We start from the raw sequence: 57671 nt of genomic DNA on the forward strand, positions 1-57671 counted from the left end.
CAAGCAACTCGCTGGCAACGCCTATCAGAACACCAAACAGGTGCTGCCGCCGACCCTGGCGACCATGACCCCGCAAAACTTCAACGCGATCCGCTACGACGGCGAGCATTCGTTGTGGAAGGAGAACAAGGGTCAACTGGACGTGCAGTTCTTCCACGTCGGCATGGGTTTCCGCCAGCCGGTGCGCATGTACAGCGTCGATGCCAAGACCCGCACCGCCCGCGAAGTGCATTTCCGTCCGGCGCTGTTCAACTATGAAAACACTTCGGTCGACACCCAGCAGCTCAAGGGCGACCTGGGTTTTGCCGGTTTCAAGTTGTTCAAGGCTCCGGAACTTGATCGGCATGACGTGCTGTCGTTTCTCGGCGCCAGCTATTTCCGTGCAGTCGATGCCACTGGCCAATATGGCCTTTCGGCGCGCGGGCTGGCGATCGACACTTACGCGAAGAAACGCGAAGAATTCCCTGACTTCACCAAGTTCTGGTTCGAAACGCCGGACAAAAACGCCACGCGTTTTGTGGTGTATGCCCTGCTCGATTCACCGAGTGCCACCGGCGCTTACCGTTTCGATATCGATTGCCAGGCCGAGCGCGTGGTGATGGAAGTCGACGCACACATCAATGCGCGTACTGCCATCGAACAGTTGGGCATCTCGCCGATGACCAGTATGTTCAGTTGCGGCACCCACGAGCGCCGTATGTGCGACACCATTCACCCGCAAATCCACGATTCGGACCGCCTGGCGATGTGGCGTGGCAACGGCGAGTGGATCTGCCGCCCGCTGAACAACCCGGCAACCCTGCAATTCAACGCGTTTGCCGACACCGATCCGAAGGGCTTTGGCCTGGTGCAGACCGACCATGAGTTCGCCAATTATCAGGACACCGTCGACTGGTACAGCAAGCGCCCGAGCCTGTGGGTAGAACCTACAACCGCGTGGGGCGAAGGCTCTATCGATCTGCTGGAAATTCCTACAACCGGCGAGACCCTCGATAACATCGTGGCGTTCTGGACACCGAAAAAACCGGTGGCTGCCGGGGATTCGCTGAATTACGGCTACAAGCTGTACTGGAGCGCCCTGCCGCCAGTGAGCACGCCGTTGGCGCGGGTGCACGCCACGCGCTCCGGTATGGGCGGTTTCGTCGAAGGCTGGGCACCCGGCGAGCACTATCCGCCAGTCTGGGCGCGTCGTTTCGCCGTGGACTTCAACGGAGGCGGTCTCGATCGCCTGCCGCCAGGCACCGGGATCGAGCCAGTAGTCACCTGCTCGAACGGCAAGGTGCAGGACTTCAGCGTGCTGGTGCTGGATGACATCAAGGGCTATCGGATCCTGTTCGATTGGTATCCAACCAATGACAGCGTGGAGCCGGTTGAGCTGCGGTTGTTCATCCGTACCAATGACCGCACGCTGAGCGAGACCTGGTTGTACCAGTACTTCCCGCCGGCGCCGGACAAGCGCAAATACCCTTGATGATTTGAGGCGCCTGCACGGGCCTCATCGCTGGCAAGCCAGCTCCCACAGTGTTTGGTGTTGATCACAATTTTTGTGTACGACGCCAAACCTGTGGGAGCTGGCTTGCCAGCGATGACGGCAGTATTTCAACAAAAGATCATCAGACAAAACAAAGCCCCGGCCATCACTGACCGGGGCTTTTTGCTTTACCGCTACTGACTCAGTCGCGCAGATCAGACTCATGAATCGGCTGATCACGATGAGTCGCGCGCTGATATTGCGCCGGCCATACGGCTTTGCGCCCACCCAGGTCATCATCGGCGTGCAGCGGCCAGTACGGATCACGCAGCAGCTCGCGGGCGAGGAAGATGATGTCAGCCTGACAGGTGCGCAAAATGTGCTCGGCCTGGGCGGGCTCGGTAATCATTCCCACAGTGCCGGTGGCGATGCCTGACTCCTTGCGCACGCGCTCGGCGAAGCGGGTTTGATAGCCCGGCCCAACGGGAATCTCAGCGTTGGCTGCGGTGCCGCCCGACGAAACGTCGATCAAGTCCACTCCGAGGGTGTGCAGGCGACGCGCCAGCTCCACGGTTTCGTCAGGGTTCCAGCCGTCCTCGACCCAGTCGGTAGCCGACACGCGGACAAACACCGGCAACTCTTCCGGCCAGACAGCGCGAACGGCTTCGGTGACCTGCAGCACCAGGCGAATGCGGTTTTCGAATGAGCCGCCGTACTGATCCCGCCGTTGATTACTCAGCGGCGACAGAAACTGATGCAGCAGGTAACCGTGGGCCGCATGCACTTCGACCACACTGAAGCCTGCCGTCAGCGCGCGCTTGGCGGCATCCACAAAGGCTTGAATGACGTCAGCGATCTGCGCTTCATCGAGCTGTTTCGGTTGAGTGTGTTGCGGGTCGAAGGCAATCGGTGAAGGGCCGACCGGCGTCCAGCCGCCATCATCGGGTTTTACGCTGCCATGTTTGCCAATCCACGGGCGGTGAGTGCTGGCCTTGCGCCCGGCGTGAGCCAGCTGAATGCCGGCGACCGCGCCCTGAGCGGTAATGAATCGGGTGATGCGTTGCAGCGGTTCGATCTGGTCGTCGTTCCACAGACCAAGGTCTTCGGCCGTGATCCGCCCGTCGGCCGTGACCGCCGTGGCTTCGGTGAATACCAGCCCGGCGCCGCCCACCGCGCGGCTGCCGAGGTGCACCAGATGCCAGTCGTTGGCCAGGCCGTCGACGCTGGAATACTGGCACATGGGCGATACGGCGATGCGGTTGGGCAGGGTCAGTTGGCGAAGGTTAAAAGGTTCAAGCAGCAGACTCATGGGGCACCTCTCAAATCAGTGGGCAGGCTCCAGGGTTCTGTTTGAAAAGTCGACGAGTGACAGGAAAAGGTGCAGCACCCGCCCCCGCGGGCAAAAAATTCGACAAGACGTCACAAGGCCAATCAAGCAGTGCTTAGAGCCTAGTAGACAACCGGGGATGAGGGAGGGTTCAGAGTGATTCTGTGTTTGACAGACCGCTTTCGCAAGCAAGCTCGCTCCCACAAGGGAATGCATTCCAGGTGTGGGAGCGGCCGTGCGGCTTGCTCGTGAATGGGGTTAACGCGGTTCGATGTGAGCAATCATCAGTTGCACGGTCTCGTTGCCGCGGAACTCGTTGACGTCGAGTTTGTAAGCCAGTTCGACCCATTGAATCGTCGGGTTGGGCCAGATATCACGATCGATACCGAACGCAATGCCGTCGAGTTTCACCGAGCCGCATTCGCTTTTCAGCACCACTTTCAGGTGACGCTCGCCGACCACGCGCTGCTCGACCAACTGGAACACACCATGGAACAGCGGCTCAGGGAAGTGTTGCCCCCACGGCCCGGCATGGCGCAGGGCGCGGGCCAGTTCGAGGTGGAATTCTTCAACGGCCAGCGTGCCATCGGACAGCAAGCGCCCGGTCAGGTCCTCTTCGCGAAGCTGCCTACGCACTTCGGCGTCGAATGCTTCGGCGAATAACGGAAAATTCTCTTGCGGCAAGGTCAGGCCAGCCGCCATCGCGTGGCCACCGTACTTGGCGATCAGGTTAGGGTGTTGCGCCGCGACCACGCTCAACGCATCGCGAATATGGAAACCCTGCACCGAACGCCCGGAGCCCTTGAGCAAACCGTCGCCAGCATCGGCAAAGGCAATGGTCGGACGGAAATAACGCTCTTTCATCCGCGAGGCCAGAATACCGATAACACCCTGGTGCCATTCAGGATCAAACAGGCACAGACCAAATGGCATCGACTCGACGGGCAAATCCTTGAGCTGGGCCAGCGCTTCACGCTGCATGCCCTGCTCGATGGATTTGCGATCCTGATTCATGCCATCCAGTTGCGCGGCCATTTCCCGGGCGAGGTTGACGTCGGCGGTGAGCAGGCATTCGATGCCCAGGCTCATGTCATCCAGACGCCCGGCGGCGTTCAGCCGCGGGCCGACGATGAATCCCAGATCGGTTGAAGTGATACGCGCCGCATCACGCTTGGCCACCTCGAGAATCGCTTTGATCCCCGGCCGCGCGCGCCCGGCACGAATCCGCTCCAACCCCTGGTGCACCAGAATCCGGTTGTTGGCGTCCAGCGGCACCACGTCAGCGACGCTGCCCAGCGCCACCAGATCGAGCAGTTCGCCGATGTTCGGTTGCGGCGCGTTCTCGTACCAGCCGAGGCTGCGCAGGCGCGCACGCAAGGCCATCAACACGTAGAAAATCACCCCGACCCCGGCCAGCGCCTTGCTTGGGAACTCGCAGCCCGGCTGGTTTGGATTGACCAGCGCATCGGCCATCGGCAACTCATCGCCGGGCAAGTGGTGGTCGGTGATCAATACTTTGAGCCCGGCCTTCTTGGCGGCAGCCACACCTTCGACGCTGGAGATTCCGTTGTCGACAGTGATCAACAATTGCGGCTCGCGGGTCAGTGCGACTTCGACGATTTCCGGGGTCAGGCCGTAGCCGTATTCAAAGCGGTTCGGCACCAGATAGTCGACATGCGCCGCGCCCAACAAGCGCAAGCCAAGCATGCCGACGGTGCTGGCCGTCGCGCCATCGGCATCGAAGTCACCGACGATGAGGATGCGCTGCCGTTGTTCCAGCGCTGTCACCAGCAGGTCTACCGCGGCCTCGATGCCCTTGAGTTTCTCAAACGGGATCAAGTGCTTGAGGCTCTTGTCCAGCTCCACCTCGGACCGCACGCCCCGCGCCGCGTACAAGCGGGTCAGCAGCGGCGGCAGATCACCGAGAAATGGCAGAGTGGCAGGCAGTTGGCGAGGTTCGATGCGCATGGGGTGACGGAGACTTCTCTTGAATACGTAGGATTAATCAGCGATGGCGCGAATCAGCCGCGCTCGCCTTGCAGCCATTGCAACTGGACTTCGTGTTGACCACGGTCGTCGGTGACGAAGATCGTCCCTTCGCTGATCATCACGTCCCACTTGATGACGCGGGGCATGTCCTTGGCCAGGGTTTCCAGGACTTCTTGCGGGACGGCGGCGATGTTGACGTTTTTCAGGTTCTTGATCGCCGGGATCACCTTGGTTTCCCACACGCGCAGGCTGCCATAGGCGAGCAGGCTGGTGCGTTCGGTACGGCGCGAGCACCACGTCAGACGGTCGGAATCCGGCTGGCCGACTTCGATCCAGTGCAGGACACGGTCGTCCAGGCTTTTTTCCCACAGAGCAGGTTCATCCACATCTGACAGACCACGGCCAAACGACAACTGCTCGTTGTACCAGAGGGCGTAGGCCAGCAACCGTACGGTCATGCGCTCTTCGGTCTCCGAAGGGTGACGGGCGATGGTTTGCTTGACGCTCTCGTAGACACTGCGGTCGAGGTCGGTGAGGTTCAGTTCAAACTTGTAGGTGGTGGAAGGCTGGGCCATGAACGGGCTTCTTGATACGAGGAAAGTCGGCAAGTCTAACCGATGCGGTAGGCAATCATCGAATTGATGGCGATCAACTTGGGGCGCCTGACGGCCGGCTATGTTAAAACGCTGTATACGCTCAGCCTTGTCCTACAGGATTCTGTATGCCGTTCGCCAATAAACCGCTCAGCGGTGTGAAAGTCATTGAATTGGGTACGTTGATTGCCGGGCCATTTGCCTCGCGCATTTGCGGCGAGTTCGGCGCCGAAGTGATCAAGATCGAATCGCCGGACGGCGGTGATCCGCTGCGCAAATGGCGCAAGCTGTACGAAGGCACGTCCTTGTGGTGGTTTGTTCAGGCGCGCAACAAGAAGTCGCTGACGCTGAACCTCAAACACCCTGACGGTTTGGCCATCCTGAAAAAACTGCTCGCTGAAGCCGACATCCTGATTGAGAACTTCCGCCCGGGCGTATTGGAAAAACTCGGTCTGAGCTGGGAAACCCTGCACGCCTTGAACCCAAAACTGGTGATGGTGCGCCTCTCCGGTTTTGGTCAGACCGGGCCGATGAAGGATCAACCGGGTTTCGGAGCCGTGGGCGAATCCATGGGTGGCTTGCGCTACATCACCGGTTTCGAGGATCGACCGCCGGTGCGCACCGGGATCTCCATCGGCGATTCGATTGCGGCGCTGTGGGGCGTGATCGGCGCCCTGATGGCGCTGCGTCATCGTGAGGTCAACGGCGGTTTGGGCCAAGTGGTCGATGTCGCACTGTATGAAGCAATCTTCGCCATGATGGAAAGCATGGTGCCGGAGTTCGATGTGTTCGGTTTCATCCGCGAGCGCACCGGCAACATCATGCCCGGCATCACGCCCTCCTCGATCCACACCAGCGCCGACGGCAAGCATGTGCAGATCGGCGCCAACGGCGATGCGATTTTCAAGCGTTTCATGCTGACCATCGGCCGTGAAGATCTGGCCAACGACCCAATGCTGGCCAGCAACGACGGGCGCGACAGTCGACGTGACGAGTTGTATGGCGTAATCGATCGCTGGGTCAATTCGCTGCCACTGCAGACCGTGCTGGATCTGCTCAATCAGGCCGACGTGCCGGTCAGCCGGATCTTCAGCGCCGAGGACATGTTCACCGATCCACAATACCTGGCCCGGGAAATGTTCCTGCACGCCAAATTGCCGGATGGCAAACCCTTCAAGATGCCCGGCATCGTGCCGAAACTCTCAGAGACACCGGGCTCCTCCGAATGGGTCGGGCCGCAGCTCGGTGAACACAATGCGCAGGTACTCCACGATCTTGGCTACGACGAGAAGCAGATCGCCCGACTGCGTGAAGACGGAGCCATTTGAGCTGAAACGCCTGCAGATATCCGACGCCCCAAACGCCCTCCACTGGTGGACGTGGCGGCTGTTCGGCCTGTTGTTTCTGCTGGCCCTGCCAGCCTGGGCACAGGCAAAACCGACCTTGATCTGGTTACTGCGCGATCTGCCGCCACTGACCATTTTTGAAGGTCCGAAAAAGGGTCAGGGGGTCATCGACCACTTGATGCCGATGCTTATCGCCGGCATGCCGCAATACGAACACACGCTGATGCGGGTCAACCGCGCCCGGGGCATGCAGATGCTTCAAAACGCAACCTTCACGTGCGACCCGTCGCTGATGTGGAGCAAGGAGCGGGCGCAATGGATCGCTTTTTCCATCCCGGCGTTCCGCGCTGTCAGCAATGGGCTGGTGGTGCGCCAGAAAGATCACGACGTATTGGCGCCTTTTCTGGTGAACGGTGAGGTCGATCTGGCCGCGCTCCTGGCCAATGGCGAAGAAAAAATCGGCGTCGTGGCGGGGCGCAGTTACGGTGAGTTGGTCGACAATTTGCTGCGCCAGGCCCCGAAGGATGCACTGACCGCTCATTACGGCAACGACGCCCTGAACAGTCTGCTGCTGATGCAGCGCCTCGGTCGGTTGCAGGTGGTGTTGGGATACTGGCCGGAGATCCGTTATCAGGCTCAACTGGCGCACATTGCCGAAGACGAATTGCGCTTCTATCCGATTCGCGACAACGGCAAATATCTTTCGGGTTACATCGGCTGCTCTGACACGCCTCAGGGGCGCCAGGCGATCACCGAGATCAACCAGTTGCTGCGCACCCTGCCCCACGATTTATTAAACCAGCGCTACGCTGACTGGCTCGATCCTGAGATGCGCACCGATTACGTCGAACAGGCCCGTAGGTTTTTCGAACATCAATCGGCGCATTGAATAAATTGCGGACAAAAGAAACCCCGAGAAGTGGGGAGACGACTCGGGGTTAAACGTGGCCTACATAAAGGCCAGTAGCAGCAAGCGACAAGCACCGGAGCACAATGCTTGATCTTGCTGTTACGGGGTCTGACTGACAGGGATGCAGGAAGGTTCCCACAAAAGACATTTCATTTTTCAAACCGCCGGACGCTTATCCAGAGCTGCATTGCGCAAGGCCGCGATCACGCAGGGTTCCAGGCGTCCTTCGGCAATCAGGATGTCACGGTGCAGGCCGTCGACAACATCGGTCAACTGACGCTTGTCGGTCAGTTGCGCCTGATTGAATTCACGTTCCACCACAATCGCGCCGCTGCTGTTCTTCAAGCTCACCAGGCATTCGCCATGAGCACCGTTTGGAGACAACGAAACCTGATACGGGCTCAGAGCCTCGCCGAGCAATAGACTGATACTTTCCATCTCGATCTCCACTCAATAGTCCGAAAACATTGTGTCTGGGGCATGTCTACAATAAATGACAATCGGCCCGAGAAGAAAGTTCTGTATTCCGGTCGCAAGCATTGGAGTGTCACCGGCCTGTCAGAGCATGCACGGCGAAGATGACAGAAAAAAAACCGTACGCATCAAACCTCGGCGGGTTGCAGGGGGGCGATCAGGTAACTGTCCAGCAAACCTCGCATCAATACCGCCGATACCGGCGTTTGCAGACGTCCCAACAGTCGCAGTCGGTGAGTGCTCAACAACGGCCCGAGATCGTTCAGCAGACTCGGTGCGACCGCCCCCAAAAGAATCAGCGCACGTGCCTCACGCTGCACCGCCAGATGCTGGATCAACGCCAGGCCATGGCCGCCCTTGAGCTGTGGATCGCAAATGGCGATATCGACCGCACCACGATGATCCAGCGAACACAAGGCCGAGGCCAGCGACGGCGCGGTGAGTACGTTATAGATGCCGATGGCATTGAGCATTTGATGCAATGCCATCATCTGAAACGGATCGGGTTCAAGAATCAGGACTTTAAGCGAGCGCATGGGCGACCTCTGGGGCGACAATCGCGGACTCACACCGCATTTATCGTCCACTCTAGGGCAGCCCTCTTAAGCCTCCCATCGGAAAAGTAGCCGCGTCTTATAGGACATTTCCGATCTTCAGTGCTGACATCGGCACCCGCTTTCCGTCCGACGCTGGGTTATGTCCGTCCAGCCACCCAGCAAACCACGCAGATTGCCGTCGGCACTGTAGAACGGCACCGTCCACTGATAGACCTCGCGGCGACCGTTCTTGAGCTGCAAATAGCGCTTGCTGAAGCGCGACTTGCGCGTGCGCAACTGCACCATGAACTCGTTGTGCAGCATCAGCGCTGTCGCTTCGGGCAACGCATCGATCTCGATCAATAGCCGCCCCTGAATCTGATCCAGCCGAACCGAAAGCGCCTCCTCGTAGCTGCGGTTGCACATGATCAAACATCCTTGCAGATCACGAACGAATATCGGATCGGGCATGGAGTCGATCAGCGCATGTTGAAAAGCCAATTGATCGCCAAGGCTTTTCTCGGCTGCGCGCCGTTGCTTGATCACCACCGTCAGCCGTCGGTTCCACACCAGCGAGAGCAGGCCGAATATGCCAGCGACTACCGCTGCCCAACAGCCCCACTCAATTATCCGCTGCCAAAGCGAGGGCGACGGAGCCGGGGATATACCCTCCAGCCATTTCAGGCGAATGGCGCGCAGTTCGGCCGCGGGAAACGCCTCCAGCGCCTTGTTGAGGATACTCAAGAGTTCGGGCATGCCTTTGCGTACCGCCAGGTGCTCAGCCTCCCACTTGCCCTCCACCAGAGCACCGACCTTGAGCAGCCCCAATGGATAAAGCTGCGCACCGATTTCGTTTTCGATGGTTGCGTAGGCCTCACCGCTCTCGACCAGTGCCCGCGCTTCGGCGTAGGTCTTGACCGAGCGGATCTCGATCGATGGGTATTCGCGGCGGATCACATCCTCGAGAGCATGCCGGGCTGGTAGCACCAGCACACGCGTGGCCAGTTGCTCCAGAGACTCGACCGATGGCGCTCCGGCGCGGCCGACAAACACCCACCCTGCGCCACCAAATGCATGACTGAAATCCAGAAACACTTTGCGCTCATCGCTCATGGCCAGGGTGGTACTCATGTCCGCCTGCCCACTCTCGAGGCGCTCGAGCATCTGATCGGTGGAAAACGACTCGTGATGCTCAAACCGAAGCCCGGTCATCGCAGTGACGCGCTTGAGCACATCAATGTTCAGACCGCTCCAGTGCCCATGTTCATCCTGAAACAGATACAACGGGTACTGCACCGACGCCACCGTCACCTTGGGGTTGTCGCGAATCCATTGGCGCTCGCGGGCGTCCAGCTCGACAGGCTGGACGCCAGGCAAGTCGGCGTTTTCATGCAGTGCCAGTTGCGCCGCCACACTGCCGCGCACCAGTCCCATCACTGCGAAAAAGACCAGGCAAACCAGTGCCGGTTTCAAACCTCTATAAAACAGCATTGCCACATCCTTCGTGATCGACTCACCCGTCCTTCGTGGGTGAAAACCCGAACAGTGTGGCAGTAGAAACAAAAAAGCCCGTCAGGAGACGGGCTTCAAAATGTGACAGCTTTCGCGGGCTTAAAGTGGCTTGCCGCGGTTGCCATGCTGGCTGACAAAGGCCTGTACGGCATTCAGGTCGTTCGGCAGAACGGTGCAGCGCTCATTTCGCTCAAACAAATCAGAAAGATGTGCAGGTAGCTCGAGAGCTTTTCCTACACCGGCCTTCTCCACCGCGTCCGGGAATTTCACCGGATGGGCAGTGCCCAAAATGACCATCGGAATGTCCAGGCTGCGACGGCACTCGCGCGCGGCTTTGACACCGATGGCCGTGTGCGGATCCAGCAGTTCACCGGTCTGCTCGTAAACTTCGGCAATGGTTTCACAGGTCTGCGCATCGTCGACGGCCAACGAGTCGAACAGTTTGCGGGCTTCGGTCCAGCGCTCTTGTTCGACGCTGAAACCACCGCCCTGCTTGAATGAGTCCATCAGCCCGGCAATCGCTGCTCCGTTGCGACCGTGCAGGTCGAACAACAAGCGCTCGAAGTTCGACGAGACCATGATGTCCATCGACGGCGACAATGTCGCGTGCAGGGTTTCCTTGACGTACTGGTTACCGCTCATGAAGCGGTGCAGGATGTCGTTGCGGTTGGTGGCGACGATCAACTGGTTGATCGGCAGGCCCATGTTGCGCGCCAGGTAACCGGCGAAGATGTCGCCGAAGTTGCCGGTCGGCACCGAGAACGACACCGAACGCGCCGGGCCGCCCAACTGCAGGGAGGCGTGGAAGTAGTAAACGATCTGGGCCATGATCCGCGCCCAGTTGATCGAGTTCACTGCCACCAGACGCGTGCCTTTGAGGAAGCTCTGGTCGGCGAAGCTGGCCTTGACCATTTCCTGGCAGTCGTCGAAGTTGCCTTCAATAGCGATGTTGTGGATGTTCTCGCCGAAAATCGTCGTCATCTGGCGACGCTGCACTTCGGACACACGGTTGTGCGGGTGCAGGATGAAGATGTCGACGTTTTCGCAGTGCTTGCAGCCTTCAATGGCAGCCGAACCGGTATCACCCGAGGTGGCACCGACGATCACCACGCGCTCGCCGCGCTTTTCCAGCACGTAGTCGAGCAGACGACCGAGCAGTTGCAGGGCAAAGTCCTTGAACGCCAGGGTTGGGCCGTGGAACAGTTCCAGCACCCATTCGTTGCCGTTCAGTTGACGCAGCGGCGCGACGGCACTGTGCGAGAACACGCCGTAGGTTTCTTCAAGAATCTTTTTGAAATCGGCGTCCGGAATGCTGCCGGTCACGAAAGGTCGCATAACCCGGAAGGCCAGCTCGTGATACGGCAGGCCAGCCCAGGAAGCGATTTCTTCCTGCGTGAAACGTGGCAGGACTTCCGGGACGTACAGACCGCCATCGGTGGCGAGACCTGCCAGCAGGACGTCTTCGAAATTCAGGGCCGGTGCCTGGCCGCGGGTACTGATATAACGCATGAGGGCAAACCTTCGGTTTGAGCTGCAAGCTTCAAGCTACAAGCTGCAAGAAAAAGCCGAACCGCTTTGTCTTGCCGCTTGTGGCTTGCCGCTTGTAGCTGCTGTTAATTCAAGTGTTCGACACGGATCCGCACAACCGGACCGTCTACGCCGGCCAGGGCCTCGAGAGCGGCGATCGCATCGTTGATCCGCTGTTCCACCACTCGGTGGGTCAGCAGGATCATTGGCACCAGACCGTCGTGTTCCTCGACTTCCTTCTGCATGATCGACTCGATGTTGATGCCACGCTCCGAGAGGATGCTCGCCACCTGAGCGAGAACGCCCGGATGGTCCTTGGCCTGAATGCGCAGGTAGTAGGCGCTTTCGCAGGCTTCGATCGGCAGGATCGGATGGGCCGACAGCGAATCCGGCTGGAAGGCCAGATGCGGTACGCGGTTTTCCGGGTCGGAGGTCATGGCGCGAACCACGTCCACGAGGTCGGCGATCACTGACGAAGCCGTCGGCTCCATGCCAGCGCCAGCACCGTAGAACAGGGTCGAACCGGCGGCGTCACCGTTGACCATCACCGCGTTCATCACGCCGTTGACGTTAGCGATCAGACGATCGGCCGGGATCAGCGTCGGGTGTACGCGCAACTCAATGCCGGCGTCAGTGCTGCGCGCCACGCCGAGGTGCTTGATGCGATAGCCCAGCGCTTCGGCGTAGTTGACGTCAGCCGTGGTCAGCTTGGTGATGCCTTCGGTGTAAGCCTTGTCGAATTGCAGCGGAATGCCGAACGCGATGGAGGCCAGAATCGTCAGCTTGTGCGCCGCGTCGATGCCTTCAACGTCGAAGGTCGGATCGGCTTCGGCGTAACCCAGTGCCTGAGCTTCGGCCAGTACGTCTTCGAAGGTACGACCCTTCTCACGCATCTCGGTGAGGATGAAGTTGCCCGTGCCGTTGATGATCCCGGCGACCCAGTTGATGCGGTTGGCAGACAGGCCTTCACGGATCGCCTTGATCACCGGAATGCCACCGGCCACTGCCGCTTCGAACGCCACGATCACGCCTTTCTCGCGTGCCTTGGCGAAAATTTCATTACCGTGAACGGCAATCAGAGCCTTGTTCGCGGTGACCACATGCTTGCCATTCTCGATGGCCTTGAGTACCAGCTCGCGGGCAACGGTGTAGCCGCCCATCAGCTCTATGACGATGTCGATCTCAGGGTTCGTGGCCACTTCGAAGACATCGTTGGTAATCGCAATACCGGTCGTCTGGAACTGAGGCTTTGGCGTGCGCATGGCAATTTGTGCCACTTCGATCCCACGCCCGGCACGACGAGCAATTTCCTCGGCGTTGCGCTGAAGTACGTTGAAGGTTCCGCCACCGACGGTCCCTAACCCACAGATGCCTACTTTGACCGGATTCACTGTGAACTCCCCATAAAACGGCCGACGCAGGGTCGGCCGGATAACAACCGCGTGCTCGCGGCTCTCTATTAATGGCCCGGCGATGCTACCACCGGACCATGATCGTCAAAGGCTGACCGTGACGATGCGAATTACTTGGCGCCCAGCGCCAGTTTGGCGACTTGTGGCGCCGGCTGATAGCCCGGAATGACTTGTCCGTCGGCCAAAACGATGGCCGGTGTGCCGTTCACGCCAATCGACTGACCGAGCGCGAACTGTTTGGAAACCGGGTTCTCGCACTTGGCGGCCTTGATTTCCTTGCCATCGACCATTTTGTCCATGGCGGCTTTCTTGTCTTTGGAGCACCACACGGCTTGCAGTTGCTCGTCACCCGGCGAACCGAGGCCCTGACGCGGGAACGCCACATAACGCACTTCGATACCGCGCTTGTTCAGCTCAGGCACTTCGGCGTGCAGTTTGTGGCAGTACGGGCAGGTGGTGTCGGTGAATACGGTGATGTGCGATTTGGTTTCACCCACGGCCGGGTAAACCACGGTTTCGGCAACCGGAATGGCGTTGACCAGTTTGGACACGCCCAGACGTTCAGCCTTCTCGGTCAGGTTGACCGGTTTGCCGTCCTTGAGCTGGAACAGATAGCCCTGAACGATGTACTGGCCGTCGGCGCTGGCGTACAGCACGCGGCTGCCCTTGAGCTTGACTTCATACATGCCTGGCAGCGGGCTGGCGTTGATGCTTTCTACCGGAACCTCGAGTTCGAGCTTTTCGAGGCTTTGACGAATTGCCTTGTTGGCCGCGTCATCGGCGACGGCAAAGGTACTGACCAACGCAATGGCTGCGGCGGCGAAAATCTGGGTCAGACGCATGAGAACTCCTGAAGGCGGACAAATGGATCGATCAGAACGCCCGTGCCGAAACACCGGGTCATAACCGTCCACCGTGCAAACCGGCAAAGCCTAACACATAAGGCCACGGTGGCCGAATGCGCCTGTCACAACACTTGTGGCCACGTTGATCAGCCTCTGGGGTGGTGCTTGGCGTGCAGGTCCTGCAAGCGTGCCCGGGCGACGTGGGTGTAGATCTGGGTGGTCGAGAGATCGCTGTGCCCGAGCAACATCTGCACCACGCGCAAGTCCGCGCCATGGTTGAGCAAATGCGTGGCAAACGCATGGCGCAAGGTGTGCGGCGACAGCGACTTGCCGATCCCGGCGACCTTGGCCTGATGCTTGATTCGGTGCCAGAACGTCTGGCGAGTCATCTGCTCACCCCGCTGACTGGGGAACAGCACGTCACTGGGCCGGCCGCCGAGCAGCTCGCTGCGACCGTCACGCATGTAACGCTCGACCCAGACAATCGCCTCCTCGCCCATCGGCACCAGCCGCTCCTTGCTGCCCTTGCCCATCACCCGCAGCACGCCCTGACGCAGGTTGACCTGTTCGAGCGTCAGACTGATCAACTCGGTAACCCGCAGACCACAGGCGTAAAGCACCTCCAGCATGGCGCGGTCGCGCTGGCCGATGGCTTCGCTCAGATCCGGCGCTTTGAGCAGTGCCTCGACGTCGGCTTCCGACAGTGACTTGGGCAGCGGCCTACCCAGCTGGGGCATGTCGATGCGTAGCGTGGGGTCAACGGTGATGATCTTTTCTCGCAGCAAATACCGATAAAAGCCACGTACGCCGGAGAGAAATCTGGCGGTAGAGCGTGGCTTGTAGTTTTGCTCCAGACGCCAGGACAGATGATCGAGAATGAGTTCGCGACCGGCGTTGATCAGCTCCAGGTTCTTTTCCTGCAGCCAGCCGTTGAATAGCGCCAGATCACTGCGGTAGGCGTCGCGAGTGTTGTCGGACAGGCCTTTTTCAAGCCACAAAGCGTCGAGGAATTGGTCAATCTGCGGATGGTCGATGGCAGGCATGGGCGCTCAAGGCATGCAGTCTCAAAGAATGCACGCAAATGAAGAGTGAACTGTAGGAATGGGCGCTAGTCTTTCATAGCCCGCCATTTCAAGGAACAGGGAGCTTCAATGAACGAACAGCAAATCCTAATGGCGTTTGGCGCAATTGGAGCGGCGGCGCTGGGGTGCCAGTGGCTGGCCTGGCGCTTGAAATTGCCGGCAATTTTGTTTCTGTTGCTGACCGGCATTCTGGTCGGCCCGGTGCTGGGCTGGCTTGATCCACAGGAAATGTTCGGCCCCCTGTTGATGCCGCTGGTGTCGCTGGCAGTGGCGTTGATCCTGTTCGAGGGCAGCCTGACCCTGCATCTGTCGGAATGGCGCGAGATTGGTAGCGTCGTCCACCGACTGGTGACCATCGGTGCGATCTCGACCTGGATCGTCATCGCGGTCGCGACCCACTTTCTGCTCGGATTCGACTGGATGCTGGCCATTCTCTTCGGCAGTCTGACCCTGGTGACAGGGCCTACGGTGATCGTACCCATGCTGCGTGTGGTGCGCCCAAAAGCGTCTATTGCCAACATTTTGCGCTGGGAAGGGATCGTCATTGATCCGATCGGCGCCCTGCTCGCCGTTGTGGTCTACAGCTTCATCATCGCCAGTGCCGAGGGGCATGGCCTCAAGCAGAGCCTGTTCACTTTCGGCGGCGTCATTTTGTGCGGCGCGGTGTTCGGGATCGTCGGTGGCTGGGTGCTGGGCACGGTCATTCGTCGGCAATGGCTGCCCGAGTATCTGCATAACCTCGCCTCGCTGGCGGCAGTGCTGGGGATTTTCATTGCGTCCAACGAGGTCATGCACGAGTCCGGCCTGCTGGCGGTGACGCTGATGGGCATGTGGCTGGCCAACATGAAGGGCGTGGATGTGCGGCACATTCTGCACTTCAAGGAAAACCTCAGCGTGCTGCTGATTTCCGGGTTGTTCATTCTGCTGGCAGCGCGCCTGGACCTTTACGCCCTGATCGGATTGGGGCCGCTGGTGTTGATTCTGTTGCTGGTGATTCAACTGATCGCCCGGCCGCTGAACGTGCTGCTCAGCACCGCCGGTTCCAGCCTCAGTTGGCGTGAGCGGGCGCTGTTGTGCTGGATTGCCCCACGGGGAATAGTGGCGGCGGCGGTGTCGGCGATTTTCGCGATTCGCCTCCACGAAGCCGGACATGAAGGTGCGCTGCTGCTGGTGCCGCTGACCTTTGCGGTGATCATCGGCACGGTGGTCCTGCAAAGTGCCACGGCGCGCCCCCTTGCCCGACTATTGAAGGTCGCCGAGCCGGCCCAGAGCGGTTTTTTGATCGTTGGCGCGAATGCTCCGGCGCGGGAGTTGGGCAAGTCGCTGCAACAACTCGGCAGCCGGGTTTTGCTGACCGATTCGAGCTGGGAAAACATTCGTGCCGCACGCATGGAAGGCATACCGACGTACTTTGGCAACCCGGCTTCGCAACATGCCGATGCGCACCTGGATCTGGTCGGGCTGGGGCACTTGCTGGCGCTGTCGCCGTCAGGAGAACTCAACACCCTGGCGGCAATGCGCTTTCGCCATGACTTCGGGCATCAGCGCCTTTTCGGATTGGCGAGCGGTCATGAAAGCCGCCGCAGCGATAAGCATCGGGCGAGTCTGGAGCACCGTGGTAATCAGTTGGGCAGTGAGGCTCTCACTTACGCGAAACTGGCCAGTCGGCTGAGTCAGGGTGCCGAGTTGTACAGCACGACGCTGACGGATGGGTTTGGCTGGGATGATTACCGCGCGCTGCATGGTAATCGGGCAACGTTGCTGTTCATGCGCGATGACAGTGGCTGGGTGCATGTGGTGACGCCGGAGACTACGGTGAAGCCGGGATCCGGGTGGACAGTGTTGGCTCTGATTCAGCCTGAGATCAGCGGCGCCTGACCTGACGTCTTCGCGAGCAGGCTCGCTCCCACAGGTTGTGTGCCGGACATGAATTTTGTGTTTACCCTGATCACTGTGGGAGCGAGCCTGCTCGCGAATGACGCGACTCAGTTCTGGATCAGGCAGCAAACCCTGGCAGCACCGGCACCGGCCGCTTGTCATCATCAATCGCCACAAAGCTGAACTGACCATGAATCGCTTTCTCGCGACCGTCGCAGCTCATGCTCTCGACAAACACTTCCACTTCGACCTTGAGGCTGGTGTTGCCGACCTTGATCACTTTCCCTACCAGCTCAACGATGGAGCCCGCCGGGATTGCATGATTGAAGTCGATGCGGTCAGTGGACACGGTCACCAGCGGCAAGCGGCAGAAACGCGTGGCGGTGATGAACGACACTTCATCCATCCATGCCAGCGCAGTGCCGCCGAACAGGGTGTTGTGGTGGTTGGTGGTCGGCGGAAAGACGGCTTTGGTGACGCGGGTCACCGAGAGTTCGGTGCGGCGTTCGATTTCCTGGTCGCGGGGGGTCATTACTTACTGCTCGTGATTGCTGGGCTTCCGGTAAAACCAAGATCAAAAGATCGCAGCCTTCGGCAGCTCCTACAGGGGGATTTGGTGAATTTCGGACAACAAAAAAGCAGCCCGAAGGCTGCTTTTTTCTGCATCGGAAGCTGGACTTAAGCCAGTTTTTCCTTGATGCGAGCTGCTTTGCCCGACAGGTCGCGCAGGTAGTACAGCTTGGCTTTACGTACGTCACCGCGACGTTTAACAGCCATGCTGTCGATCTGCGGGGAGTAGGTCTGGAAAGTACGTTCTACGCCAACACCGTTGGAGATTTTACGTACGGTGAACGCACTGTTCACGCCGCGGTTACGCTTGGCGATTACAACGCCTTCGAACGCTTGCAGACGGGAACGATCGCCTTCCTTCACTTTCACCTGAACGACAATGGTGTCGCCTGGGGCAAAGGTAGGGATTTCTTTGGTCATCTGCTCTGCTTCGAGTGCAAGGATGATTTTGTTGGTCATGCTGTGCTCCTAAGGTAAATCAACTGATCTACCATCGATACGTTGTTAACTATCGTCCCGCTCGCGGATATATTCCTCGAGCAGCTTCTTCTCTTCTCCAGAAAGCGAGCGGCTTTCCAGAAGATCGGCGCGTCGTTCATAGGTCCTACCAAGGGACTGCTGTAAACGCCAACGCCGGATATGCGCGTGATTGCCACTTAGCAACACGTCGGGAACACGCTGATCCGCATACACCTCAGGTCGGGTGTAGTGCGGGCAATCCAGCAAACCATCCGTAAAGGAATCTTCCTCAGCGGAGTCCGCATGCCCTAAAGCTCCAGGCAGCAGCCGTGTAACCGCATCGATCAGGACCATGGCCGGCAGCTCACCGCCAGACAGTACATAGTCGCCAATCGACCACTCTTCATCGACATGAGCCTCAATAAAGCGCTCGTCAATGCCTTCATAGCGGCCGGCAATCAGGATCAATGCATCCGATTGTGCCAACTCGCGTACCGCCGACTGATTCAGTTGACGGCCTTGGGGGGACAGGTAAATAACCTTCGCCTCCTCCCCGGCTGCTGCCTTGGCCTGAGCCAGCGCATCTTCCAGGGGCTTGATCTTCATCACCATGCCCGGACCACCGCCAAACGGGCGATCGTCCACAGTGTGATGCCGATCCGTCGTGTAATCTCGCGGATTCCAACAGGTCAGCTGCAAGAGCCCCTGTTTGACCGCACGACTGGTGATGCCGTAGTCGCCAATGGCGGAAAACATCTCGGGAAACAAACTGATCACTTCTACGCGCAAGTTAGCCACGCTTAGAAGTCCGCGTCCCAATCCACCTTCATCTCGCCCGCTGCGAGGTCGACTGCCAACACGCATTGCTCCGTATAGGGCAACAGGCGTTCGCGATCATCCAGGCTGCCAGCGCAAGGCTTGACTACCATTACATCATTGGCGCCGGTTTCCAGAAGATGATCGATTTTCCCGAGCAGTTGGCCCAGTTGATCAATGACCTTCAGACCTTCGAGTTGGTACCAGTAGTACTCACCGTCGGTCAATTCAGCGAACATGTTGCGCGGCACGCAGATCTCGTAACCGGCCAGAAGACGAGCTTCTTCACGATCATCAAGATCCTTGAGCTTTGCGACCAGGAACTTATCGCTCCCGCGTCCACTGACCAGCTCGACCTGTTTGACATTGCCTTCGCGCTTTAGCGTCCAGGTTTTGTACTGCAACAGGTTTTCAGTCGGATCAGTAAAGGAATAAACCTTCACTTCGCCGCGAACGCCATGAACAGAATAAATTTTGCCAATAACGATCAAATCATCAGCAACAGCAGGCGTCGCGTTCATATTGCTCAGGCCGCAGCCTTGGCAGTTTCCTTCAACAACTGAGCAACGCGCTCAGAAGGTTGTGCACCAACGCTCAGCCAGTAGGCTACGCGCTCTTGGTTCACGGACAGACGGATTTCCTGACCACGGGCAACAGGGTTGAAGAAACCAACCTGTTCTTTGTGGGAGCCGTCACGCGGGTTACGCGAGTCGGTTACGGTCAGGTGGTAAAACGGGCGCTTTTTGGAGCCGCCAAGGGCAAGACGGATTGTTAGCATGTGAACATCGTTCCTGTAGTCGGTGCTGCAAATCTAAATGCACAGCGGGCATAGGTGCCCGAAAGGCCGCATATTCTAAGGAATATCCGGACTTTTGCAAATGACTTTTTCCGGCGCCTATGGCATGCCGTGCAGATTTGCATATAGAGCCGTCGTTTAAAACGGCCAGTCAGCTCCCGCCAAGCGCGGGTTTGCTGTTGATCCCGCATCCTTGCGGGGCCTGCGCCGGTGCGACGACCGGCGAGTTTCTGCGATCCCGCCTCCCTCATTTCACTCACTTTTGGCGAGACGCAGCCATCAGTAAGCAGAATGAGCGAGACAGGACGCCTTACATTTTTGGCATGCCGCCGCCGGGCAACATACCGCCCATGCCGCGCATCATTTTCGCCATTCCGCCTTTGGCGGTGAATTTCTTCATCATCTTCTGCATCTGCTTGTGCTGCTTGATCAAGCGGCCGATGTCCTGCACCTGAGTGCCGGAACCCATGGCGATCCGGCGTTTGCGCGAACCGCTGATCAGCTCAGGGTCGCGGCGCTCGGCCGGGGTCATGGAGTTGATGATGGCTTCCATCTGCTTGAACTGCTTCTCTGCGGCGTTCTGGGCATTGCCCATTTGCGACAGGTTGACGCCGCCGATGCTCGGCAGTTTGTCCATGAGCCCGCCGAGGCCGCCCATGTTTTTCATCTGTTGCAGCTGATCGCGGAAGTCTTCGAGATCGAAGCCCTTGCCCTTCTTCAGCTTTTTCGCAAGCTTGTCGGCTTTGTCTTTGTCGAGGGTCGCTTCAGCCTGTTCGATCAGGCTGAGCACGTCGCCCATGCCGAGAATCCGCGAAGCGATACGCTCAGGATGGAACGGATCGAGCGCTTCGCTCTTCTCGCCCATACCGATGAACTTGATCGGCTTGCCGGTGATGGCGCGCACCGACAGGGCAGCACCACCACGTGCATCGCCGTCGACCTTGGTCAGGATCACACCGGTCAGCGGCAGTGCATCACCGAAGGCCTTGGCCGTGTTGGCGGCATCCTGACCGGTCATGGCATCGACCACGAAGAGGGTTTCGACCGGGTTGATCGCGGCGTGCAGCGCCTTGATCTCGCCCATCATCTCTTCGTCGATGTGCAGACGACCGGCGGTGTCGACGATGACCACATCAATAAACTTGAGCTTTGCTTCTTTAATAGCGGCTCTGGCGATGTCGACCGGCTTCTGGCTCAGGTCGGACGGGAAGAAGGTCACACCGACTTCACCGGCCAGCATTTCCAGCTGTTTGATCGCCGCCGGGCGGTAAACGTCCGCCGACACGACCATGACCGACTTCTTCTTGCGTTCTTTAAGGAAGCGCGCAAGTTTACCGGCGGTGGTGGTTTTACCCGCCCCCTGCAGGCCGGCCATCAGAATGACGGCGGGCGGCACGGCGCTCAGGTTCAAGTCTTCGTTGGCTGCGCCCATCAGGCTTTCGAGCTCGGCCTGGACGATCTTCACGAACGCCTGGCCCGGCGTCAGGCTGCGCGACACCTCGGTGCCGACAGCGCGCTCCTTGACCGAATTGACGAAGTCCTTGACCACCGGCAGGGCGACGTCGGCTTCGAGCAACGCCATGCGCACTTCACGCAGGGTGTCTTTGATATTGTCTTCAGTCAGCTTCGCCTTGCCGGTGACATGGCGCAGCGTCTGTGAGAGACGGTCGGTTAAGTTTTCAAACATTGCGCGATCCTTTCAGGCCCTGTGTAGACCGGGATAATGGCGGCCCAGACCGGAATCAACATGTGCTCGGCGAGCCTGCGGCGTGGGCAGGTCGCGGATTATAGCGAAGACTGCGTCTGGCGGACACCTCGCTGTCAGCTTCCTGAGTCTTTCGTGTCATGGGGGTTCTATGCCAAACTCAGCGCCTTTCGGGCTTGCCTAACAGGATTTATGCTCCCCTTGTCACCCAGTTTGCTGACTACCCTCGCCGCCGCCCTTCTATACGCCGCTGCGACTATTTATCAGAGCACTCGTCTGGCCACCGGAGCCAAGGCGAACAAGCGCCTGCTGGTTACGCTCGGCGTCCTCGCCGTGGTGGCTCACAGCGCCAGCCTGCTCACTCATTTGCTGACCCCGATCGGTCTGGGCCTGGATTTCTTCAGTGCCTCCAGTCTTATCGCGGCGGCAGTGATCGCCCTGACGCTGCTCGCCTGCTCGCGGATTCCGGTCGAGAACCTGCTGGTGTTGCTGTTCCCGCTGGGTGCTATCACCGTGTTGCTGGCGCAGTTCGCGCCGACCGGCACGGTGCAGATCATCGATGAAGAGCCGGGTATCCTCGCGCACATTCTATTGTCGATCCTCGCCTACGGCATGTTCACCATCGCGGTGTTCCAGGCCTTGCTGCTGCTGGTGCAAGACCACCAGCTCAAGCACAAGCACCCGTCCGGGCTGATCAAGAACTTCCCGCCGCTGCAAACCATGGAAAGCCTGCTGTTCGGTTTCCTCTGGGCCGGCTGGACGCTGCTGTCGCTGTCGCTGATCTCCGGCTGGCTGTTCGTCGAGAACCTGTTCGCCCAGCATCTGGTGCACAAGACCCTGCTGGCTTGCCTGGCCTGGATCGTTTTCAGTGTGCTGTTGTGGGGCCGTAATCGTCTCGGATGGCGTGGCCACAAGGCGATTCGCTGGACCCTCGCCGGTTTCTGCCTGCTGATGTTGGCGTATTTCGGCAGCAAACTGGTTCGTGAATACATTCTGCACATCTGACGGGCGGCATAAATGGACGGTTTGCCCATAGGGCCGATGCTCGCGGTATTTGTCCTGCTGGTTTTATGGTCGGGGCTATTTACCGCCGTCGAAATCGCGCAGCAGCACCTGCTCGCACAACGCACCGCCTCACGCGCCAGCGATAAACCGCTGGCGAAGCTGAGCTTCCCGCTCGACAGCCTGATCCTCTGCAACACCCTGTGCCGTGCGCTCGCGGTGGTGATCGCCACACTGCTGGCGATTTTCCTCTGTGAAGAAAACGGCCCTTGGGCGGCGTGCCTGGGTGTCGGTGCGGTGTTGCTGGTGTTTGCCGATTACTTCCCGCGCACCATCGCCCGGCGTTATCCGGATGCCGTGCTGGCGTTTGGCAATTCGCTGCTGGCGGTGCCGTTGAAGATCATTTATCCCTTGGCGTGGCTGTTCAGCCGCATCAGCGCTTTGCTCCTGGCGCCGCTAGTGCGCAAAGCCCAGGTCGTGCAGCTAAGCGAAGACGATGAGCCGGTTGATCGTCACGCTGACCCGGAGCACCCGGTTCGCGTGCACCCGGTGTCGGGTATCCATGCGCTGGACAACATTACGGTCAACGACATTCTGGTGCCGCGCAGTGACGTCGACGGTATCAACCTCGACGACCCGATCGAAGAAATCATCGAACAACTGCGCAACACCAAGCGCACGCGCCTGCCGCTGTTCCACAGTGACATCAACCAGGTTGAAGCCGTGCTCAACACCCGGCAGATTCGTCACTTGCTGAACAATAACGACCTGACCCGCGAAGCACTGCTGGCCGCCAGTTACGAGCCGTACTTCGTGCCCGAAAGCACACCGCTGCAGCTGCAACTGCTCAACTTCCACAAGCAGCAGCGACGTCTGGGCATGGTGGTCGACGAGTACGGCGAAGTGCTCGGCATCGTCACGCTGGAAGACATTCTCGAAGAGATCGTCGGCGAATTCGAAAGCGAGCACAGCCTCGATAATCCGCACATTCACCCGCAAGCCGATGGCCGCATGATGATCGACGGCGCCGCCTCGATCCGTGAGTTGAACAAGTGCCTGGGCTGGCACTTGCCCAGCGATGGGCCGAAAACCCTCAATGGCCTGGTAACAGAGGCGCTGGAAACCATTCCGGAAAGCGCTGTTTGCCTGAAGATCGGCCGTTATCGGCTGGAGATTCTCGAGACCGAGGAGAACCGGGTCAGCAAGGTGCTGATCTGGCATACCTCTTCTGTACCTGCTCTGGTGCCTGCCAGATAGAGGATCAAAAGATCAAAAGATCGCAGCCTTCGGCAGCTCCTACAGGGGAACGTATTCCGAATGTGGGAACTGACAAAGACTGCGATCTTTTGCTCTTGTTCAATCGTTAGCCACCTTCCTATAATCGAGCCGGCTTACCCAAGCCCTGCCGAACCTTGTGCTTACCCCGCACAAAACAGGTCTCGACCGTTTGCGCCTCACTCCGACGACTGTTCCTACTCGAAACAGCGCTCGCGCCTCATCCCACATCCCTGGGTGCTCGACCATAATAATTCGCTCCACCGGAGCTCATGACTGTCAGGGATCACCGCATGACGACCAGTACCGCTTTCAGCGAAACCGCATCTGCCCAACCGACCAACTCCGCCAACCGCGTGGCGACGGCGAGTTTTATCGGCACCGCGATCGAGTTCTACGACTTCTATGTCTACGCCACGGCTGCCGCACTGGTGATCGGGCCGGTGTTCTTTCCGCAAACGTCCGGCACCGCGCAGATGCTTTCGGCGTTCCTCACCTTTGGCATTGCCTTCCTCGCTCGACCATTGGGTTCGGCGCTGTTCGGTCACTTCGGTGATCGCATCGGGCGCAAATCGACGCTGGTCGCCTCACTGCTGTTGATGGGCGTCTGCACAACGCTGATTGGTGTGCTGCCGGGATACGACAGCATCGGGGCCTGGGCGCCGATTTTGTTGTGTGTGCTGCGCTTTGGTCAGGGCCTGGGATTGGGCGGTGAATGGGGTGGCGCCGCGCTGCTGGCCACGGAAAACGCGCCGAAAGGCAAGCGAGCCTGGTTCGGCATGTTTCCGCAACTCGGCCCGTCGATTGGTTTTCTCGCCGCCAATGGTCTGTTCCTGACGCTGGCCATGACGCTGGATGACGAACAGTTCCGCAGCTGGGGCTGGCGCATTCCGTTTCTGCTCAGCGCGGCGCTGGTGATGGTCGGTCTGTACGTACGCCTGAAACTCCACGAAACGCCAGTGTTCGCCAATGCCATGGCGCGCCAGGAGCGGGTCAAGCTGCCGCTGGTCGAACTGTTCAGCCAATATTGGGCGCCGACCCTGTTGGGCGCGGCGGCGATGGTGGTGTGTTATGCGCTGTTCTATATCTCGACGGTGTTTTCCCTGAGCTACGGCGTGTCCACCCTGGGTTACAGCCGTGAGACGTTCCTGGGGCTGCTGTGTTTTGCCGTGTTGTTCATGGCCGCCGCGACGCCACTGTCAGCCTGGGCCAGCGACCGTTATGGACGCAAACCGGTGCTGATCATCGGCGGTGTACTGGCGATTCTTTCGGGGTTTCTGATGGAGCCGCTGCTGACCCAGGGTTCGACCTGGGGCGTGGCGCTGTTTCTGTGCATCGAACTGTTCTTGATGGGCGTGACGTTCGCACCGATGGGCGCGTTGTTGCCGGAGCTGTTCCCGACCCACGTGCGCTATACCGGCGCGTCGGCGGCGTACAACCTCGGCGGCATTGTCGGAGCCTCGGCGGCGCCGTTCTTTGCGCAGAAACTGGTGGCGATGGGCGGTTTGAGTTATGTCGGCGGGTATGTTTCGGGAGCGGCGGTGATCAGCTTGATCGCGGTGCTGTGTCTGAAGGAAACGCGCAATAACGACCTGAATCAGATTGCCTGACAAAAGATCAAAAGCTTCGCGAGCAGGCTCGCTCCCACAGGGTCCGTGCAGTACACAAAATTTGTGAATACAGCCGAAACTGTGGGAGCGAGCCTGCTCGCGAATGCCGCGCCCCGGTCTTAGAGATCTACAACAACAGCCTGAGCAGCACGGGTCGCCTTGGCACGAGCAGCCTCGATCGACTCATCCCGCGCCAATGCCACGCCCATCCGACGCTGACCATTCACTTCAGGCTTGCCGAACAGACGCAGTGCCGTATCCGGCTCGCTCAACGCAGCACCCAGGTTGGCGAAGGCTGTCTGGGTCGACTGCCCTTCCACCAGGATCACCGCCGAAGCCGATGGGCCGAACTGACGGATCAGCGGCACCGGCAAGCCCAGAATCGCGCGGGCATGCAGGGCGAACTGCGACAGGTCCTGGGAAATCAGGGTTACCAGGCCAGTGTCATGGGGACGCGGCGAAACTTCGCTGAACCACACCTGATCACCTTTGATAAACAGCTCGACACCAAACAGACCACGGCCACCCAGCGCCTCGGTTACCGCTTTGGCAACACGCTCGGATTCCGCCAGCGCAACCGGGCTCATGGCTTGTGGCTGCCAGGATTCCTGATAGTCACCCTTCTCCTGACGGTGACCGACCGGTGCGCAGAATGTTGTGCCACCGATGTGGCGCACGGTCAGCAAGGTGATTTCGTAGTCGAAATCGATGAAGCCTTCGATGATCACCCGACCTTTGCCGGCACGACCGCCCTCTTGGGCGTAGTCCCAGGCTTTCTGCACGTCATCGGTGCTGCGCAGCAGGCTCTGGCCTTTGCCCGACGAACTCATCACTGGTTTGACAACACATGGGAAACCCAGGTCTTCAACAGCTTTGCTGTAGTCCTCGAAGGTGTCGGCGAAGTGGTACGGCGAGGTCGGCAGGTCCAGCTCTTCGGCGGCCAGACGACGGATGCCTTCGCGGTTCATGGTCAATTGCGCAGCGCGGGCGGTCGGGATCACGGTGAAGCCTTCGGCTTCCAGTTCGACCAGGGTCGCGGTAGCGATGGCTTCGATTTCCGGCACGATGAAGTGCGGCTTCTCGGCTTCGATCACTGCACGCAGGGCGGCGCCGTCGAGCATGTTGATCACGTGGCTGCGATGCGCGACCTGCATGGCCGGCGCGTTGGCGTAGCGGTCGACAGCAATCACTTCAACACCCAAACGTTGCAGTTCGATCACCACTTCCTTGCCCAACTCACCACAGCCACACAGCAATACGCGGGTCGCGGTTGGCGACAATGGAGTTCCGATACGGGTCATCTCAGGTCCTCAAAGAAGCGGATCATCGAGGAAAGCGTCGCCATGCGCGCTTTCCATGGGGAGAAAGCGCGGCATTTTACATGAACCCGAGGGTTTGGCTTCAGCTGGCGACTGCCTGTTTGCGATCGCGCCAGGCCATGATCAACCAGACGGCGGTGACGCCGGCAAACTTCGAGACCAGCGCGGTGATGATCACCGGCGGCGTCAGGGCGTCGATCATGCCGAAAAAGATGAAGGTGTCGAGGGGAATGCTCAGCGCCGAACTGATCCACAACCGGTCGCGCAATGGGCGCTTGGTGATGCTGAACACCAGCCAGTCGATGCATTCGGAGACCGCGAACGCCGTGGCGCTGGCCAGAGCGATGGACGGATCAGACGTGACGTAGGACAACACCAGTGCCGCCAGCATGGCGACGATTGCGCCATGGCCGAATCGGGTTTGCACCATGTCACGCAGCACGAACACCAGACCGCCCCACGCCGACCAGATGATGTCCAGGTGTGGCGCGGTGGAGAAAGCGAAGTTGATGAGAACAACGCTGCTGATGTAGGCAATGAGGAAAATCATGGGGGCGACCTGTCAGATTGGCGCACAGGTTACTTTAGACACAGCAGAATCAAAAGATCGCAGCCTTCGGCAGCTCCTACAGGTTCAGTATTCATCCGCGCAATGGGCGGCGAACACGGCTAATGCAGGAGCTGCCGAAGACTGCGATCTTTTGATCTTGAATTATTGGCCCGGCGTCTTACCTATCATCCAGACCAAGCCACTCGCCTTCGCGCGCTCATGACACAACCCCAACACCACCCGCCGCTCGTCGTTATTCATACGACTCCAGCGCGTAATCTCCTCAACCGTACGCTGGCACCCGGTGCAAATATCAGCCTCATCCAGCGCACAAATATTCACGCACGGCGAGGCGACGGGTCTTTGCGGCGTCGTCATTCTTCCTGCTCAACCAGATCGCGGGCATAACGCTGAGAGTTGTGCACATAGTGGGCGGCGCTGGCTTCGAGCATTTTCTTCTGCGGCTCGGTCAGCTCACGCACGACTTTGCCCGGCGAACCCATGACCAGCGAGCCATCGGGAATTTCCTTGCCTTCACCTATCAGCGAATTGGCGCCGATGATGCAGTTTTTGCCGATCTTCGCGCCATTGAGAATCACCGCGTTGATGCCAATCAAGCTGTAATCGCCAACCGTACAGCCGTGCAACATGGCGTTATGGCCAATGGTCACACCGGTGCCGATGGTCAGGGGGAAGCCCATGTCGGTGTGCATCACCGTGCCATCTTGCACGTTGCTGTTCCTGCCGATCAGGATCAGTTCGTTGTCGCCACGCAGTACGGCGTTGAACCAGACGTTGGCGCCCTCTTCCAGCTTGACCTTGCCCACCAGCACAGCGTTGGGGGCGACCCAGCTCTGTGGATGGGTTTCGACACGGGCGTCGCCCAAGCGGTATTTCATCTTGTTTTCCTCAGGGCTCACGGGTGGCCATTCGAACGATGGCTATGATTTCAGGTGTGGATAAAACTTTTAGGCGGCTGATGCAGGCTGATTTTCGCGTCATAGAGCAGATTGATCAACTCGACGATCATGATCGCCGTCAGTCCCCAGATCTTGTACTCACCGAATCGATAGCTCGGCACATACCAACTGCGGCCCTGATAGTCGATGCGATGGGTGTGCTCACGGGGATCTGTACGGAAAAATTCCAGCGGGACGCTGAACACGGCGGCAATTTCTGCGTCGTTGGGCTGGTATTCGACAAAATCGGGGATGACGCCGACATAAGGCGTGACTTTGATGCCGTGCAGGGAGATCAGCGGACTGAGCGGACCGATCACTTCGACCAGTCCTGGCGGCAGACCTATTTCTTCTTCGGCTTCGCGTAAGGCTGTGAAGATCAGATCGGGGTCTTCCGGGTCGCGACGCCCACCGGGGAACGCAACTTCGCCGCCGTGGGTCGAGAGGCCGCTGGCCCGCAGGGTCAGCACCAGTTCCGGCTCGTCACTGCGGGTGATCGGCACCAGAACGGCGGCCTCCGGAAAACGTTTGTCGGTCTCCAGCGTGCGCGGTGTGTGGTTGCTTACCCTATGCAGTAGCTCGTCCAGCATGAGTGTTCTCGATCTGTGCCTTACCCTGCATCATGCACCAATCATTACAGCCGCCCAACCCCCTCAAGGGACCATGTCGCGAAACGACAACTTGCCGACCGACACCGCTGCACGCCAAGATAGGCGCAGCCTTCAGGAACCCAAGCATGAAATTTTGCAGCCATTGCGGTAACCCGGTGACCCAGCGCATTCCCGAGGGCGACTCGCGACTGCGATTTGTCTGTGACAGCTGTCAGACCATTCACTATCAAAACCCCAATATCGTCGCCGGCTGTGTCGCGACCTGGGGCACTAAAGTGCTGCTCTGTCGCCGCGCCATCGAGCCGCGCCTCGGTTACTGGACCCTGCCCGCCGGTTTCATGGAAAACGGCGAGACCATCGAGCAGGCCGCGATCCGCGAAACCGCCGAGGAAGCCTGCGCCCGGGTGCGCAACCTGAGCATCTATACCCTGATCGACGTGCCGCACATCAGCCAGGTGCATGTGTTCTTCCGCGCCGAGCTGGCCGAGCCGGAGTTTTCTGCCGGCCCCGAGAGCCTGGAAGTTCAGCTGTTCGACGAGGCCGACATTCCATGGGACGAGCTGGCTTTCCGCACGGTGGGGCGTACCTTAGAATGCTTCTTCGCGGATCGGCGTAATGAGGTGTATCCGGTTCGCTCGGAATCGATTCCGCCACTCGCTCAGCCTGCCATCACTTAATCTCGACGCCGACCGGCCGATACACAGGGCGCAGGCGAATTCTGCACAACATCCATCACTCATGTATCTGCGTCACTCTTGGGGAATCGTTTCAATGCGCTGGTTGCTTGCCCTGTTCTGCCTGTCGTTCGCTATGGTCTCGCAAGCGTCATTCGTGACCACCGTGAAGCCTTCAAACACCCCGATGATCGAAAAAGTCCTGGTGCTCAAATCGGCCCATCGACTGCAGTTGATTGCCGACGGCAAGCCGCTCAAGACCTACCGAATATCGCTTGGCAAGGGCGCGAAAAAAGGGCCGAAACTGATCGAAGGCGACAAACGCACGCCAGAAGGTTTCTATTGGATCGACTGGCGCAAGACCAGCGAGAAATTCAACCTGTCGATGCACATTTCCTATCCGAACATCACCGATTCGGCCCGCGCCCGCCGTGAAGGCGTCGAGCCTGGCGGGATGATCATGATTCACGGCACGCCGGACACGGAAGAAAACCCCGAAGACCTGCTGCACACCCTGGACTGGACCGACGGCTGCATCGCCATGCGCAACGTCGATATGCGCGAAGTGTGGAGTCTGGTGCCGGACGGCACGATGATCGAAATCCGCCCTTAATCACCGACCGCCGGTCACCTGCAAAAAATAAATCAAAAGATCGCAACCTGCGGCAGCTCCTACAGAGGTGATACCACTTCACATGCAGGAGCTGTCGCAGGCGGCGATCTTTTGCTTTTTACAGTCCAGCCCTAATACCACTTCGAGCCCACTGACCTAAAACCCGCCATTTCATTGGGCTAATGGCCATTTCACCGCGTTGACATGGTATTCAAGTGGTATTAATTTCCGCCCCACAAGCGAGCCACAACAATCCAATACTCGCGCCGGAAATGACCGACATGAATGACCTCCACGTCCTACGCCCCGATGACTCCCAGCCGACGCCGCTGTACCTGCAACTGGCGCGCAACCTGGAAGCGGCGATTCATTCCGGTCAGTGGAAAGCCGAGCAGGCAATGCCTTCGGAGCGCAATCTCAGCGAGCAGCTCGGCATCTCCCGAGTCACCGCACGCAAGGCGCTGGAAGTGTTGTTCGACCAAGGCCTGATCCGGCGCTTGCAAGGTTCCGGCACGTTCATCACCCCTCGCCTGGAACAACCTCTTTCACGCCTTTCCGGCTTCAGTGAAATGCTCCGCCTCAAGGGCTTCGTGCCCAGTTCGCAATGGCTGGAGCGAGAAATCACCCTGCCGACCCACGAAGAACTGATCCGCCTCAGCCTGTCGCCGAACGACAAAGTCGCGCGCATGAAACGCCTGCGCAAAGCCGACGACACCGTGATGGCCATCGAGATGAGCACCCTGCCCGCCTCAATCATGCCCAAGCCGCAAGCGGTGGGCGATTCGCTCTACGAATACCTCGACGGCATCGGCAAACCGATCGTCCGCGCCTTGCAACACATTCAGGCGATCAACGCCTCGGACGAGTTCGCCGCCCTGGTCGGCATCGCCCCCGGCACCGCCATGCTGCTGATGACCCGGGTCGGCTATCTGGAAGACAACACGCCGATCGAAGTCACCGACACCTATTGCCGCAACGACTACTACGACTTTGTTGCAGAGCTGCGTCGTTAAGAGCAGCCATAAGCGAGAACCAAAATGTCCGAAGACAACATCCTCACCGCCAGCGGCTGGGTTCGCGGCCGGCTGATTCACGAACACGGCAATGTCGTGTCGATCGAAGGCGAGCCCTGCGATCCGGCAGACAACGACCTGCCGTATCTGCTGCCAGGCTTCATCGACCTGCACGTTCATGGCGGCGGTGGCAAAGACATCATGGAAGGCGCCAGCGCTTTCGAAACCATCACCAAAACCCACGTGCGATTCGGCACCACCTCGCTGCTGGCCACCACTATGACCGCACCGAGCGCAGAGATTTCCAGCGTCTTGAAAGAGGTCGGCGAGTTCTGCGAGCAGCGGCCCAAAGGCAGCGCGCGAGTGCTCGGCGTGCACCTTGAAGGCCCGTATATCAATCCCGGCAAACTCGGCGCCCAACCGAACTTCGCCCACACCGCATTGATGGCCGAGGTCGAAGAATATCTGGCGCTGGCGCCGATTCGCGTGATCACCATCGCTCCGGAAATCGCCGGCAACGACGCTTTGATTCGTGAACTCAGCAGTCGCGGCATCCGTATGCAGATCGGCCACACCCTCGGCAGTTACGAGGAAGGCGTCGCCGCACTGGACGCCGGCGCGACCAGCTTCACCCATTTGTACAACGCCATGAGCCCGCTGCATCACCGCGAACCCGGGATCGTTGGCGCGGCACTGGCCCACGCAACATTCGCCGAGCTGATTCCGGATTTGCTGCACGTGCATCCCGGCGCCATCCGCGTCGCCCTGCGTTCGATCCCGTGCCTGTACTGCGTCACCGATTCGACCGCCGCCGCCGGCATGCCCGACGGTGAATACAAGCTCGGCAGCCACACCGTGACCAAATGCCTGGGCGGCGTGCGCCTGCCTGACGGCACGCTGGCCGGCAGCACGCTGACCATGGATCAGGCCCTGCGCAATCTGGTGAAGATCGGTATACCGATTGCCGAGGCTTCGCAACGTCTTTCGCAATTTCCCGCCGACTACCTCGGCATCACCGAACGCGGGCGCCTTGAACCGGGCGCCTGGGCCGACTGCGTGCGGCTGGATCGCTCACTCACACTGACCGCCGTCATGGTCGAAGGAGAAGACATTGACTTCAAAAATGCTTGAGGAGGCGCTGTCCTCGTTCGAGGCCGTGCAAGCCCAACTGCAACAGCTCGACCCGCAACTGATCGAGATCGCCGGGCGCCTGCGCCGTCAGCCGCCGCAAGTGGCAATGACCGTTGCCCGTGGCAGCTCCGACCACGCGGCGAGCTACTTTGCCTACCTGACCATGCAGCAACTGGGCGTGCCCGTGGCGTCGTTGCCGATGTCGGTAGTGACCATGCAGCAGGCGCCGTTGAAGGTCAGCGGCCAGGTCGCTTTTGCCTTCTCGCAATCGGGTCAGAGTCCGGATCTGGTCAACAGTCTGCGTCTGCTGCGCAAGCGTGGCGCGCTGAGCGTGTCGATGGTCAACGCCGCCGACTCGCCACTGGAAGCCGCGTGTGAATTCAGCGTGCCGCTGCTCGCCGGCACCGAAAGCAGCGTCGCCGCGACCAAGAGTTTCATCGCCACCCTCAGCGCCAGCGCTCGTCTGATCGCACATTGGAAAGAGGACAGCGAACTGCTTGAGGCGCACAACGCCCTGCCCGAAGGCTTGCGTGCAGCAGCCCAGCAGGACTGGAGCGTGGCCATCGACGCCCTGCGCGATTGCGAGCGCCTGATGGTCATCGGCCGTGGCGCCGGTTTTGCCATTGCCCAGGAAGCGGCATTGAAGTTCAAGGAAACCTCGGCGATCCAGGCCGAAGCGTTCAGCAGCGCCGAAGTACGTCACGGCCCGATGGCGCTGATTGACGAGCACTACCCATTGCTGGTCTTCGCTCCACGCGGTGCCGAACAGGCCGGGCTGCTGAGCCTTGCAGCGGAAATGCGTCAACGCGGTGCCCGGGTGTTGCTGGCCGCGCCAGATGACGTGAGCGAACGCGACCTGACCCTGACCCGCGCCGAACACCCGGCCCTGGACCCGATTCTGGCCATCCAGAGTTTCTACGTGATGGCCGCAGGTTTAGCCGTGGCGCGAGGCATGGACCCGGATCAACCGCGCCACCTGAGCAAAGTGACGCGCACGCATTAATTGAAGAAAACCTGTAGGAGCTGCCGCAGGCTGCGATCTTTTGATTTTGATTCACAGAAAAACAAGATCAAAAGATCGCAGCCTGCGGTAGCTCCTACAGGGGCCAGCGAATTTCCTGATGAGACCGAGCCATGCACAACAACAATAAAGAGCTGACCCTCAGCGCCCCGCTCAGCGGCCCGGTGCTCACGCTCGCCAAAGTCCCGGACGCGGTGTTCGCCAGCGGTGCGATGGGCGATGGCATTGCTATTGATCCACTTAACGACACCCTGTATTCGCCATGCGCCGGGGTGATCATTCACGTCGCCCGCACCGGCCACGCCCTCACCGTGCGCGCCGACAATGGCGCGGAAATCCTTCTGCACCTGGGCCTCGACACCGTTGAACTGAACGGCGAAGGCTTCTCGATGCTGGTCAAGGAAGGCGTGCGGGTCAGCAACGGTCAGCCGCTGTTGCGCTACGACCTGGACAAAGTCGGCCAGCAGTGCAAAAGCCTGGTCAGCCTGTTGATCCTGACCAACAGCCAGGATTTCCAGGTGCTGCCGATCACCCTGAAAGCGGTGAAAGTCGGCGAGCCGTTGTTGCACATTGTGGCGCGCAACGCTTCGGCGGCGAATACAGAAGAAATCGGCGGGCCTGAGGTTAACGGTCATGTGCTAGTCGCGCATCGAGGCGGTTTGCATGCACGCCCTGCTGCGCTGATTCGTCAGACAGCGCAAGGTTTCAAAAGCCAGTCGCAACTGCATTTCGCCGGCAAATCGGCGCCGTGCAACAGCCTGATCGGGTTGATGGCGCTGGCGATCGGCGAGCAGGATGAAGTGCAAGTCAGCTGTCAGGGACCGGACGCCGAAGCCGCGCTGCAAGCGTTGCTCAGCGCATTGGCCACCGCACTGCCGGATGATCATCACGCCGCCGCACCTGTGCGCGTTGCATCCCCCAAGCGCCCGGCCGAGGCTGGCGTGTTGCAGGGTGTTTGCGCCGCACCGGGTTTGGTCGGCGGGCCATTGTTTCGCTTGAACACCATCAACTTGCCAGTGGATACCGGCAATCATGATCTGCTGGAGCAGCAGCAGAAACTTGAGACTGCGCTGACTCAGGTACGCAACGAAATCAACGGCACCCTCGCCCAGGCGAAAAAACAACGTAACGCCGACGAAGAAACCATCTTCGCCGCGCATCTGGCATTGCTGGAAGACCCGGCCCTGCTCGACGCTGCACAGCAATCCATCGACCAAGGCAGCGCAGCAACGCACGCCTGGAGCCAGTCGATTGATGTCCAGTGCGAAGTCCTGCAACACACCGGCAGCGCGCTGCTGGCCGAGCGTGCCAACGATCTGCGCGACCTCAAGCAACGCGTGTTGCGCGCCCTGCTCGGCGAGGCCTGGCACTACGACGTACCGGCCGGCGCCATCGTCGCTGCCCATGAACTGACGCCGTCGGATCTGCTACAACTCAGCGCGCAAGGTGTAGCCGGTTTGTGCATGGCCGAGGGCGGCGCGACTTCTCACGTGGCGATTCTCGCGCGCGGCAAAGGCCTGCCCTGCATGGTTGCACTAGGTTCAGCACTGCTCGATCAACCGCAAGGCCAAGCGGTGGTGCTGGATGCCGATGGCGGTCGCCTCGAACTGACGCCGAGCGCTGATCGACTGGCCGAAGTCCAACAAGCGCAAATCGACCGCCAGCAACGCCGCGATGCGCAGCAAGCCAAAGCACATCTGCCGGCCGAAACCCGCAACGGTGTGGCCATCGAAGTCGTCGCCAATGTCGCCTCCAGCGCTGAAGCTGCAGACGCCTTTGCCAACGGTGCCGATGGCGTCGGCCTGCTGCGTACCGAATTCCTTTTCGTCGATCGCCAGACCGCGCCGGACGTCGAAGAACAGCGCTGTGCCTATCAAGCCGTCATCGATGCGATGGGTGACAAATCAGTGATCATCCGCACCATCGACGTCGGCGGCGACAAGCAACTCGACTATCTGCCGCTGCCCGCCGAAGCCAATCCGGTGCTGGGTCTGCGCGGTATTCGTCTGGCTCAGGCACGGCCGGAAATCCTCGATCAGCAACTGCGCGCGCTGCTGCAAGTCAGTCCGTTACAGCGTTGCCGGATCCTGTTGCCGATGGTCACTGAAGTCGATGAGCTGCTGCACATCCGTGAGCGCGTCGAGGCGTTGTGCCTTGAACTGAACATCACGCAACGTCCGGAAATCGGCGTGATGATCGAAGTCCCGGCCGCCGCGCTGCAAGCCGAACAACTGGCCGAACACGCAGACTTCCTGTCCATCGGCACCAACGACCTGTCGCAATACACCTTGGCCATGGACCGCGACCACGCCGGCCTCGCCGCAAGGGTCGATGCCTTGCACCCGGCGCTGCTGCGCCTGATCGCCATGACCTGCGAAGGCGCGGCGGTGCACAAGCGCTGGGTCGGTGTGTGCGGTGCGTTGGCATCCGACCCGATGGCTACCCCGGTGCTGATCGGCCTCGGCGTCACCGAATTGTCGGTGAGTCCGGTGCAGATCGGTGAAATCAAGGATCGCGTGCGTCAGTTGCACGAAGCCGAATGCCAACGCCTCGCCCGCGACCTGCTCAAGCTGAGCAGCGCCGCCGCGGTGCGTCACGCCTGCCACCAACACTGGCCTCTGCGCTAATAACAACAAGAAGGAGAACCGCCATGTATCAACTCTTCATCGAAGGCCTGCAACGCCTGGGCCGCGCGCTGATGCTGCCGATTGCGATCCTGCCCATCGCCGGCCTGCTGCTGCGTCTGGGTGACACCGATCTGCTGAACATCGCGATCATTCACGACGCCGGCCAGGTGATCTTCGCCAACCTGGCAATGATCTTCGCCATCGGCATCGCCGTCGGTTTCGCCAAGGACAACAACGGCACGGCGGGCCTGGCCGGGGTGATCGGTTATCTGGTGATGATCTCCACTCTTAAAGTGCTCGATGCGAGCATCAACATGGGCATGCTCGCCGGGATCGTCAGCGGCCTGATGGCCGGCGCACTGTACAACCGCTTCAAGGACATCAAGCTGCCGGAGTATTTGGCGTTCTTCGGTGGCCGGCGATTCGTGCCGATTGTCACCGGGTTCGCGGCCGTCGGCCTTGGCGTGGTGTTCGGCTACATCTGGCCGCCGATCCAGCACGGCATCAACAGCTTCGGCGCCCTGATGATGGAAAGCGGCAGCATCGGCGCGTTCGTCTTCGGCGTGTTCAACCGCCTGCTGATCGTCACCGGCCTGCACCACATCCTCAACAACATGGCGTGGTTCGTCTTCGGCAACTTCACCGACCCAACCACCGGCGCACTGGTGACCGGTGACCTGTCGCGCTACTTCGCCGGCGATCCGAAGGGCGGCCAGTTCATGACCGGCATGTTCCCGATGATGATCTTCGGCCTGCCCGCCGCGTGCCTGGCGATGTACCGCAACGCCCTGCCGGAACGGCGCAAAGTCATGGGTGGGATTTTCCTTTCGATGGCACTGACTTCATTCCTGACCGGGGTGACCGAGCCGATTGAATTCGCCTTCATGTTTCTGGCGCCGCTGCTGTATCTGCTGCATGCGTTGCTGACCGGGTTGTCGATGGCGATCACTAATGCGCTGAATATTCATTTGGGCTTTACCTTCTCTGGCGGCTTCATCGACATGATTCTCGGCTGGGGCAAATCCACCAACGGTTGGCTGGTATTTCCTGTCGGCCTGGCTTATGCGGTCGTCTATTACGGAGTGTTTGATTTCTGCATCCGTCGATTCAACCTGAAGACACCGGGCCGAGAAGATGTCGCTGTCAGTGAGAAAGCCGTACTGACTGAAAACGAGCGCGCCAGTGCCTACATCAAGGCATTGGGCGGCGCTGAAAACCTGCTGACTGTCGGCGCTTGCACCACCCGATTGCGACTGGAGATGGTTGATCGCAACAAAGCCTCGGATGCCGATCTGAAAGCGCTGGGTGCGATGGCCGTTGTGCGTCCGGGTAAAGGTGGGAGTTTGCAGGTGGTGGTCGGGCCGCTGGCCGACAGCATTGCTGATGAAATTCGCCTGGCGATGCCGGCGTTGGGGCGTGCTGTTATTGCCGAATCTGTTGCAGTTGTCGAAGAGCCAAAAGCACTGATGGTCGCGGGCGCCGAGGCACAGAAATGGCTGAATGCACTGGGCGGCGGCGCCAATGTGCTGCAACTGGATTGCATCGCCATGAGCCGGATTCGTCTTTTGCTGGCGGATGGCAAGGCGTTGTCCGAGGCTCAGTTGAAGGAATTGGGCTGCCAGGGTGTCAGCCAGTTGGAAGGTGGGGTCTGGCATTTGCTGGTGGGGGATAAGGCCGCGAGTTTGAGTGGAGCGCTTGAGGCTTTGGTCAGTCGCAGTGAGGTGAGTGCCAAGGTTTAGACGTCTGGTGTCTGGACTGGCCTCATCGCTGGCAAGCCAGCTCCCACAGGGGCATGTGTTTCAAACTGTGGGAGCCAGCCTGCTGGCGATGCACGGTGACGCGCTCGTCAGGCTTGCGGGTCGACTCGATCCAGCGCCCGGTTTACCGCCAGTTCGGCGAGCATGACGATTTGCTGGATACCTAACGCCGTGCTGCGCTGCGAACCGGTTAGCTCATTGGCGAAGTTGCTGGCGGCGGTGCTGGCGCTGGCCAATGATTCAACGGCGTGGGCGAGCAGGCTTTCGGTGTCGACCTGCGGGCAGACCATGAACATGGTGCTAGGTCGGCGGGGCTTGGCGGGTTCGGGGCACAGGTAGAAGTCGAGGGCGCGCTTGATGGCTTCGCGGTTTCGGGCCTGCTCTTCGGCGCGGAGGGCTTCTTCGAGTGGGGTTTTGGTTTCGGGTGGGTCGGGGACGGGCTTGGTCATTGAAAAACTCCTTAATGATCGGAGCCATCCAATTGCCGTTTCTCACGCGGCGATATGGTGGCAGCTATGTGCGGGGTGAGAAACCGGGCAAGGAGCAGAACTTCCGGCCAGACCGAAGTCTGCCCGCACACAGCCGCCATAAATTTATTGCAGGCAGCAATAAGCTGACGGCGATTATGACGTACCGATGCTGGAATAACACTTCTTGCCCAGGTTCTCACACCCGATCACCGATTCGCGGTGACAACCAAAGACTAGAGACCTGACGTCCGACGGACAACCTGAAAACCTTGTGGGAAGGTTCTGGCATTTCCACACACAACCAAACATGCCGAATTGAAATACACCCCGTGTAGGAGCTGCCGAAGGCTGCGATCTTTTGACTTTGACTTTTCAACATCAAAAGCAAAATCAAAAGCAGCCTTCGGCAGCTCCTACAGGGGATAGCTACAAGCTCAGAAACTGGTCAGCTGCCGGGCCGCCATCGCTGGCAAGCCAGCTCCCACAGAAAAGCAAAGCAGCGCCACCTACTCGCTCCTGCTCCTCACCACTCAACAGGATGAGCGTTAGCTCGGCTGCAGCTCTTGATCTTGATTCACCGGCCCCGTCGGCAGGCTGAGCGGAGGGATTGATCCGGGGGTGGGAGCGCAGCGACCGTTTGGCGAAGCCAAACACATCGAAAGGAGGTGCAGCGAAGCAAACCGGAGACGATGCGCCCGGATGGATCCCGGAACGAAGGAACCCCGAGCCCCAGCGAGTGGGCCGAACGTTGGGGCAAGCGTTTTTTGCTTACTTTTTTAGGCGCTTGTAAAAAAGTGAGTCGCCGTAAGGGCGAAACCGCCAGCCGCAGCACCCGAAGAAACGGATATTCACACAGCCAGCCAGAGCATGGTCGCCTGTCAGGGCGCCATCGCCAGCAGGCCAGCTCCCACAACGGAATCAAGTCGCCCTTCAAATCGCAGGCAACAAAAAACCCGCAGACAATCACTCATCTGCGGGTTTCCTGTTCAAGCGGCTATCAGAAATCTTCCAGCCGCCACACTTCATAAGCCGGTGTCTCGTACGGATGACTGAGCTTCAACGCCGCCACAACAGCAACAATCAACTCATCCGCAACAACAAGCTCAACCTTCCATTCCTCAACCTGCTCGACCTGCCCCGCCTCACCAATGAACGGCTGACTGCCGTCCAAAGGCCGAAACTGACCAGACCCGAGCACCTGCCAGGCACAGTGGTCATAGTCACCGATCCGCCCACCACCGGCAGCGAACACAGCCCCTTTGACCACCTCGACATGACTGTCAGGAACGAAAAACGCCAGCTTGTACACAGGCCTCAGTTCACCCACACGCGAGCATTACGGAACATACGCATCCAAGGTGCGTCTTCATTCCAGTCTTCCGAACGCCACGAGTTCTGCACTGCGCGGAACACACGCTCCGGGTGCGGCATCATGATCGTCACACGGCCATCACGGCTGGTGAGACCGGTAATCCCGCGCGGCGAACCGTTCGGGTTGGCCGGATACGATTCAGTGACCTTGCCGTGGTTGTCGACGAAACGCATCGCCACGCAACCCGACAGATCGGCTTCCAGCAGTGCTTCTTCGCTGGAGAACTCGGCGTGACCTTCACCGTGAGCGATGGCGATCGGCATACGCGAACCGGCCATGCCTTGCAGGAAGATCGAGTTCGACTCCTGAACCTGCACCATCGCCACACGCGCTTCGAACTGCTCGGAGCGGTTGCGCACGAAGTGCGGCCAGAACTCGCTGCCCGGGATCAACTCGTGGAGGTTGGACATCATCTGGCAACCGTTGCACACGCCGAGGGTGAAGCTGTCGTTGCGCTCGAAGAAACCCTGGAACGCATCGCGGGCGCGGCTGTTGAACAGTGCCGACTTGGCCCAGCCCTCACCGGCGCCGAGTACGTCGCCGTAGGAGAAACCGCCGCAAGCCACCAGGCCTTTGAACTCGTTCAGGTCGACACGGCCGGCCAGAATGTCGCTCATGTGCACGTCGATCGCGTTGAAACCGGCGCGGTCGAACGCTGCGGCCATTTCCACCTGACCGTTGACGCCCTGCTCACGCAGCACGGCAACCTGTGGGCGGATGCCTTTCTTGATGTAAGGCGCGGCGATGTCCTGATTGACGTCGTAGCTCAGCTTGACGCTCAGGCCCGGGTTGTCTTCTTCCAGCAGCACGTCGAACTCTTGTTCGGCGCAGTCGGCGTTGTCGCGCAGACGCTGGATCTGGTAGCTGGTCTCAGCCCAGGTACGTTGCAGCAGACGACGCTGGCCTTCGAACACGGTGTCACCGTTGAAGGTGATATTGATCTGGCCGTTGTTCATTGGCTGACCGATCACCGACACGCAGTCGCCCAGACCGGCAGCGCTGAACTGCGCGAGGATGTCTGGCGTGGCGTCCTGACGAACCTGGATCACGGCACCCAGTTCTTCGTTGAACAGGATCGCGGCGATGTCGGCCGAGGTTTCAGCCAGACCATCAAGGTTCAGGCTCAGACCGCAGTGACCGGCGAAGGCCATTTCCACGACGCTGGTCAGCAGACCACCGTCGGAACGGTCGTGGTAAGCCAGCAGGTGACCGTCGGCGTTGAGGCCCTGGATCACCGCGAAGAAAGCTTTGAGATCTTCAGCATCATCGACGTCCGGTGCTTGCGAACCGAGCTTGCCGTGCACCTGAGCAAGGATCGAGGCGCCCATGCGGTTCTGACCGCGACCGAGGTCGATCAGGATCAGGTCGGTGGTGCCCTTGTCCATGCGCAGTTCCGGGGTCAGGGTCTGACGAATGTCAGCCACTGGCGCGAAACCGGTCACGATCAACGACATCGGCGAGGTCACGGTTTTTTCTTCACCGTTGTCATTCCAGCGCGTGGCCATGGACATCGAGTCCTTGCCCACCGGAATGGTGATGCCCAGCTCAGGGCACAGTTCCATGCCGACCGCTTTCACGGTGTCGTACAGACGTGCATCTTCGCCCGGATGGCCGGCAGCGGACATCCAGTTCGCCGACAGTTTGATGTCGGAGATCTTGTTGATGCGCGAGGCGGCAATGTTGGTCAGGGTTTCACCGATGGCCATGCGGCCCGACGCCGGAGCGTCCAGCAGAGCCAGCGGAGTGCGCTCGCCCATCGCCATCGCTTCACCGGTGTACACGTCGAAACTGGTGGCGGTAACGGCAACGTCGGCCACCGGAACCTGCCATGGACCGACCATTTGGTCACGGGCAACGAGGCCGGTGATGGTGCGGTCGCCGATGGTGATCAGGAAGCTCTTGCTCGCAACAGCCGGGTGATGCAGAACGCGCTCAATGCTTTCGGTGATGTCGAGATTCGACGGATCGAAGTCATCACCCAGCTCTGCTTCACGAACCACCGAACGGTGCATGCGCGGGGCTTTGCCCAGCAACACTTCCAGTGGCATGTCCACCGGGTTGTTGCCGAAGTGGCTGTCGGTGACGGTCAGTTGCGGTTCGGCAGTGGCTTCACCAACGACGGCAAACGGGCAACGCTCACGTTCGCAAATCGCCTGGAAGCGCGCGAAGTCTTCAGGGCCGACGGCCAGAACGTAGCGTTCCTGGGATTCGTTACTCCAGATTTCGTGCGGGGCCATGCCCGGCTCGTCGTTTGGAATGTTGCGCAGTTCGAAACGACCACCGCGCTCGCCATCGTTGACCAGTTCCGGGAAGGCGTTGGACAGACCGCCCGCGCCGACGTCGTGGATGAAGCTGATAGGGTTCTTGTCACCCAATTGCCAGCAACGGTCGATCACTTCCTGGCAGCGACGCTCCATCTCAGGGTTTTCACGCTGTACGGAGGCGAAGTCCAGATCCGCCGAGCTGGTGCCGGTGGCCATGGAGGAAGCCGCGCCGCCGCCCAGACCGATCAACATCGCCGGGCCGCCGAGCACGATCAGCTTGGAGCCAACGACGATTTCGCCTTTCTTGACGTGTTCTTCGCGAATGTTACCCATCCCGCCGGCCAGCATGATCGGCTTGTGGTAACCGCGAACTTCGTCACCGTGCGGCGTGGTAATCGATTGTTCGAAGGTACGGAAGTAACCCGTCAGGGCCGGACGACCGAATTCGTTGTTGAACGCGGCGCCACCGAGCGGGCCTTCGATCATGATGTCGAGGGCAGTAACGATGCGCTCAGGCTTGCCGTACGGCACTTCCCACGGCTGTTCGAAGCCCGGGATCTGCAGGTTGGATACGGTGAAACCGGTGAGGCCAGCCTTTGGCTTGGCGCCACGACCGGTTGCGCCTTCGTCACGGATCTCGCCGCCAGAACCGGTGGATGCGCCCGGGAACGGGGCAATCGCGGTCGGGTGGTTGTGGGTTTCAACCTTCATCAGGATGTGCACCGGCTCCTGCACCGCGCCGTACTGGCGGGTTTCAGGGTTCGGGAAGAAACGACCGGCAACGTTGCCGACGATCACCGAGGCGTTGTCCTTATAAGCCGACAGAACGCCTTCGCTGTGCATCACGTAGGTGTTCTTGATCATGCCGAACAGGCTTTTTTCCTGGTTTTCACCATCAATATCCCAACTGGCGTTGAAGATCTTGTGGCGGCAATGCTCGGAGTTGGCCTGGGCGAACATCATCAGTTCGATGTCGTGCGGGTTGCGCTTCAAACCGTTGAAGGCGTTGACCAGATAGTCGATTTCGTCTTCAGCCAGGGCCAGGCCCAGTTCGGTGTTGGCCTTTTCCAGCGCGGCGCGACCGCCGCCGAGGATGTCGATCGCCGTCAGCGGCTTCGGCTCGGCGTGGCTGAACAGACCGGCTGCCTGCTCAAGGTTGCCGAGGACGATTTGCGTCATGCGGTCATGCAATACATCAGCAATCTGCTGCGCTTGGGCGTCGCTGAACTGACCGGCAACGTAGAACGCGATGCCGCGCTCCAGACGCTGGATCTTGCTCAGGCCGCAGTTGCGGGCAATGTCGCTGGCCTTGCTCGACCATGGCGAGATGGTACCGAACCGCGGCAACACCAGGAACAGACGGCCGGTTGGCTCTTGAACCGGAACACTTGGACCGTACTTCAGAAGGCGCGCAAGCACCTGCTGTTCGTCGCCGGTCAGGACGCCGGTAACTTCGGCGAAGTGAGCGAATTCAGCATATAAGCCACTGACAGCCGAAACTTTCTGGCTCAGTTGCTCAAGGAGTTTGCTGTGGCGAAAGGCAGAAAGGGCAGGAGCGCCGCGCAGGATCAACATCTTCGGGACAGCCTCGGGAAGGGGTGTGCTTTGAGGCCGTGCATTCTAGCCTAAACCGCCCTCAACATCACCCGAAACGCTACGCACGGTTGCACTCGGGTGCCGATCTGTGTTTCTGCCTCGAGAGTCAAATTTACGGGGCAAGTGAACAACGTTAATTTTTACTGTAACAAAATGCCCTTCACGCCCGTTTCTGCGGGGTTTCGGCTGGTTTTGTGATCTCTAGCAGAGTCGCCCTGCACTGTCGAGATATGGCGCCCGCAGTCCTTTGCGTATACTGCGCAAATGTTTTTCCCAACGGCTTTGCGTCCGCGGTACGCCAAATGGCTGATCGCAACCGGACTCTTCCTGATGCTCGGCGGCTGTGTTGATAAACCCAACACACTCGAGCGCGTAAAGGAGGATGGCGTGCTGCGGGTGGTTACCCGAAACAGCCCCGCCACCTACTTCCAGGATCGCAGTGGTGAAACCGGCTTCGAATACGAGCTGGTGAAGCGCTTTGCCGACGATTTGGGTGTCGAACTGAAAATCGAGACCGCCGACAATCTTGACGACCTCTTCAACCAGATCGGCAAACCCAACGGGCCGGTACTGGCGGCTGCCGGTCTGGTCAGCAGCGACCAGCGCAAGCAGCAGGTGCGGTTCTCCCACTCCTACCTCGAAGTCACTCCGCAGATCATCTATCGCAACGGCCAGTCGCGGCCGACCGACGCCGCAGATCTGGTCGGCAAGAAGATCATGGTGCTCAAGGGCAGCACCCACGCCGAGCAACTGGCCGAGCTGAAACAGAAATTTCCCGGCATCGAATACGAAGAGTCCGACGCTGTCGAGGTGGTCGACCTGTTGCGCATGGTCGATGAAGGCCAGATCGACCTGACGTTGGTCGACTCCAACGAAGTGGCGATGAATCAGGTGTATTTCACCAACATCCGCGTGGCCTTCGACCTTGGCGACGCGCGCAGCCAGAGTTGGGCGGTAGGCCCGGGCGAAGACAACAGCCTGCTCAACGAGATCAACAACTATCTGGACAAGGTGCAAAAGAACGGCACCTTGCAGCGCTTGAAAGACCGCTACTACGGTCACGTTGACGTGCTCGGTTATATGGGCGCCACCACGTTTGCCCAGCACTTGCAGCAGCGCCTGCCGAAATACGAACAACACTTCAAGAACTACGCAAAGAAAGAGAAAGTCGACTGGCGCCTGCTCGCAGCCGTCGGTTATCAGGAATCGCTATGGCAACCGACGGTCACCTCGAAAACCGGCGTGCGCGGCTTGATGATGCTGACCCAGAACACCGCTCAGGCGATGGGTGTATCCAACCGCCTCGATCCGAAGCAGAGCATCATGGGCGGCGCCAAGTACCTGGCTTATATGAAGGATCAGCTTGATGACTCAATCAAGGAGCCGGATCGCACCTGGTTTGCACTGGCGGCGTACAACGTCGGCAGCGGTCATCTGGATGACGCGCGCAAACTGACGGCCAAGGAAGGTCTGAATCCGGACAAGTGGCTGGACGTAAAGAAAATCCTGCCACGTCTGTCGCAGAAGCAGTGGTACAGCAAAACCCGCTACGGCTATGCCCGAGGCGGCGAGCCCGTGCATTTCGTGGCGAACATCCGTCGTTACTACGACATCCTGACCTGGGTGACCCAACCGCAGCTTGAGGGTGATCAAGTGGCCGAGGGCAACCTGCATGTGCCGGCGATCGACAAGTCCAAGCCTGCGCAAGAACCTGCCCCGCTTTAAAAAACACCCCAAAAACAAATGTGGGAGCGAGCCTGCTCGCGAAGGCGTCGTGTCAGTCGATATCATCTTTGACTGATACACCGCTTTCCCGAGCAGGCTCGCTCCCACAGGTGGGGTTGCGTTGCCGCTTAGTGTTTGGCAGCCGCCAGAATCAGCGCTTTCATCTCAGCCACTGCAGACTTGAAACCCACGAACAACGCATGCGCCACCAGCGCATGGCCGATGTTCAATTCGTTGATGCCCTTGATCGCCGCGACCGCTTCAACGTTGTGGTAGTGCAGACCGTGACCGGCATTGACGATCAGCCCCTGCGCCAGACCAAACGCCACACCGTCCGCCACACGCTTCAACTCTTCAGCGATTTGCGTCGGGGTTTCAGCGTCGGCATAGCGTCCGGTGTGCAGTTCAATCGCCGGTGCGCCAACACGTTTGGACGCAGCAATCTGACGCTCGTCGGCGTCGATGAACAGCGACACTTCGCTGCCGATTTTCGACAGACGCTCAACCGCTGCCTTGATCCGCGCTTCCTGCCCCGCCACGTCAAGACCGCCTTCAGTGGTCAGCTCCTGACGGGTTTCCGGTACCAGGCAGATGTGCGCCGGACGGATAAGCTCGGCGAACACCATCATTTCTTCGGTGACGCCCATTTCGAAGTTCATGCGGGTTTGCAGCACATCCTTGAGCAGCAGCACATCGCGTTCTTGAATGTGGCGGCGATCTTCACGCAGGTGCACGGTGATGCCGTCAGCGCCCGCCTCTTCCGCGTCCAGCGCAGCCTTGACCGGATCCGGATAGCGCGTGCCACGGGCCTGACGCAGGGTGGCGACGTGGTCGATGTTCACGCCAAGAAGAATGCGATTGCTGGTGGTCACGGATGCGCTCCTGAATTGAGAGATTCGGCACACAGCATACGGTGAGATCAGGGCTTGCGAAACAGTTCGCGACTGACGAGGGGGCGGCCGCCCAAGTGAACGGCCAATGCCTGACGCATCAAACGCTTGGCAGCGGACAATGCACCGGGGGCCGACCAATCGGCTTCAGCCATGGCCAGCAGTTCGGTGCCATTGAACAGCCCCGGTTGCAACAGATAGACGCGCTCAAGCCCTGCATCCACTTGCAGGCGATAAAGTCCGTCCGGCGCGACAGGTTCGCCGTGAACATCAGTGTTCATGGAAAACCCGTAGCCAAGATCATCCAACAATCGCCACTCGAAGGAGCGCAGCAAGGGTTCCAGCGGTCGACCTTCAGCCAGGGCCGACAGCGTGGCGGCGTAGTGATCGAATACTGCCGGATGCGGATCTTCGGCGGGCAACAAGCGAATCAACAGTTCGTTGAGGTAGAGGCCGCTGAACAGTGCCTCGCCAACCATCCAGGTCGCGGTTCCGGCACTCTCCATGCGCCCGACGTTCTTCAGTTCACCCTTGCCGCGAAACTCCACTTCCAGCGGCACGAATGGCCGCGCCAGTGTCCCGGCCTTGCCCCGCGCACTGCGCAACACCGCCCGCAGCCGACCTTGCGGCGTGAGGAAGTCCACCAAAGCGCTGGTTTCGCGGTAGGCGCGCGAGTGGAGGACGTAGGCGGGTTGGGCGGGAGGTGGGCTTTGCGACATTGAGTTCTCGATGAAGAAACGCAGTTTTACACACAACCCAAAACCACTGTGGGAGCGAGCCTGCTCGCGAAAGCGGAGTGACAGTCAACATCAATGCTGAATGTTACATCCTCTTCGCGAGCAGGCTCGCTCCCACAGTGAGTATCGGCGTTCTTGAAATCAGTGCTTACAAGTCGCCGTAACCCAGCGAACGCAATGCACGCTCGTCGTCGGACCAGCCGCCCTTCACCTTGACCCACAGGTTGAGCATGATCTTGGAGTCGAACAGCAGCTCCATGTCCTTGCGCGCTTCGGTGCCAATGCGTTTGATGCGCTCGCCCTTGTCGCCGATGATGATCTTCTTCTGGCCATCACGCTCAACGAGGATCAAGGCGTGGATGTGCAGAGTCTTGCCCTGCTGCTTGAATTCTTCGATCTCGACGGTGATCTGGTACGGCAGCTCGGCGCCCATCTGACGCATGATTTTCTCGCGCACCAGTTCGGCGGCAAGGAAACGGCTGCTGCGGTCGGTGATCTGGTCTTCGGGGAAGAAGTGATCATTTTCCGGCAGGTGGTTGGCAATCACCTTTTCCAGCGCTTCAAGGTTGTGCCCGTGCTGCGCCGAAATCGGGATGATCTGCGCATTCGGCAGCTGTTCCTGCAACCACGACAGGTGCGGCATCAGCTCGGCCTTGTCTTCGATGCGGTCGGTCTTGTTCAGCGCGACGATCAGCGGGCCGGTCACATACTGCACGCGCTCCAGAACCATCTGGTCTTCGTCGGTCCACTTGGTGCGGTCGACCACAAAGATCACCACGTCGACGTCTTTCAACGCCGCTGAAGCGGTCTTGTTCATGTAGCGGTTCAGCGCCTTTTCGCCACCCTTGTGCATGCCCGGGGTGTCGACGTAGATCGCTTGCACGTCACCCTCGGTCTTGATCCCGAGCATGTTGTGGCGAGTGGTCTGCGGCTTGCGCGAGGTGATCGCGAGCTTCTGGCCCAGGATGTGGTTCAGCAGCGTGGACTTGCCCACGTTGGGACGGCCGACGATGGCAACATAGCCACAGCGAGTTGCGTTTGTATCAGTCATTGCCATTCTCCACGCCCAGGGCAATCAGTGCTGCGGCGGCCGCTACCTGTTCGGCAATACGACGGCTCACACCCTGACCTCGGCTTTTTTCATTCAGTAAGACAACTTCGCATTCGACGAAGAAGGTTCGGCAGTGCGGCTCACCCTGGATATCCACCACTTCGTAACGTGGCAGGTCGCAACCGCGCGATTGCAGATGTTCCTGCAGGCGGGTCTTGGGATCCTTGTTGGTGTCGACCAGCGTCAGGCCTTCGAACTCGCCGGCCAACCAGGCCAGTACGCGTTCGCGGGCGACGTCCATGCCGGCGTCGAGGTAAATCGCACCGATCAGCGCTTCAAGGGCGTCGGCCAGAATCGATTCGCGACGAAAACCGCCGCTTTTCAGTTCTCCGGAACCCAGACGCAGATAATCGCCGAGGTCGAAACCGCGAGCCAGTACGGCCAGCGTCTCACCTTTGACCAAACGTGCGCGCAAACGCGACAACTGGCCTTCGCGGGCGAGCGGGAAGCGATCGAACAGTGCTTCACCGGCGACGAAATTGAGGATGGCGTCACCGAGGAATTCCAGGCGTTCGTTGTTGCGCCCGGCAAAACTGCGGTGCGTAAGGGCCAGGAGCATCAACTCCTGATCCTTGAAGGTGTAACCGAGCTGACGCTCGAGACGGCTTAATGAGGCGCTCACGGTTTACCCACGCTGTGTTCAAAGCTGGATTCCACCGCCATCGCCGGGATACGGCGCAGGCCTGGGACAATTAACGCTGTGTTCAAAAATTAAATCCTGGCGATTGCGAAGCCGATTGTGTCGACTCCAGAAATGCATTCGGCGCTGTGGTCAACAGCGCCGTGTGTGATTACTTGATCAGGCCAACCCGCGAGAAATTCGGCAGGTGGCTGAGTTTCGGTTCCGGCCAGCTCATCCAGACCGCGAAGGCTTTGCCGACGATATTCTGGTCGGGAACCATGCCCAGCAGATCCTTGGGAATGTTCGGATCATCCCAGTAACGGCTGTCGTTCGAGTTGTCGCGGTTGTCACCCATCATGAAGTAGTGCCCGGCAGGCACTGTCCATGTACGATCCGGCGGGGTGCGGTAGCGGCTCATTTCCTTGCGGATAAGGTGCTCGGCAGCGCCGAGTTTTTCCTTGTAGAGCTCTGCACTGCCCAGCGTGCCCGGCTCGGAGCCGACCAGTTGCTCGGCAATCGACTCGCCATTGACGAACAGGCGCTTGTCAGCGGTATACCGCACGGTGTCGCCCGGCAGGCCCACTACACGCTTGATGTAGTTGACGGCAGGGTCGCTCGGGTAGCGGAACACCATCACATCGCCACGCTGAGGATCACCGACTTCGATGATTTTCTTGTCGATCACCGGCAGGCGGATCCCGTAAGAAAACTTGTTCACCAGAATGAAGTCGCCGACGTCCAGGGTCGGCTTCATCGAGCCGGATGGAATCTGGAACGGTTCCACCAGGAACGAACGCAGCACCAGCACGATGAACAACACCGGGAAGAACGACTTGCCGTATTCAACCAGCAGCGGTTCCTTGTTCAGTTTCTCGACCACCATCCCGTCAGGCTGGCTGACGCTGCCCTGATAGGAGGCAATGGCAGCACGCCGACGCGGCGCGAGGATCAACAGATCAAGCAACGCCAACAGGCCGCAGACGAACACGGCGATGACCAGCAACAGCGGGAAATTTAGTGACATAGGACCTAACTATCCAACCTGAGCACTGCAAGGAAGGCTTCTTGTGGAATTTCCACGTTGCCGACCTGCTTCATGCGTTTCTTACCGGCCTTTTGCTTCTCCAGCAGTTTCTTCTTACGGCTGACGTCACCACCGTAGCATTTGGCCAATACGTTCTTTCTGAGTGCCTTGACGGTTGTCCGGGCAACGATCTGACCACCAATGGCGGCCTGGATCGCGACGTCGAACATCTGACGCGGAATCAGTTCTTTCATCTTCTCGGTCAACTGGCGACCTTTGTAGTGCGAGTTGTCACGGTGCACGATCAACGCCAGGGCATCGACCTTGTCGCCGTTGATCAGCACATCCAGTTTCACCAGATTAGCCGATTGGTAACGATCGAAATGGTAGTCCAGCGAAGCATAGCCGCGGCTGGTGGATTTGAGACGGTCGAAGAAGTCCAGGACCACTTCGTTCATCGGCAGGTCGTAGGTGACCTGCACCTGATTGCCGAGGAACAGCATGTCGACTTGAACGCCACGCTTCTCGATGCACAGGGTGATGACGTTGCCCAAGTGTTCCTGCGGCACCAGAATATTGGCCCGCACGATCGGCTCGCGCATGTCTTCGATCGACGACACATCCGGAAGCTTGGATGGGTTGTCGACGTAAATCGTTTCACCGGTTTTGAGCAGCAGCTCGAAAATTACCGTCGGCGCCGTGGTAATCAGGTCCAGGTTGTACTCGCGCTCGAGTCGCTCCTGGATGATTTCCATGTGCAGCATGCCGAGGAAGCCGCAACGGAAGCCGAAGCCCAGTGCGTCGGAGCTTTCCGGGGTGTACTGCAGCGACGAGTCGTTGAGGGTCAGCTTCTGAAGCGCTTCGCGGAAATCTTCGAAGTCGTCGGAGCTGACCGGGAACAGACCGGCGTAAACCTGCGGCTGGATGCGCTTGAAGCCTGGCAGCACTTCAACGTCCGGCGTCGAGCTCAGCGTCAGGGTGTCACCCACCGGCGCACCATGAATGTCCTTGATGCTGGCGATGATGAAGCCCACTTCGCCGGCCTTCAGATCAGCCGTGGCGGTATGTTTCGGGTTGAACACGCCAACGCTGTCGACCAGATGGATCTTGCCGGTGGACTTGACGAGGATCTTGTCGCCCTTCTTCACGCGGCCATGACGGACACGCACCAGGGAAACAACGCCCAGGTAATTGTCGAACCAGGAATCGATGATCAACGCTTGCAGCGGATCTTCGATATTGCCGGTTGGCGCAGGAATGGTATGCACCAGACGCTCGAGCACTTCGTCGACACCCAGGCCGGTTTTGGCGCTGCAGGTGACGGCGTCAGTGGCGTCGATGCCGATGATCTTCTCGATCTCGTCCTTGACGCGATCAGGGTCGGCCTGTGGCAGGTCGATCTTGTTCAGTACCGGCATGACCTCAAGGCCCTGCTCGATCGCGGTGTAGCAGTTGGCCACGGACTGGGCTTCAACACCCTGCCCCGCGTCGACGACCAGCAATGCGCCCTCGCATGCAGCCAGGGAACGGCTGACTTCGTAGGTGAAGTCGACGTGGCCCGGGGTGTCAATGAAGTTCAGCTGATATTTGATGCCGTCTTTGGCGGTGTAATAAAGGGTGACGCTGTGGGCCTTGATGGTGATCCCGCGTTCACGCTCCAGATCCATGGAATCCAGTACCTGGGCTTCCATTTCACGCTCGGCCAGGCCGCCGCACATCTGGATGAAGCGATCGGCCAGCGTCGACTTGCCATGGTCAATGTGGGCGATGATGGAGAAATTGCGGATATGACTCAAATCACTCACGGATCAACACTCAAAAAGGCTGCAGGCATAGCCCGCCGAAAAATAGCCGGGAATTGTACCTGATACACGGCGCAAGCGTCACGTTCACCTGTCACCCGGATTGCATGCAAAAACGCCCCGATCTGTCGACCGAGGCGTTTTCAAGGTTAAACAGTGGATGAAAACTTGTTCATCAACCGGCTCGTCTAAGCAGCCAGACACCCGCCAGCGCACAGACCCCGGCCGGTACCAGCACCGCAAACAAGGGCGAGAAACCGAACACCAGGCTCGATGGGCCGAGCAAATCCTGGACGATGCGGAAGGTGAAGCCCACCAGCACACCCGTGAACACACGCTGACCCAAGGTCACCGAACGCAACGGGCCGAAGATAAAGGAGATCGCCATCAGTACCAGCGCAGCGGTAACCAGCGGCTGCAACACCTTGACCCAAAATGCCAGCCAGTAACGACCATTGCTCAGGCCCTGTTCAGCCAGATAGTGGATATAACCCCACAAACCGCTGATCGACAGCGATTCCGGCGCCATGACCACGGTGCTGAGCAATTGCGGGCTCAGTGCCACATCCCAACGCTCGGTTGGCATGTTCACGACTTCGGTGCTGCGCTCATTGAACTTGGTGGTCGACACGTCGCTGAGCTGCCAGTGATCGCCGTCAAACTCGGCCTTCTTGGCAAAGCTCGAACTCAGCAGGTGGCGCTCCTTGTCGAAGTGGTAGCGGGTCACGCCATACAACAAGCCGTTGGGTTGCACGGCGTTGATGTGGATGAACTCTTCACCCTGACGGTGCCACATGCCGTGCTTGGCGCTTTGCGCGTCGCCACTGCCCTGAGCCAGCGAGCGGTTGGCCTGGGCCATGCTTTCAGTGGCTGGCGCGACGTATTCGCCGATCAGCACGCCGGCCAGCATCAGCACCAGCATTGGCTTCATGACCGCCCACACGATACGGCCGATGGACACACCCGCGGCGCGCATCACGGTCAGCTCACTGCTGCTGGCCAGACTGCCGAGGCCAATCAGACAGCCGATCAACGCCGCCATCGGCAGCATTTCGTAAAGACGACGCGGTGCGGTCAGCAGCACGAAGCCCAGCACGTCAACCAAGGTGTAGGTTTCGCTGACGTCGCCCATTTCATCGATGAAGGCAAACAGTGTCGCCAGGCCGAGAATGATCGCCAGCACAGCGATGATCGCCATGAACACGCTGCTGCCGATGTAGCGGTCGAGTTTAACCACGGGCCACCTCCAGCGCAGCGGCACGACGGCTGGCCATCTTCAGGCGCAGCGGCTCCCAATAGAGCAGGCCGAGACCGATGAACAGGAAGATCGCATGCACCCACCACAAGCCGAGCGTCGGGTGGATCTTGCCTTTTTCAAGGGCGCCGCGCGCGGCAATCAGGATGGTCAGGTAAGCCATATAAAGAAGAATCGCCGGCAGAAGCTTGAGGAAGCGCCCTTGACGCGGATTGACTCGCGACAGCGGCACCGCCATCAGGGTCACGATAAACACCAGCAACGGCAAGGACAGGCGCCATTGCAGTTCGGTCTTGGAGCGGATGTCGTCACTGCCCAGCAAGGACGACGTCGGCATGGCGTCACGGTCGGTGACTTCTTCGCTGACGTCCGGCTTGGGCAGCAGCACGCCGTAGTTCTCGTAATGAATGGCGCGGTAATCAGCCTGGCCCGGGCTGCCGTCGTAGCGATAGCCGTTATCGAGGATCAGGTAACGATTGCCGTCGGGGCGGATTTCCTGACGACCCGACTCGGCTACCAGCACGGAAATCCCGCGGTCCTTCTGATCGGCGCCGAGGTTCTTCTGCGAGATGAACACGCCGCCCAGATTGACGCGATCATCGCTCAGGGTTTCGGTGTAAGTCACCCGACTGCCGTCGCGCAGGGCCTGAAAGCGACCAGGCTCCAGGGTGTCGAATTCGGTCAGCGCGTCCTGCTTGTTCAGCAGCAACTGGAACTGGTTGGCACCTTGCGGCGCCAGGCCCAGGCTCAGCCATGCCACGACCAGCGCAACCAGCGTCGCCGGAAACAGGGTCATGCGCAGCAGCTTCTGCTGACTCATGCCGGTGGCCGAGAGCACGGTCATTTCGCTTTCGAGGTACAGGCGACCGTAGGCCAGCAGGATCCCGAGGAACAGGCCCAGCGGCAGAATCAGTTGCAGGAAGCCCGGAAGGCGAAAGCCCATGATCAGGAACAGCGAGCCCGGATCGAGCTGACCGGCAGCGGCCTGCGCGAGGTATTTGATAAAGCGACCGCTCATGATAATGACCAGCAGCACCGCACTCACGGCACTGAGGGTCAACAGAACTTCGCGGGACAGATAACGGAAGACGATCAAACCAGACACTCCAGGGTTGTCAGGCTAAGGCGGCCAAACAAGCAAACACACCGACCGGCCCGCAACGCAGAGCCGTCGGAAAAAGATGCGGCATTATCCTGTGATTGAGGGCGCCTGTCACTGCGCACACTCATCCGCGCACGCAATACGTTGAAGATCGTGCAACCTAGGGGGCGCTCTCAATTAGTTTTCACAACGCGCCGGGTCTGCTGCTGTGCAGGGCAAGGCGCGAGAAGCGTGGATTGGTCATTCCAAATAAGCTTCGAGCAACGCAGCCCTGCACAACAGCAGGCCCGGCCCTTCGGGTTGTGCCTTAAAGCCGGCCAGTCTGCGTTGCAGGCCTTGGAAAGGGAACCACCATTCCCAGCGGCCTGCGCCTTGCATGGCCTGCGTTAAGGCGACAACACGGTGTGGAAACTAATTGAGAACGCCCCCTAGGGTTGTCAGGCGCGGGGAGCGAGGTTCAAACTGCGGCCCTTGTCGCAGGCTTTGGCCTGCGCTCTTCTATTTATAAGCAGGCGAATGCGGACACCGTCGAACGCCTGCGTGTTGACCATTCATTCAGGGATCCGGACATGGAACTGGTTGTAAAAAGCGTTAGCCCAGAAACGTTGAAAACCGCCACCCTGGTGGTTGCCGTCGGCGAAGGCCGCAAACTCGGCGCTGCTGCCAAACAGGTCGACGAACTGAGCGGTGGCGCAATCAGCGCCGTCCTCAAGCGTGGCGATCTGGCCGGCAAGGTCGGTCAGAGCCTGCTGCTGCACAGCCTGCCGAACCTCAAAGCCGAGCGCGTGTTGTTGGTCGGCGTCGGCAAAGATGAAGAACTGGGCGATCGCCCGTTCCGCAAAATCGTGGCCGGCATCCTCAACACCCTGAAAGGCCTGAATGGCAGCGATGCCGTGCTGGCGCTAGACGAAGTCATCGTCAAGGGTCGCGACAGCTACGGTAAAACCCGTCTGCTGGCCGAAACCCTGGTCGACGGCAAATACTGCTTCGATCAGTTCAAAAGCGTGAAAGCCGAACCGCGCGCCCTGAAAAAAATCACCCTGTTGACCATCAAGGCTGCACAAGCCGAAGTGCAGCGCGCCGTGACCCACGCCACTGCAATCGCCAACGGCATGGCCTTCACCCGCGACCTGGGCAACCTGCCGCCGAACATCTGCCACCCGACGTTCCTTGGCGAGCAAGCCAGGAATCTGGGCAAAGAGTTCAAGGATCTGAAAGTCGAAGTCCTCGACGAGAAGAAGATCAAATCCCTGGGCATGGGCTCGTTCTACGCCGTCGGCCAGGGCAGCGAACAGCCGCCGCGCCTGATCGTCATGCAATACAACGGCGGCAAGAAATCCGAAAAGCCCTACGCGCTGGTCGGTAAAGGCATCACGTTCGACACCGGCGGCATCAGCCTGAAACCGGGCGCCGGCATGGACGAAATGAAGTACGACATGGGCGGTGCTGCCAGCGTGTTCGGCACCCTGCGCGCCGTACTCGAGCTGAAACTGCCGATCAACCTGGTGTGCATTCTCGCCTGCGCCGAAAACATGCCAAGCGGCAATGCGACCCGTCCGGGCGACATCGTCACCACCATGAGCGGCCAGACCGTGGAAATCCTCAACACCGACGCCGAAGGCCGTCTGGTGCTGTGCGATGCCCTGACTTACTCCGAGCGCTTCAAGCCGCAAGCGGTGATCGACATCGCCACCCTGACCGGCGCTTGCGTGGTTGCTCTGGGTGCCCATACTTCGGGCCTGCTGGGCAACAACGACGAACTGATCGGTCAACTGCTCAGCGCCGGCCAGACTGCCGACGACCGCGCCTGGCAACTGCCGCTGTTTGACGAGTATCAGGAACAGCTGGACAGCCCGTTCGCCGACATCGCCAACATTGGCGGGCCGAAAGCCGGCACCATCACAGCCGCGTGCTTCCTGTCGCGCTTCACCAAGAACCTCAACTGGGCGCACCTGGACATCGCGGGCACCGCGTGGACCAGCGGCGGCAAGGACAAGGGCGCCACTGGCCGTCCGGTGCCTCTGCTGACCCAATACCTGCTGGACCGCGCCAAAGCCTGAAACCGCTGACAAGCGGCGTCACTTTCGGGTGACGCCGCTTGCCGCTCTGGAATCGCAATGACCAAAGTCGACTTCTATATCCTGCCCAGCGCCGATCCTTCCGCGCGCCTGGACTTTGCCTGCAAGCTCACCGAAAAAGCCTGGCGCATGGGTCACCGCATCTACCTGCATTGCAGCGATGCCGCTCAGCGTGACGATCTCGATGCACGCCTGTGGGCGTTCAAGGGCGAGAGCTTCATACCGCATGGCCCGGCCGACAGCGAACCGGACGGTTTGATTGTCTTGGGGCTGGGCGATGACTGTGGTCAACATCAAGACCTGCTGGTCAATCTCGACCTGAAAGTCCCGGCTTTCGCCAGCAAATTCGCCCGTGTGGCGGAAGTGGTGGTAGAAGATCCGACCATTCGCGCCGCTGCGCGGGAGAGTTTTCGCTTCTACCGCGAACAGGGCTATCCTCTGCAAGATCACCGTTTACAGCGACTCTGAGCATTCCAATGGACACTCCCAAACCGCAGCAAAAGTCCGCGCACTTGCTGGATGATCTCGAATCAATCCGCCAGTTGCTCGGCGATGACAACCTGCAACCGCCACTGCTGACCGACACGGTCGATGACGGTGAGCAGGAACAGATTCCGATGCTATTCGACTCGGTCGGCAACGTCCCCCCAGCCACTGAACCGCCACCGGCACCGGTTGCGCAACCTGCAGCCTCTGTCGATAAAGGCCCGGATGCCCTGCTACACCTGGACAGCGAATTGCGCGCCGCTGCGCAATTGATCATGCAAGACGTGATCGACGACTTCGCCCCGCACATCGAAACCGAAATCAAACGCCGCCTCGATGCGCGGATGGAACGGCTACTCGCCGCAGCTACGAGCGGCAAGCTTTAAGCTGCAAGCAAAAGCCAAAGCAACCGCCACTCTCTCCTTGCAGCTTGTGGCTGGTAGCTTGCAGCTGCCCCCACGGCTATACTTCCCGGCTTTTCCTGAATAAATGCCAATAGGGTCCCGCCGCGCATGGATAAGACCTACCAGCCGCACGCCATTGAAACTTCCTGGTACAACACCTGGGAGTCCGAGAACTACTTCGCCCCGCAAGGCGCGGGCGATTCCTACACCATCATGATCCCGCCGCCGAACGTCACCGGCAGCCTGCACATGGGTCACGGTTTCAACAACGCCATCATGGATGCTCTGATCCGTTTCCGCCGCATGCAGGGTCGTAACACCCTGTGGCAGCCGGGCACCGACCACGCCGGTATCGCCACGCAGATGCTGGTGGAACGTCAACTCGAAGCCAAGGGCCAGAGCCGTCACGACCTCGGCCGCGAGAAATTCCTCGAGAAAATCTGGGAATGGAAAGATGAATCCGGTGGCAACATCAGCCGTCAGATCCGTCGCCTCGGCTCGTCCGTAGACTGGAGCCGCGAGCGCTTCACCATGGACGACGGTCTCTCCGAAGCGGTTAAAGAAGCGTTCGTGCGCCTGCACGAAGACGGTCTGATCTATCGCGGCAAGCGTCTGGTCAACTGGGACACCAAGCTGCACACGGCCATTTCCGACCTCGAAGTGGAAAACCACGACGAGAAAGGTTTCCTGTGGAACCTCAAGTACCCGCTGGCTGACGGCGCGAAAACCGCTGAAGGCAACGATTTTCTGATCGTCGCGACCACCCGTCCGGAAACCATGCTCGGCGACTCCGCCGTCGCGGTAAACCCGAACGACGAGCGCTACAAAGCCCTGATCGGCAAGTTTGTCGAGCTGCCACTGGTTGGCCGTCGCATCCCGATCATCGCCGACGATTACTGCGATCCTGAATTCGGCACCGGCTGCGTGAAAATCACCCCGGCCCACGATTTCAACGACTACGAAGTCGGCAAGCGCCACAACCTGCCGCTGCTGAACATCTTCGACAAGAATGCCCACGTACTGCCGGCCTGCCAGGTGTTCAACCTCGACGGCACACTGAACGAGAGCATCGACGGCAAGATCCCGGCTGAATACGCCGGCCTCGATCGTTTCGAAGCGCGCAAGCAGATCGTTGCCGCGTTCGACGCCGCCGGCCTGCTGGTCAGCGTCGACGACCACGGCCTGAAAGTGCCGAAAGGCGACCGCTCCGGCACCATCATCGAGCCGTGGCTGACCGACCAGTGGTACGTGTCGACCAAGCCTTTGGCCGAGCCTGCGATTGCCGCTGTCGAAGACGGCCGCATCCAGTTCGTGCCGAAACAA

Annotated in this window: 51 protein-coding genes (2 of these 51 running past the window's edge); 19 read left to right on the plus strand and 32 right to left on the minus strand. The window is 59.7% G+C overall.

The annotated features are described in order from the left end of the window. Positions 1-1471 carry the 3' portion of a glucan biosynthesis protein D gene (locus AB4P92_RS09940; RefSeq protein WP_042557841.1) on the plus strand. 158 nt of this gene lie to the left of the window's left edge, so the window shows 1471 of its 1629 coding nt (coding positions 159-1629); the start codon falls outside the window, past its left edge; it ends in the stop codon at positions 1469-1471. A 202-nt stretch (positions 1472-1673) separates the two neighbouring features. Here the strand turns inward: AB4P92_RS09940 and AB4P92_RS09945 are convergent, their stop codons facing one another. From AB4P92_RS09945 to AB4P92_RS09955, 3 genes are all read right to left on the minus strand, one after another. Next, positions 1674-2780, minus strand: a complete 1107-nt coding sequence (locus AB4P92_RS09945) for an NADH:flavin oxidoreductase/NADH oxidase (protein WP_042557840.1) — start codon at positions 2778-2780, stop codon at positions 1674-1676. Positions 2781-3056: 276 nt separating this feature from the next. After that, entirely contained in the window at positions 3057-4766 is a 1710-nt protein-coding gene (gene recJ / locus AB4P92_RS09950) for a single-stranded-DNA-specific exonuclease RecJ (RefSeq protein WP_042557839.1), read from the minus strand. Positions 4767-4819: 53 nt separating this feature from the next. Continuing rightward, the gene (locus AB4P92_RS09955; RefSeq protein WP_042557838.1) at positions 4820-5362 is read right to left on the minus strand and encodes a YaeQ family protein; all 543 of its coding nucleotides are present in this window, start codon (positions 5360-5362) and stop codon (positions 4820-4822) included. A gap of 146 nt (positions 5363-5508) precedes the next feature. Here AB4P92_RS09955 and AB4P92_RS09960 point away from each other — a divergent pair, with 146 nt between their 5' ends. Together AB4P92_RS09960 and AB4P92_RS09965 are read left to right on the plus strand one after the other, a co-directional pair. Continuing rightward, positions 5509-6708, plus strand: a complete 1200-nt coding sequence (locus tag AB4P92_RS09960; protein ID WP_042557837.1) for a CaiB/BaiF CoA-transferase family protein — start codon at positions 5509-5511, stop codon at positions 6706-6708. After that, the gene (locus tag AB4P92_RS09965) at positions 6689-7615 is read left to right on the plus strand and encodes a TIGR02285 family protein (protein WP_390896410.1); all 927 of its coding nucleotides are present in this window, start codon (positions 6689-6691) and stop codon (positions 7613-7615) included. Before AB4P92_RS09960 ends, AB4P92_RS09965 begins: the two co-directional genes overlap by 20 nt. Positions 7616-7792: 177 nt before the next feature. On the opposite strand, the gene AB4P92_RS09970 is transcribed toward AB4P92_RS09965, so the two are convergent. The 7 genes from AB4P92_RS09970 to xerD form a co-directional block, all read right to left on the minus strand. Next, positions 7793-8074, minus strand: a complete 282-nt coding sequence (locus AB4P92_RS09970; protein WP_042557835.1) for a DUF3509 domain-containing protein — start codon at positions 8072-8074, stop codon at positions 7793-7795. Positions 8075-8238: 164 nt separating this feature from the next. Further along, positions 8239-8646 carry a response regulator gene (locus tag AB4P92_RS09975; protein ID WP_042557834.1) on the minus strand — a complete coding sequence of 136 codons (408 nt, stop codon included), beginning with the start codon at positions 8644-8646 and terminating at the stop codon, positions 8239-8241. A 117-nt stretch (positions 8647-8763) separates the two neighbouring features. After that, positions 8764-10137 (minus strand): transporter substrate-binding domain-containing protein, encoded by a 1374-nt coding sequence (locus AB4P92_RS09980; protein ID WP_047299868.1) that lies wholly within the window; start codon positions 10135-10137, stop codon positions 8764-8766. A 120-nt stretch (positions 10138-10257) separates the two neighbouring features. Then, on the minus strand, positions 10258-11667 hold the full coding sequence (gene thrC, locus AB4P92_RS09985; protein ID WP_395599313.1) for a threonine synthase: 1410 nt from the start codon (positions 11665-11667) through the stop codon (positions 10258-10260). Positions 11668-11771: 104 nt separating this feature from the next. After that, positions 11772-13076, minus strand: a complete 1305-nt coding sequence (locus AB4P92_RS09990) for a homoserine dehydrogenase (RefSeq protein ID WP_047299866.1) — start codon at positions 13074-13076, stop codon at positions 11772-11774. A 131-nt stretch (positions 13077-13207) separates the two neighbouring features. Continuing rightward, on the minus strand, positions 13208-13939 hold the full coding sequence (dsbC, locus tag AB4P92_RS09995) for a bifunctional protein-disulfide isomerase/oxidoreductase DsbC (RefSeq protein WP_042557829.1): 732 nt from the start codon (positions 13937-13939) through the stop codon (positions 13208-13210). A 149-nt stretch (positions 13940-14088) separates the two neighbouring features. Then, positions 14089-14985 (minus strand): site-specific tyrosine recombinase XerD, encoded by an 897-nt coding sequence (xerD, locus tag AB4P92_RS10000; RefSeq protein ID WP_042557828.1) that lies wholly within the window; start codon positions 14983-14985, stop codon positions 14089-14091. 108 nt (positions 14986-15093) lie between these two features. On the opposite strand from xerD, the gene AB4P92_RS10005 reads away from it, so the two are divergent. Next, the gene (locus AB4P92_RS10005; RefSeq protein ID WP_395599314.1) at positions 15094-16902 is read left to right on the plus strand and encodes a cation:proton antiporter; all 1809 of its coding nucleotides are present in this window, start codon (positions 15094-15096) and stop codon (positions 16900-16902) included. 118 nt (positions 16903-17020) lie between these two features. On the opposite strand, the gene AB4P92_RS10010 is transcribed toward AB4P92_RS10005, so the two are convergent. From AB4P92_RS10010 to ffh, 6 genes are all read right to left on the minus strand, one after another. Further along, the gene (locus AB4P92_RS10010; protein WP_042557826.1) at positions 17021-17434 is read right to left on the minus strand and encodes an acyl-CoA thioesterase; all 414 of its coding nucleotides are present in this window, start codon (positions 17432-17434) and stop codon (positions 17021-17023) included. A 146-nt stretch (positions 17435-17580) separates the two neighbouring features. Next, positions 17581-17931 carry a 50S ribosomal protein L19 gene (gene rplS, locus AB4P92_RS10015; RefSeq protein WP_003175895.1) on the minus strand — a complete coding sequence of 117 codons (351 nt, stop codon included), beginning with the start codon at positions 17929-17931 and terminating at the stop codon, positions 17581-17583. A 45-nt stretch (positions 17932-17976) separates the two neighbouring features. After that, positions 17977-18729 carry a tRNA (guanosine(37)-N1)-methyltransferase TrmD gene (gene trmD, locus AB4P92_RS10020; RefSeq protein ID WP_042557825.1) on the minus strand — a complete coding sequence of 251 codons (753 nt, stop codon included), beginning with the start codon at positions 18727-18729 and terminating at the stop codon, positions 17977-17979. A 2-nt stretch (positions 18730-18731) separates the two neighbouring features. Beyond that, a complete protein-coding gene (rimM, locus tag AB4P92_RS10025) occupies positions 18732-19268 on the minus strand; it encodes a ribosome maturation factor RimM (protein WP_042557824.1) in 537 nt (178 codons plus the stop codon). Between the two features lie 5 nt (positions 19269-19273). Next, positions 19274-19525, minus strand: a complete 252-nt coding sequence (gene rpsP / locus AB4P92_RS10030) for a 30S ribosomal protein S16 (protein ID WP_042557823.1) — start codon at positions 19523-19525, stop codon at positions 19274-19276. 328 nt (positions 19526-19853) lie between these two features. After that, the gene (gene ffh, locus AB4P92_RS10035) at positions 19854-21230 is read right to left on the minus strand and encodes a signal recognition particle protein (RefSeq protein WP_042557822.1); all 1377 of its coding nucleotides are present in this window, start codon (positions 21228-21230) and stop codon (positions 19854-19856) included. Positions 21231-21440: 210 nt separating this feature from the next. Here ffh and AB4P92_RS10040 point away from each other — a divergent pair, with 210 nt between their 5' ends. The 3 genes from AB4P92_RS10040 (at position 21441) to AB4P92_RS10050 (ending at position 25135) form a co-directional block, all read left to right on the plus strand. Beyond that, positions 21441-22253 (plus strand): inner membrane protein YpjD, encoded by an 813-nt coding sequence (locus AB4P92_RS10040; protein WP_042557821.1) that lies wholly within the window; start codon positions 21441-21443, stop codon positions 22251-22253. 12 nt (positions 22254-22265) lie between these two features. Then, entirely contained in the window at positions 22266-23507 is a 1242-nt protein-coding gene (locus AB4P92_RS10045; protein ID WP_395599315.1) for a transporter associated domain-containing protein, read from the plus strand. 311 nt (positions 23508-23818) lie between these two features. Beyond that, positions 23819-25135, plus strand: a complete 1317-nt coding sequence (locus AB4P92_RS10050; RefSeq protein ID WP_395599316.1) for an MFS transporter — start codon at positions 23819-23821, stop codon at positions 25133-25135. Positions 25136-25254: 119 nt separating this feature from the next. On the opposite strand, the gene purT is transcribed toward AB4P92_RS10050, so the two are convergent. The 5 genes from purT to AB4P92_RS10075 all read right to left on the minus strand — a co-directional run bounded on the left by purT (position 25255) and on the right by AB4P92_RS10075 (position 28553). Beyond that, a complete protein-coding gene (purT, locus tag AB4P92_RS10055; protein WP_115146353.1) occupies positions 25255-26436 on the minus strand; it encodes a formate-dependent phosphoribosylglycinamide formyltransferase in 1182 nt (393 codons plus the stop codon). A gap of 100 nt (positions 26437-26536) precedes the next feature. Continuing rightward, positions 26537-27004, minus strand: coding sequence for a VUT family protein (locus tag AB4P92_RS10060; RefSeq protein ID WP_047299862.1), 468 nt, complete (start codon positions 27002-27004; stop codon positions 26537-26539). Positions 27005-27166: 162 nt separating this feature from the next. Then, entirely contained in the window at positions 27167-27382 is a 216-nt protein-coding gene (locus AB4P92_RS10065; RefSeq protein ID WP_042557816.1) for a DUF1289 domain-containing protein, read from the minus strand. Next, a complete protein-coding gene (locus AB4P92_RS10070; RefSeq protein ID WP_210624665.1) occupies positions 27379-27903 on the minus strand; it encodes a gamma carbonic anhydrase family protein in 525 nt (174 codons plus the stop codon). Before AB4P92_RS10070 ends, AB4P92_RS10065 begins: the two co-directional genes overlap by 4 nt. Positions 27904-27953: 50 nt before the next feature. Continuing rightward, the gene (locus tag AB4P92_RS10075; protein WP_042557814.1) at positions 27954-28553 is read right to left on the minus strand and encodes a CoA pyrophosphatase; all 600 of its coding nucleotides are present in this window, start codon (positions 28551-28553) and stop codon (positions 27954-27956) included. Between the two features lie 146 nt (positions 28554-28699). On the opposite strand from AB4P92_RS10075, the gene AB4P92_RS10080 reads away from it, so the two are divergent. From AB4P92_RS10080 to nagE, 7 genes are all read left to right on the plus strand, one after another. Next, positions 28700-29251: an NUDIX hydrolase gene (locus AB4P92_RS10080; protein ID WP_042557813.1), complete on the plus strand. Its 552-nt coding sequence runs from the start codon at positions 28700-28702 to the stop codon at positions 29249-29251. 94 nt (positions 29252-29345) lie between these two features. Continuing rightward, positions 29346-29861 carry a murein L,D-transpeptidase family protein gene (locus tag AB4P92_RS10085; RefSeq protein ID WP_042557812.1) on the plus strand — a complete coding sequence of 172 codons (516 nt, stop codon included), beginning with the start codon at positions 29346-29348 and terminating at the stop codon, positions 29859-29861. A 281-nt stretch (positions 29862-30142) separates the two neighbouring features. After that, complete coding sequence (locus AB4P92_RS10090; protein WP_042557811.1) at positions 30143-30874, plus strand: GntR family transcriptional regulator; 732 nt, start codon at positions 30143-30145, stop codon at positions 30872-30874. Positions 30875-30898: 24 nt separating this feature from the next. After that, positions 30899-32005: an N-acetylglucosamine-6-phosphate deacetylase gene (gene nagA / locus AB4P92_RS10095; protein WP_395599317.1), complete on the plus strand. Its 1107-nt coding sequence runs from the start codon at positions 30899-30901 to the stop codon at positions 32003-32005. Beyond that, positions 31986-33008 (plus strand): SIS domain-containing protein, encoded by a 1023-nt coding sequence (locus tag AB4P92_RS10100; RefSeq protein WP_115146349.1) that lies wholly within the window; start codon positions 31986-31988, stop codon positions 33006-33008. Before nagA ends, AB4P92_RS10100 begins: the two co-directional genes overlap by 20 nt. Before the next feature lie 131 nt (positions 33009-33139). Further along, positions 33140-35653, plus strand: a complete 2514-nt coding sequence (gene ptsP / locus AB4P92_RS10105) for a phosphoenolpyruvate--protein phosphotransferase (RefSeq protein WP_395599318.1) — start codon at positions 33140-33142, stop codon at positions 35651-35653. Positions 35654-35676: 23 nt separating this feature from the next. Further along, a complete protein-coding gene (nagE, locus tag AB4P92_RS10110; protein ID WP_261737181.1) occupies positions 35677-37392 on the plus strand; it encodes an N-acetylglucosamine-specific PTS transporter subunit IIBC in 1716 nt (571 codons plus the stop codon). Positions 37393-37499: 107 nt separating this feature from the next. Here nagE and AB4P92_RS10115 read toward each other — a convergent pair whose 3' ends face one another. The 3 genes from AB4P92_RS10115 to purL form a co-directional block, all read right to left on the minus strand. Then, positions 37500-37859, minus strand: coding sequence for a DUF6124 family protein (locus AB4P92_RS10115; protein WP_395599319.1), 360 nt, complete (start codon positions 37857-37859; stop codon positions 37500-37502). 1018 nt (positions 37860-38877) lie between these two features. Further along, a complete protein-coding gene (locus AB4P92_RS10120) occupies positions 38878-39189 on the minus strand; it encodes a YqfO family protein (RefSeq protein ID WP_042557793.1) in 312 nt (103 codons plus the stop codon). Positions 39190-39194: 5 nt separating this feature from the next. Next, complete coding sequence (gene purL, locus AB4P92_RS10125) at positions 39195-43091, minus strand: phosphoribosylformylglycinamidine synthase (protein WP_042557792.1); 3897 nt, start codon at positions 43089-43091, stop codon at positions 39195-39197. A 285-nt stretch (positions 43092-43376) separates the two neighbouring features. On the opposite strand from purL, the gene mltF reads away from it, so the two are divergent. Next, positions 43377-44837, plus strand: coding sequence for a membrane-bound lytic murein transglycosylase MltF (gene mltF / locus AB4P92_RS10130; protein WP_080895990.1), 1461 nt, complete (start codon positions 43377-43379; stop codon positions 44835-44837). 128 nt (positions 44838-44965) lie between these two features. On the opposite strand, the gene pdxJ is transcribed toward mltF, so the two are convergent. The 8 genes from pdxJ to lptF form a co-directional block, all read right to left on the minus strand. Further along, positions 44966-45709: a pyridoxine 5'-phosphate synthase gene (pdxJ, locus tag AB4P92_RS10135; RefSeq protein WP_042557791.1), complete on the minus strand. Its 744-nt coding sequence runs from the start codon at positions 45707-45709 to the stop codon at positions 44966-44968. Positions 45710-45756: 47 nt separating this feature from the next. Continuing rightward, a complete protein-coding gene (recO, locus tag AB4P92_RS10140; RefSeq protein WP_115146344.1) occupies positions 45757-46446 on the minus strand; it encodes a DNA repair protein RecO in 690 nt (229 codons plus the stop codon). A 166-nt stretch (positions 46447-46612) separates the two neighbouring features. Beyond that, positions 46613-47515, minus strand: coding sequence for a GTPase Era (gene era / locus AB4P92_RS10145; RefSeq protein ID WP_042557789.1), 903 nt, complete (start codon positions 47513-47515; stop codon positions 46613-46615). Then, positions 47508-48197, minus strand: coding sequence for a ribonuclease III (rnc, locus tag AB4P92_RS10150; RefSeq protein ID WP_042557788.1), 690 nt, complete (start codon positions 48195-48197; stop codon positions 47508-47510). The genes era and rnc overlap by 8 nt, the downstream gene beginning before the upstream one ends. 169 nt (positions 48198-48366) lie before the next feature. Continuing rightward, complete coding sequence (gene lepB, locus AB4P92_RS10155) at positions 48367-49221, minus strand: signal peptidase I (RefSeq protein ID WP_395599320.1); 855 nt, start codon at positions 49219-49221, stop codon at positions 48367-48369. A 5-nt stretch (positions 49222-49226) separates the two neighbouring features. Next, positions 49227-51026 (minus strand): translation elongation factor 4, encoded by a 1800-nt coding sequence (gene lepA, locus AB4P92_RS10160; protein ID WP_042557786.1) that lies wholly within the window; start codon positions 51024-51026, stop codon positions 49227-49229. Positions 51027-51198: 172 nt separating this feature from the next. Beyond that, positions 51199-52260 carry an LPS export ABC transporter permease LptG gene (lptG, locus tag AB4P92_RS10165; protein ID WP_042557785.1) on the minus strand — a complete coding sequence of 354 codons (1062 nt, stop codon included), beginning with the start codon at positions 52258-52260 and terminating at the stop codon, positions 51199-51201. Next, positions 52253-53374 carry an LPS export ABC transporter permease LptF gene (gene lptF / locus AB4P92_RS10170; RefSeq protein WP_150617215.1) on the minus strand — a complete coding sequence of 374 codons (1122 nt, stop codon included), beginning with the start codon at positions 53372-53374 and terminating at the stop codon, positions 52253-52255. The genes lptG and lptF overlap by 8 nt, the downstream gene beginning before the upstream one ends. 575 nt (positions 53375-53949) lie before the next feature. Between lptF and AB4P92_RS10175 the strand changes: the two genes are divergently transcribed. The 4 genes from AB4P92_RS10175 to AB4P92_RS10190 form a co-directional block, all read left to right on the plus strand. Next, positions 53950-55440: a leucyl aminopeptidase gene (locus AB4P92_RS10175; protein WP_210624686.1), complete on the plus strand. Its 1491-nt coding sequence runs from the start codon at positions 53950-53952 to the stop codon at positions 55438-55440. Between the two features lie 57 nt (positions 55441-55497). Further along, positions 55498-55926 (plus strand): DNA polymerase III subunit chi, encoded by a 429-nt coding sequence (locus AB4P92_RS10180; RefSeq protein ID WP_395599321.1) that lies wholly within the window; start codon positions 55498-55500, stop codon positions 55924-55926. 8 nt (positions 55927-55934) lie between these two features. Further along, positions 55935-56330 carry a hypothetical protein gene (locus AB4P92_RS10185; protein ID WP_047299840.1) on the plus strand — a complete coding sequence of 132 codons (396 nt, stop codon included), beginning with the start codon at positions 55935-55937 and terminating at the stop codon, positions 56328-56330. A 126-nt stretch (positions 56331-56456) separates the two neighbouring features. Next, on the plus strand, positions 56457-57671 hold the 5' end (the start) of the coding sequence (locus AB4P92_RS10190) for a valine--tRNA ligase (protein ID WP_042557780.1). Its footprint extends 1632 nt past the window's final position; the window shows 1215 of its 2847 coding nt (coding positions 1-1215); its start codon is at positions 56457-56459; its stop codon lies beyond the right edge, outside the window.

This window comes from Pseudomonas sp. A0308, assembly GCF_044218815.1.
GTDB classification, from domain to species: domain Bacteria; phylum Pseudomonadota; class Gammaproteobacteria; order Pseudomonadales; family Pseudomonadaceae; genus Aquipseudomonas; species Aquipseudomonas iridis.

Excerpts from the sequence above, each read along its gene's own strand:
- AB4P92_RS10080 (WP_042557813.1), top strand. The coding sequence starts at position 28,700 with ATGAAATTTTGCAGCCATTGCGGTAACCCGGTGACCCAGCGCATTCCC.
- AB4P92_RS09980 (WP_047299868.1), bottom strand. The coding sequence starts at position 10,137 with ATGCTGTTTTATAGAGGTTTGAAACCGGCACTGGTTTGCCTGGTCTTT.
- AB4P92_RS10065 (WP_042557816.1), bottom strand. The coding sequence starts at position 27,382 with ATGACGACGCCGCAAAGACCCGTCGCCTCGCCGTGCGTGAATATTTGT.
- AB4P92_RS10010 (WP_042557826.1), bottom strand. The coding sequence starts at position 17,434 with ATGACCCCCCGCGACCAGGAAATCGAACGCCGCACCGAACTCTCGGTG.
- ptsP (WP_395599318.1), top strand. The coding sequence starts at position 33,140 with ATGCACAACAACAATAAAGAGCTGACCCTCAGCGCCCCGCTCAGCGGC.
- purL (WP_042557792.1), bottom strand. The coding sequence starts at position 43,091 with ATGTTGATCCTGCGCGGCGCTCCTGCCCTTTCTGCCTTTCGCCACAGC.
- AB4P92_RS10045 (WP_395599315.1), top strand. The coding sequence starts at position 22,266 with ATGGACGGTTTGCCCATAGGGCCGATGCTCGCGGTATTTGTCCTGCTG.
- era (WP_042557789.1), bottom strand. The coding sequence starts at position 47,515 with ATGACTGATACAAACGCAACTCGCTGTGGCTATGTTGCCATCGTCGGC.
- AB4P92_RS10175 (WP_210624686.1), top strand. The coding sequence starts at position 53,950 with ATGGAACTGGTTGTAAAAAGCGTTAGCCCAGAAACGTTGAAAACCGCC.
- AB4P92_RS10005 (WP_395599314.1), top strand. The coding sequence starts at position 15,094 with ATGAACGAACAGCAAATCCTAATGGCGTTTGGCGCAATTGGAGCGGCG.
- ffh (WP_042557822.1), bottom strand. The coding sequence starts at position 21,230 with ATGTTTGAAAACTTAACCGACCGTCTCTCACAGACGCTGCGCCATGTC.
- AB4P92_RS10070 (WP_210624665.1), bottom strand. The coding sequence starts at position 27,903 with ATGAAATACCGCTTGGGCGACGCCCGTGTCGAAACCCATCCACAGAGC.
- recO (WP_115146344.1), bottom strand. The coding sequence starts at position 46,446 with ATGTCGCAAAGCCCACCTCCCGCCCAACCCGCCTACGTCCTCCACTCG.
- thrC (WP_395599313.1), bottom strand. The coding sequence starts at position 11,667 with ATGCGTTATATCAGTACCCGCGGCCAGGCACCGGCCCTGAATTTCGAA.
- AB4P92_RS10075 (WP_042557814.1), bottom strand. The coding sequence starts at position 28,553 with ATGCTGGACGAGCTACTGCATAGGGTAAGCAACCACACACCGCGCACG.
- AB4P92_RS09955 (WP_042557838.1), bottom strand. The coding sequence starts at position 5,362 with ATGGCCCAGCCTTCCACCACCTACAAGTTTGAACTGAACCTCACCGAC.
- AB4P92_RS09975 (WP_042557834.1), bottom strand. The coding sequence starts at position 8,646 with ATGCGCTCGCTTAAAGTCCTGATTCTTGAACCCGATCCGTTTCAGATG.
- recJ (WP_042557839.1), bottom strand. The coding sequence starts at position 4,766 with ATGCGCATCGAACCTCGCCAACTGCCTGCCACTCTGCCATTTCTCGGT.
- dsbC (WP_042557829.1), bottom strand. The coding sequence starts at position 13,939 with ATGCGTCTGACCCAGATTTTCGCCGCCGCAGCCATTGCGTTGGTCAGT.
- lepB (WP_395599320.1), bottom strand. The coding sequence starts at position 49,221 with ATGTCACTAAATTTCCCGCTGTTGCTGGTCATCGCCGTGTTCGTCTGC.
- AB4P92_RS10060 (WP_047299862.1), bottom strand. The coding sequence starts at position 27,004 with ATGATTTTCCTCATTGCCTACATCAGCAGCGTTGTTCTCATCAACTTC.
- AB4P92_RS10040 (WP_042557821.1), top strand. The coding sequence starts at position 21,441 with ATGCTCCCCTTGTCACCCAGTTTGCTGACTACCCTCGCCGCCGCCCTT.
- rimM (WP_042557824.1), bottom strand. The coding sequence starts at position 19,268 with ATGAACGCGACGCCTGCTGTTGCTGATGATTTGATCGTTATTGGCAAA.
- AB4P92_RS09960 (WP_042557837.1), top strand. The coding sequence starts at position 5,509 with ATGCCGTTCGCCAATAAACCGCTCAGCGGTGTGAAAGTCATTGAATTG.
- AB4P92_RS09945 (WP_042557840.1), bottom strand. The coding sequence starts at position 2,780 with ATGAGTCTGCTGCTTGAACCTTTTAACCTTCGCCAACTGACCCTGCCC.
- AB4P92_RS10085 (WP_042557812.1), top strand. The coding sequence starts at position 29,346 with ATGCGCTGGTTGCTTGCCCTGTTCTGCCTGTCGTTCGCTATGGTCTCG.
- rpsP (WP_042557823.1), bottom strand. The coding sequence starts at position 19,525 with ATGCTAACAATCCGTCTTGCCCTTGGCGGCTCCAAAAAGCGCCCGTTT.
- AB4P92_RS09970 (WP_042557835.1), bottom strand. The coding sequence starts at position 8,074 with ATGGAAAGTATCAGTCTATTGCTCGGCGAGGCTCTGAGCCCGTATCAG.
- nagE (WP_261737181.1), top strand. The coding sequence starts at position 35,677 with ATGTATCAACTCTTCATCGAAGGCCTGCAACGCCTGGGCCGCGCGCTG.
- AB4P92_RS10115 (WP_395599319.1), bottom strand. The coding sequence starts at position 37,859 with ATGACCAAGCCCGTCCCCGACCCACCCGAAACCAAAACCCCACTCGAA.
- nagA (WP_395599317.1), top strand. The coding sequence starts at position 30,899 with ATGTCCGAAGACAACATCCTCACCGCCAGCGGCTGGGTTCGCGGCCGG.
- AB4P92_RS10180 (WP_395599321.1), top strand. The coding sequence starts at position 55,498 with ATGACCAAAGTCGACTTCTATATCCTGCCCAGCGCCGATCCTTCCGCG.
- AB4P92_RS10090 (WP_042557811.1), top strand. The coding sequence starts at position 30,143 with ATGAATGACCTCCACGTCCTACGCCCCGATGACTCCCAGCCGACGCCG.
- mltF (WP_080895990.1), top strand. The coding sequence starts at position 43,377 with ATGTTTTTCCCAACGGCTTTGCGTCCGCGGTACGCCAAATGGCTGATC.
- AB4P92_RS10185 (WP_047299840.1), top strand. The coding sequence starts at position 55,935 with ATGGACACTCCCAAACCGCAGCAAAAGTCCGCGCACTTGCTGGATGAT.
- purT (WP_115146353.1), bottom strand. The coding sequence starts at position 26,436 with ATGACCCGTATCGGAACTCCATTGTCGCCAACCGCGACCCGCGTATTG.
- xerD (WP_042557828.1), bottom strand. The coding sequence starts at position 14,985 with ATGCCTGCCATCGACCATCCGCAGATTGACCAATTCCTCGACGCTTTG.
- rplS (WP_003175895.1), bottom strand. The coding sequence starts at position 17,931 with ATGACCAACAAAATCATCCTTGCACTCGAAGCAGAGCAGATGACCAAA.
- AB4P92_RS10050 (WP_395599316.1), top strand. The coding sequence starts at position 23,819 with ATGACGACCAGTACCGCTTTCAGCGAAACCGCATCTGCCCAACCGACC.